The organism is Pseudomonas sp. PLMAX, from assembly GCF_046042685.1.
In the GTDB taxonomy this organism is placed as follows: Bacteria; Pseudomonadota; Gammaproteobacteria; order Pseudomonadales; family Pseudomonadaceae; genus Aquipseudomonas; species Aquipseudomonas putida_AE.
Window position 1 is genome coordinate 6,860,687 of the sequence record NZ_CP064949.1, and the last position, 55,002, is coordinate 6,915,688.

Below are 55,002 nucleotides of genomic sequence, written 5' to 3' on the forward strand. Positions count from 1 at the left end.
GCCTCATGGAAAAACGCTTCGCTGACTGCCAGGCTGCTCTCTTCCACCGCGCCGTAGAGATCGAGCAAGGCTTCGCAGAGTTCATCCACCGGGTGCAGGTCGGCCAGGTGCGCACCTTCGCCGAGGGTGGTCAGTTCGTCCAGCAGTGCACTGAGTTCCTGGCGCTCGCCCGGGTGCTGCTGCCAACGCCGCAACAGGCTTTCGGCGTCCAGCAGGATGTCCATGCCCTGGGCCAGGAAGTTGTTGATCAGCTGCGGGTCGCGCTTTATCCGCAGGCCACTGCTGGGTGTGTTCGAGAGGGTTTGCAGGCGCTCGGCGAGCAGCGCCCTGGCACGCTCGATCAAGGCCCGGGCACCGGGAATTTCTGCCACCGGATCGCTCTTGAGCTGGCGCAAGCCAAGCCGGAACAAACCTTCGGCCTCCAGCAGCACTTCGACTTCGTCCAGATCGAGCGCGATCAGGTGAGCCTTGTACTCCCGGGCCAGTTGGTCCAGCGGCGTCGCCAGCTCGGCAATCGGCAGCACCCCGGCCACCGACGCACTGCCCTTGAGCGTGTGCAAGGCGCGCTGCAGTTCATCGCTGGCCTGCAGCGGGAGGTGTTCGGCGGCCTGGTCGAGAAAGCGGTTGAGGCTACCCAGATGGGTCTCGGCTTCCTTGCGGAAGATTTCCAGCAACAGCGGGTCGAGGGCCGCGACGTCCTGGGTGTCCTCATCCACTGCCGTGGTTTCGCCCTTGGCCAGGGCATGGGCACGGGCCGCCAGCTGGTCGACATCGTCACGCTGGCGCTGGGCATCGGCGGCGTATTCGGCCATCAGTTGCGGGAGCAGATCGAGCACTTCGCCGAGCAGCTGCTGCACGCTCGCGCCAGGCGTCACGCTCTGTTCAAGGATGCGGTTGAGCAGGTTTTCCATGGCCCAGGCCAGTTCGCCCAGCACCAGGGCGCGCACCATCCGGCCGCTGCCCTTGAGGGTATGGAAAGCGCGGCGCAGTTCACTCAGGGCCGAGCGGTTGACGGGATTGCCCGACCAGCGTGGCAAATACTCACGAAGGATCTCCAGTACTTCCTCGGTTTCTTCGATGAACACTTCGCGCAATTCCTCGTCCACCAGGTGCCTCGCCTGACGGCGGCGGCAGCAGGCTGCCCGGCGTGTCGAGGGCGGGCGGGTTCAGGGCCGAGACCGGATTGGCCAGCACATCGGCCAGGCTCTGGGCGATGGCCGGGGCATCCCGTTCCTGCTGTTGCTGTGCTTCGCCGGAGCTCAAGACATCCGCCAGCACCGGCACCTGTTGTTCGCTGGGGAAAACCCCGAGTGCAGCCAGGCTTCGCTGCGCCACGTCGAGCAATTGTTCACCGGGCGCCAGGGGGTCGTCGCTGAGGCGCTCAAGGTAATACTCGATGCTGGTGATAGCGTCGGCCAGGCTGTCCAGCGCCTGCCAGCCGGGCTGGCCCGGTTCGAGCAGCAGGTGCTCGCGGATAAAGTGATTGCAGGTTTCGATCAGGCTCGCCGCCCGGCTCAACGGAATCATCGCCAGGGCACCGCGCACTTGGGTGAGCAAGGCCGGCAGTGCCTGCAGGTGCTGTCGGTCCCAATCGGCATCGATGTAGTCGACGATCATGTCCTTGGCCTGCTGCAGGCAGATGCGCGCTTCCTTGATGACGATCTGGTGGATCTGCGTCAGGTCGGTGGTGGGCAGGCGGCTGTCTTCCTGGCTTTCCGGCTCCACGGTGCCGACCATGCCGGCCAGGGTCGCTTCGACGTAAAGCAAGGCCCCGGCCACGTCCATGAGGATCGCGTCATCGGGTGCGCGCTGTCCCTGGGTCAGGCTCAGCACCACGGCCAGTTGATCGATGATGACCTTGCGTGGCTGGCCAAAACCCAGCACCGCCAAGGTGTCGGCGATCTGCCGCAGGGGCGCCAGCAGGCTGTCGAGGTCCGAGGCGTGTTGGCGGTCGCTGCGCACGAACAGGTCGAGGTGCTCCTTGACCCGCACCAGCTCTTCGCACAAGGCCGCCAATACCGAGCGCATGGCGTCACGGTCGGGCCCGGCCAGTCGTGCGCGTTCTTCGTCGACCATCGCGCTGTCAGGCAATGCATCATCCAGTGCGTAGCGATCTTTCATGGTCAGCATCTGCCCGGTGGGATGTTCGGCCTTGGCAATATAGAACAGCAAACTCTTGAGCAACTCGGTTGGCGGCGGCTGATTGATGCCCTGCATGCCCTGTTCGAGCAGACGCTTGAGCTCCTTGTCAGCCTCCTTGAACAGGCTGCGCAAGGCCGGGCTGTTGCCGATGGCACCGGCGCGCATGCCTTCGACCAGCGCCGAAGCGACCTGCCACAGCGGGCTCAGGGGCGCTGAACCGCAGAAGCTTTCCAGACGGCTGAAGACCTTGGCCAGGTACTCAAGGTGAGTGTCGTCGTCCTGTTCACGCAGCAAACCGACCAGGGCCATCTGCAACATCTGCCGCAACTTGCGCAGCACATTCGGCAATTCCGCCGGCTCCAGCCGCGCCAGGGACGCTTCGTCCAGGGGTGCCAGGCCAGGCAACTGCGGGCTGAACAGGCTGGTTTCCGACAACAGGCTTTCGCCCCGGGCGCTGCGCAGGTCGTTGATCAGCGGCAACACCACCAAGGGCAAATCGCGGCGGGCGCCTTGCACGCGATCCAGGTAGATCGGCAATTGCCCCAACGCTTGCAGCATGAGGTGCAACGCTTCATCGCGATGATTGACGCGATTGTGTTGCAAGGCGGTGACCAGTTGCTCCATTTCTTCGGCGAGCAAGGCCGCGCCGTAGAACTCGACCATCTGCAGGCTGCCGTGAACCTGATGGATGCACGCCAGGCATTCGCTCAGGGCGTGCGTCGCCTGCGGGTCATCAAGCTGGGTTTCGATCGCGTGATGAGCCTGCTTCAGCGTTTCGGCAATTTCGCCTTTGACCCATTCGAGGGCCACATAGTCGTGCCGATCACCCATAACCACTCCAATCCCCACTTCAATCAAGATAGCCATGCCCGGGGGCGGTTCAAGCTTTGTCCGTTACCTGCGCCTTGGTGGCCGGCAAGGTGAACCCGGACACCGACCGCCGCAACTGGCTGGCCATTTTTGCCAGGTTGCCAATGCTCTCGGCGGTGGCGGTAGAGCCGGACGAGGTCTGCGTGGTGATCTGCTGGATCACGTTCATGGTCAGGGAAATCTGACCGGCCGACGACGTCTGTTGTTGCGCGGCGTTGGAAATGCTCTGGATCAGCGCCGCCAGGGTCTTGGACACCCCTTCGATTTCTTCCAGGGCCACACCGGCATCCTGCGCCAGACGCGCGCCGCGCACCACTTCGGTGGTGGTCTGCTCCATGGAGATGACCGCTTCGTTGGTGTCGGCCTGGATCGCCCGCACCAGGGTCTCGATCTGCCGTGTTGCGGCGGACGAACGTTCCGCCAGGCGCTGCACCTCGTCGGCGACCACCGCAAAACCACGTCCGGCATCACCGGCCATGGACGCCTGGATCGCCGCGTTGAGAGCGAGGATGTTGGTCTGGTCGGCAATGTCATCGATCAGGCTGACAATATCGCCAATTTCCTGGGATGACTCGCCAAGGCGCTTGATTCGCTTGGCGGTGTCCTGGATCTGTTCGCGGATGTTGTCCATGCCGTGGATGGTGTTGTGCACCACCTCGTTGCCCTTGTTGGCGATTTCCACCGAACGCTCGGCCACCGCCGAAGACTCGGCGGCGTTGGCCGACACCTGGTCGATGGACTCGGCCATGTCGTTGATCGCGGTGGAGGCTTCGGAAATCTGTTGGGCCTGGTGTTCCGAGGCCTGTGCCAGGTGCATCGCGGTGGCCTGGGTTTCCTGCACGGCGGCGGCGACCTGCCCGGCTGTGAGGTTGATCGTGGCCACCAGGTCGCGCAGTTGGTCCACGGAATAGTTGATCGAGTCGGCAATGGTCCCGGTGAAGTCCTCGGTCACCGTGGCGGTCACGGTCAGGTCGCCATCGGCCAGGTCTTCGATTTCATCGAGCAGACGCAGGATCGCGTTCTGGTTGCGTTCGTTCTTCTCGGCGGTTTCGCGCAGCTGGCGATTGGTTTCACGCACCATCACCAGGCCGATGAGGATGATCGACATCAACGCTGCCAGGCCCAGGACATAACCGCCGATGGTGTCGGTGTCACGTCCCCCGGCGAGGTTTTCGAAACCGCTGGCCAGGTGGGACGCTTCGTCGAGCAGGGTTTGCGAGAGACTGAAGATATTGGTCGCCGATTCACGGACCTTGAACAGCTCCGGTGAGGTTTCGAGGATTTCGTCCACGGAGCCGGAAACGAATTCGAACAGCTCGGAAATCTCGATCAGCCGCGCACGCGCGTCTCGGTCCTCGACCTGGCTGACCCGCAGCGCTGCGTTGCCCTGGAGCATGCCGTTGAGCACCTGGCCGAAACGCGCCGCGTCACGGCCGAACGCATCGGCGGCCTGCTGTGAGTTTTCGTCGCCGGACAAGACGGTATTGACCGCGCCTAAAATACGTTCGGCCAACAGGGATTGACGCTGGGCCATCGCCACCTGGGCCGCCGGGGCGCCTCGTTGCAGCAGGGTTTCGACGACTTTTTCGTATTCGACCTGCAACTGCGGCACGGTTTCGGCCAGGGTCGCGGCGACCTGATGCAGCGACAACACCGTCTGCTCGCTGGACAGGATGGCGTCGGTGTTTTTCAGCAGGCGCTCCCAGTCCAGCTGCACGGCGCGCATTTCCGGGCGCACGCTGGCCGGTGCCGGTGGCAGGCCGGTAGCGGGGTCGCCTTTCTTCAGATAACTCCAGCGCCGGGCAAAATCGTTGCGCGCATCGCTGAGCAACTTGAACGCCGCAGCCTTGCCGGCAGCGGCTTCGGCGGCATTCTTGGCAATCCGTTGGGACAGCACGCGCAGCTCACCGGCGTGGCCGATGTACTGTTTGTCGTAAGTAGCCTGGGTGTTGAGGTACGCGAAGTTGGCGAACAACAACATGATGAAGATGATCAGGGCGATGAACAGCGCGATGATCTGCGATCGACTGCGCGACCCTTCCATTGGCTTGCCTGCTTTTGCTTTTGTCATCGGTCTTCGCCTGTTAACCCACTTCTGGGCCTACCAGAATCCCCTGTGGGAGCGGGCTTGCTCGCGAAAGCGGTGTGTCATCCAAGATTAAATTCGACTGGCATGACGCCTTCGCGAGCAAGCCCGCTCCCACATTAGATCGGTGTCGTTCCTGTTAAACGGCTACGTTCATGAATCCCTGCGACCGTGCGAGTGCAAACAGGCTGAACACTTGCCAGGTCTGTTCACGCTGAAACCGGCCCGTGATGAACGGTGAAATCGGGCTGTTCAACGTGTCTGCGGGCTCCAGGCTGTCCCGGGCAAAGTGCTGCAAGCCAAAGACCTCATCGACCAACAACCCGGCAAACACTTCGTCATGTTCCACCACCAACACGCGCCGCTGCTTGCGCGCCGCCGAAACCTCGTGGCCGAAGAAGCCTGCCAGGTCCATGATCGGCAACAGGCGCCCGCGCAGATTGGCCACGCCCTTCACCCACGGCTTGACCCCCGGCACCAGGGTAAACCGCGGCTCGTGCAACACTTCACCGACCTCGCCCATGGGCGCGACGTACCAGCGTTCGCCCAGGCGAAAACCGATGCCGCTCCAGCTGTCCTGCCGGGTCGGCTGGGACGGCAGGTCCGCCGCCAGCAAGCGACAGCGCCGGTCGATCTGCAGCAGCAGCTCGAAGGCGGTCAATGATTCGTTCATGGCCGCAGGATCAACCGGCCAGCACGTTGTTCAGGGTCTTGATCAGGGTGTCTTCGTCGACCGGCTTGGTCAGGTAGTCCCTGGCGCCCTGGCGCGTGCCCCAGACCTTGTCGGTTTCCTGATCCTTGGTGGTGATGATGATCACCGGGATGTGCCCGGTGTCCGGGTCTTTGGTCAACTGGCGGGTCGCCTGGAAACCGTTGAGGCCGGGCATGACGATGTCCATCAGCACCGCGTCGGGTTTTTCCTGGCGGGCCAGGGCCACGCCGTCTGCGCCGTTTTCGGCTTTCAATACTTCATGACCGTGCTTTTCCAGCATGCCGGTCAGTTTGTACATTTCAGTCGGCGAATCATCGACGATCAGGATACGTGCCATGGTCTTCCCCATTCTTGTCGGCGCAGGGCCCAATGGCCGAGCGTCTCTGTAGGTGTCTTACTGCGGCAAAACAGCGGCAAAGCCCGGGACATGGGCCTGGATCGCGTTCAGCAGTTCTTCCTTGCTGAAAGGTTTGGTCAGGAACTGGTCGGAGCCGACGATGCGCCCCTTGGCCTTGTCGAACAGCCCGTCCTTGGACGACAGCATAATCACTGGCGTGGACTTGAAGGCACTGTTGTTCTTGATTAAAGCGCAGGTCTGATAGCCATCCAGGCGCGGCATCATGATGTCGACGAAGATGATCCCGGGGTGGTGATCGGCGATCTTGGCCAGGGCATCGAACCCGTCGATGGCCGTGATGACCTCACAACCCACGTTCTTGAGCAGTGTTTCGGCGGTGCGGCGAATCGTCTTCGAATCGTCGATCACCATGACCTTCAAGGCGCTGGGTTGCTGTTCCATAGTGGCTCCACCGTCGCCTTTACGAATCTATTTGTCCCTCTGCGGGCCGTCGAGCCCTCGAAACCCTTGATGTTCAAGGCCCGGCACGACATGGCAGCCTTTTTAGCACAGTCTCCAAATCCAATCTATCGGCCGGCCCTGGCAGTGGTTTTTCCTTGACCGGGAACACACTCAGCGCCACTCTGACGCCACTTTTATACGCTGATCCTCTGTAGGAGCGAGCTCGCTCGCGATGGTCGTCAACGATAATGCTGACCGCCTGACACCCCGAGGCGCTCTCAGGTTTTTCGCGAGCAAGCTCGCTCCTACAGAGATCGACATCAGCCCCACATCTTGAGGAAACACCCATGAGCGTTCGTGTCGGGATTGTCATGGATCCTATCGCCAGCATCTCCTATAAAAAGGATAGCTCGCTGGCCATGCTGCTGGCCGCACAGAAGCGCGGCTGGGAACTGTTCTACATGGAGCAGCGCGACCTGTACCAGGCCGAAGGTCAGGCGCGGGCGCGGATGCGTCCGTTGAAAGTGTTCGCCAACCCGGAAAAATGGTTCGAGCTGGAAGCCGAGCAGGACGCCCTGCTGAGCGATCTGGACGTGATCCTGATGCGCAAGGATCCGCCCTTCGACATGGAATTCGTCTATTCCACCTATCTGCTGGAACAGGCCGAAAGCGCTGGTGTGCTGGTGGTCAACAAGCCGCAGAGCCTGCGCGACTGTAACGAAAAGCTGTTCGCCACGCTGTTCCCGCAGTGCACGCCGCCGACCATCGTCAGTCGTCGCCCGGACGTACTGCGCGAATTCGCCGACCATCATGGCGATGTGATCCTCAAGCCGCTGGACGGCATGGGCGGTTCCTCGATCTTCCGTCATACCGCCGGCCACCCGAACCTCTCGGTGATCCTCGAAACCCTGACCCTGCACGGCCAGCAGCAAATCATGATCCAGGGCTACCTGCCGGCCATCGTCGATGGCGACAAACGCATCCTGATGATCGACGGCGAACCGGTGGACTACTGCCTGGCGCGCATCCCCGCTGCCGGTGAGACCCGTGGCAACCTCGCTGCCGGTGGCCGCGGCGAAGCCCGTCCATTGACCGAGAAGGATCGCTGGATCGCGGCGCAAGTCGGCCCGACCCTGCGCGAGAAAGGCCTGTTGTTCGTTGGCCTCGATGTGATTGGCGAGCACCTGACCGAAATCAACGTCACCAGCCCGACGTGCATCCGCGAAATCGACAATGCCTTCGGCACCGATATTGGCGGCATGCTGATGGATGCCATCGATCAGAAGCTCAAGGCCCGTTGAAAAGCCAAACCAACATTGCGTTATCATGCGCGGCCTGTGAAAACGCGATGTTGGTTTCCTTGTCATGACCCTCCCGTCCGATCTGCCTCCCGAACTCGCCCGTTACGGCGTGCGCCCGGCCGATCGCCTCGGTTTTACCCTGTTCCTGGCGGCGCTGATCCACCTGGCATTGCTGCTGGGCGTCGGCTTCACGATGGTCGAGCCCAAGCAGATCAGCAAAACCCTGGAAATCACCCTCGCCACCTTCAAGAGCGAAAAGAAGCCGGACAAGGCCGATTTCCTTGCCCAGGAAAACCAGCAAGGCAGCGGCACCCTGGAGAAAAAGGCGATCCCCAAGACCACCGAGATCGCGCCGTTCCAGGACAACAAGGTACAGAAAGTCACACCGCCACCCGCCGCCAAGCCTGAAGTCCAGGAAGCCGCGCCCAAGGCTGCCGTGACCACCGTCGCGCCGAAGCCGAAAAAAGCTGCCGCGAAAACCGAAGAACCCAAACCCGTCACCAAACCTGCGGTGGCCGCGCCGACGTTCGACAGTGAACAGCTGTCCAGCGACATCGCCAGCCTCGAAGCCGAGCTGGCCCAGGAACAGCAGTTGTACGCCAAGCGCCCGCGCATCCATCGTCTGAGCGCCGCGTCGACCATGCGTGACAAGGGCGCCTGGTATAAGGACGAATGGCGCAAGAAGGTCGAGCGCATCGGCAACCTCAATTATCCCGACGAAGCCCGGCGCAAGCAGATCTACGGCAATTTGCGCCTGATGGTCTCGATCAACCGCGATGGTTCGCTGTATGAGGTGCTGGTGCTGGAGTCGTCCGGGCAACCGCTGCTGGATCAGGCGGCCCAGCGCATCGTGCGGCTGGCGGCGCCGTTTGCGCCGTTTACCGGGGACCTGTCGGATATCGACCGCCTGGAAATCATCCGCACCTGGAAATTCGCCCGCGGCGATCGCCTTTCCAGTAATTGACGAAGATCAAAAGATCGCAGCCTGCGGCAGCTCCTACATTTGGAATGCATTTCCCTGTAGGAGCTGCCGCAGGCTGCGATCTTTTGACGTGCTTCGGCTTGTCAGTTCGCCCCTCCAACGCCACACTAGCGCTCATGAAAAACGTCAGCCCCAGCTACCTCAAGCATCACTTCCTGATCGCCATGCCGCACATGGTCGACCCGAACTTTGCGCACACCTTGACCTACATCGTCGAGCACACGGCCAATGGTGCCATGGGGCTGGTGGTCAACCGTCCGCAGGACCTGAACCTGGCCGATATCCTCGAGCAATTGCGCCCGGACATCGAGCCGCCAGCGCTCTGCCAGCACGTGCCGATCTTCATCGGCGGGCCGGTGCAGACCGACCGCGGTTTTGTCCTGCACCCCACGGGCCAGGGTTTTCAAGCGACCGTTGATCTGGAAGGCGAACTGTCGCTGTCGACCTCCCAGGACGTTCTGTTCGCCATCGCCGATGGCGTTGGCCCGGCGAAAAGCGTGATCACCCTGGGTTATGCCGGCTGGGAAGCCGGGCAACTGGAGTCCGAACTGGCGCAGAACGCCTGGCTGACCTGCCCGTACGATGCCGACATCCTGTTCAACACCAGCAGCGAGCAGCGCCTGGAAGCGGCGGCCAAACACCTGGGCGTCAACCTCAGCCTGCTGACCAGCCAGGCGGGGCACGCCTGATGGCCCTGCGGTTGATTCTGGGGTTCGACTACGGCACCAAACAGATCGGCGTTGCGGTTGGCCAGGTGATTACCGGCCAGGCCCGCGAACTGTGCACTTTGAAGGCGCAAAACGGCATTCCCGACTGGGATCAGGTCGAAGCGCTGATCAAGGAGTGGAAACCCGACGCCGTGGTGGTCGGCCTGCCGCTGAACATGGACGGCACGCCCAGCGACATGTGCGCCCGCGCGGAAAAATTCGCCCGGCGCCTGAACGGTCGCTTCAACCTGCCCTTCTACACCCACGATGAACGCCTGACCACCTACGAGGCCAAGGGCGAACGCCTGGCCCGTGGCGGGCAGAAAGGCAGTTACCGCGACAACCCGGTCGACGCCATCGCCGCCGCCCTGCTGCTGCAAGGCTGGCTCGACGAGAATGGCGCATTGTTCCAATCCTAATCCTGAAGAGCCGTCACCCGTCTCTTTTAGCTACACCCCGAGCCACCTCCGGCAACGACCCGGCTCGGGCCCAAGAAGGAGCAACCATGAGCCTGCCCAATCCCGCCGAACTGATCAGCCAGATGGCGACTGATCTCAAGGCACACCTGGAACACCGTGGCATCAGCGAACCGCGCTACATCGGCATTCGTACCGGTGGCGTGTGGGTTGCCCAGGCCCTGCTCAAGGAGCTGGGCAGCGCTGAACCTCTTGGCACACTCGACGTATCCTTCTACCGCGACGACTTCAGCCAGAACGGCCTGCACCCGCAAGTGCGTCCGTCGGCCCTGCCGTTCGAGATCGAAGGCCAGCACCTGGTGCTGATCGACGACGTGCTGATGAGCGGCCGGACCATCCGCGCCGCCCTGAACGAACTGTTCGACTACGGTCGCCCGGCCAGCGTGACGCTGGTGTGCCTGCTGGACCTGGATGCCGGTGAACTGCCGATCCGCCCGAACGTATTGGGCGCGACCCTGTCCCTGGCAGCCCACGAGCGGGTAAAACTTTCGGGCCCGGAGCTCGAGCTCGAACTGCAAGATCTCGCCCTTTAATTCGCCCTATTGAGAGTCCCCCTCGCGATGACGCCTTTAGATACCAAGCGCCCGCTGCAGCTCAATGATCAGGGCCAGCTGCGCCACTTCCTCTCGCTCGACGGCTTGCGCCGCGAGCTGCTGACGGAAATCCTCGACACCGCCGACTCGTTCCTGGAAGTCGGCGCCCGGGCGGTGAAGAAAGTCCCGTTGCTGCGCGGCAAGACCGTGTGCAACGTGTTCTTCGAGAACTCGACCCGCACCCGCACCACCTTCGAACTGGCGGCCCAGCGCCTGTCGGCGGACGTGATCACCCTGAACGTGTCGACATCGTCGGCGAGCAAGGGGGAAACCCTGCTCGACACCTTGCGCAACCTGGAAGCCATGGCCGCCGACATGTTCGTCGTGCGCCACGGTGACTCCGGCGCTGCACACTTCATTGCCGAACATGTTTGCCCGCAAGTGGCGATCATCAACGGCGGCGACGGCCGTCACGCGCACCCGACCCAGGGCATGCTCGACATGCTCACCATCCGCCGGCACAAGGGCGGCTTCGAAAACCTGTCGGTGGCCATCGTCGGCGACATCCTGCACTCGCGGGTCGCGCGCTCGAACATGCTGGCCCTGAAAACCCTGGGCTGCCCGGACATCCGCGTGATCGCGCCGAAGACCCTGCTGCCGATCGGCATCGAGCAATACGGCGTGAAGGTCTACACCGACATGACCGAAGGCCTGAAAGACGTCGACGTGGTGATCATGCTGCGCCTGCAGCGTGAACGCATGACCGGCGGCCTGCTGCCGAGCGAAGGCGAGTTCTACCGCCTGTTCGGCCTGACCACCGCGCGCCTGGCCGGCGCCAAGCCCGATGCCATCGTCATGCACCCGGGGCCGATCAACCGCGGCGTGGAAATCGAGTCGGCGGTGGCCGACGGCCCGCACTCGGTGATCCTCAACCAGGTGACCTACGGCATTGCGATTCGTATGGCGGTGCTGTCCATGGCCATGAGCGGACAGACTGCGCAGCGCCAATTCGAGCAGGAGAACGCCCAGTGAAGCTCAGCATTCTTGGCGCACGCGTTATCGATCCGGCCAGCGGCCTGGATCAAGTGACTGATATCCACATTGAAGCCTGCAAGATCGTCGGCCTCGGCGCCGCTCCAGCGGGTTTCGTTGCAGTAGACACCATCGACGCCAAGGGCCTGGTGGCGGCCCCTGGCCTGGTCGACCTCAACGTCGCCCTGCGCGAACCGGGCTACAGCCGTAAAGGCTCGATCACCAGCGAAACCCGTGCGGCGGCTGCCGGCGGCGTCACCAGCCTGTGCTGCCCGCCGAAAACCAAACCGGTGCTGGACACCTCGGCCGTCGCCGAACTGATCCTCGACCGCGCCCGCGAGGCCGGCAACACCAAAGTCTTCCCGATCGGCGCACTGAGCAAAGGCCTGGACGGCGAACAACTGGCCGAACTGGTTGCCTTGCGCGATGCCGGCTGCGTGGCCTTCGGCAACGGTCTGGAGAGCTTCCGCAACACCCGCACCCTGTGTCGGGCGCTGGATTACGCGGCCACCTTCGACCTCACGGTGATCTTCAACTCCCAGGACCACGACCTGGCGGAGGGCGGCCTGGCCCATGAAGGCCCGACCGCGAGCTTCCTCGGCCTGCCGGGCATTCCGGAAACCGCCGAAACCGTGGCCCTGGCCAGGGATCTGCTGCTGGTCGAACAGACCGGCGTGCGTGCGCACTTCAGCCAGCTCACCAGCGCCCGTGGTGTCGCCCTGATCGCCCAGGCCCAGCAGCGCGGCCTGAAGGTCACGGCGGATGTCGCCCTGTACCAGTTGATCCTGACCGACGAAGCGCTGATCGATTTCAGCAGCCTCTATCACGTGCAGCCACCTCTGCGCACCCGCGCCGACCGCGATGGCCTGCGTGCCGCCGTGAAATCAGGCGTGGTCTCGGCCATTTCCAGCCATCACCAACCTCACGAACGAGACGCCAAGCTGGCGCCATTCGGGGCCACCGAGCCAGGCATCAGCAGCGTTGAACTGCTGCTGCCGCTGGCAATGACTCTGGTGGAAGACGGCTTGCTGGACCTGCCGACGCTGCTGGCGCGCCTCAGCACCGGCCCTGCCGAGGCCCTGCGCCTGCCGGCGGGCAAGCTGGCGGTGGGTGGCGCGGCGGATATCGTGCTGTTCGACCCCGCGGCCTCGACCGTGGCCGGTGAGACCTGGCTGTCCAAGGGCGAGAATTGCCCGTTCATTGGGCACAGTTTGCCGGGTGTGGTGCGTTATACCCTGGTGGATGGGCGGATCAGCCACCAGGCCTAAGACCGCGTCGCTGCATTCGCGAGCAAGCCCGCTCCCACATTGGATCTGTGTCGTTCACAAATCCAATGTGGGAGCGGGCTTGCTCGCGAAGACTTACTGGAAGGCGCCGCGATTCTGGGCGTTACGCACGGAAACCTGGTCATTCAGTGTCCAGAAGTCATACAGCACCCCCAGAAAGAACAACCCACCCGTCACCAGGTACAGCAACCCGCTGATCCACTTCCCCTGATACATCCGGTGCACCCCGAAAACCCCCAGAAACGTCAGCAGGATCCACGCCACGTTGTATTCGATCGGCCCGGCGGTAAACCGCAGGTCCGCTTCACGGTCCATGGCCGGAATCAGGAACAGGTCGATCAACCAGCCGATCCCCAGCAAACCGAAGGTGAAAAACCAGATCGTCCCGGTCACCGGCTTGCCGTAATAAAAGCGATGAGCCCCGGTAAAGCCAAAAATCCACAGCAGGTAACCGATCACTTTACTGTGGGTATCCTGGTGCGGGACGGGCGCTTGATAGGTGTTCATGGATGACCTCGATTCACACGATAGATAAATATTCTTTAAATCTTTGTGACTTTTTTACGAGCAGCCGACGTATGGCACATGTTAGCGTCTCTCTCGCCAAACCCCTATAGCACTTGGCTTCTGTCCGACAATTGCGTCCATTCGCCGCTTATTTGGTTCCGTTGACCCCAAGGTTAATCGACCAACGGCCCCGGAAGGCACAAAAAAGCTGTTATAAAGTTGCGCGCCAACACATACGAGCCCTGCCTAATGCGTCCATTTTTCAAGACATGGCTAACCATTTGCCTATTATTGCCACTGGCCGCCCACGCCACCAATCGTGAGCAACGTCTTCCGAACGTTAATGGTTACACCCAGAAATCCCATGCCGCTGCTCCTTCGAGCAAAAGCAAGAAATCGGTCAAATCAGCTCCGCAGCTGGTCAGCAAAAGCAGCCTGGTACCGCCAATGGGGACCAAGGAAAGCAGCAACGTGCTGAGCCGCGCCGTCAACGTCCTCGGTACGCCGTACCGCTGGGGCGGCAGCAGCCCGAGCAAAGGCTTCGACTGCAGCGGCCTGGTCAAATATGCGTTCAACGACGCCACGTTTGACCTGCCACGGACCTCCAATGCCATGGCCAGCGGCCACGGCGAGAAAGTCGATCGCAACGATTTGAAACCGGGCGACCTGATTTTCTTCAACATCAAGAGCCGTCGAGTCAATCACGTTGCCATCTACCTGGGCAACGACCGCTTCATCCACGCACCACGCCGTGGCAAGTCGGTGAGCATCGACACTTTGAAGAAACCGTATTGGGAAAAGCACTACGTAGTGGCCAAGCGGGTTCTGCCGAAAGAACAGAATGCGATGCGGGTTGTGCAGCGCTGATTACAGCTGCTGAAATCTACTTCGGATGTAATGGCCTCTTCGCAAGCAAGCCCGCTCCCACATTGGAATGCGTTCCCCTGTGGGAGCGGGCTTGCTCGCGAAGGCGTCTTTGAAAGCGCCACGCCGTCGACTCAAAAATTATCCGGCGACCGCGCCTTCTCCCGCGCCTGATCGCGACTGACCAACCCCCTGGTCACCAGATCCTTCAAACTCATATCCAGCGTCTGCATCCCCAGCGACCCGCCCGACTGAATCGACGAATACATCTGCGCCACCTTGTCTTCACGGATCAGGTTACGAATCGCCGACGTTCCCAGCATGATCTCGTGGGCCGCCACCCGACCACCGCCAATCTTCTTGACCAAGGTCTGGGACACCACCGCCAGCAACGATTCGGACAGCATCGAACGCACCATCGACTTCTCATCCCCGGGAAACACGTCGATGATCCGGTCGATGGTTTTCGCCGCCGAGGTCGTGTGCAGCGTGCCGAACACCAGGTGACCCGTCTCGGCAGCGGTCAACGCCAGGCGGATAGTCTCCAGGTCACGCAGCTCCCCCACCAGGATCACGTCCGGGTCTTCGCGCAGGGCCGAGCGCAAGGCTGTGGCGAAACTGCGGGTATCGCGGTGGACTTCACGCTGATTGATCAGGCATTTGCGCGACTCGTGGACGAACTCGATAGGATCTTCAATCGTCAGGATGTGGTGATGGCGATGGCTGTTCAGGTAATCGATCATCGCTGCCAGAGTGGTGGACTTGCCGGACCCCGTCGGGCCGGTCACCAGTACCAGGCCGCGGGGTGCATCAGTCATCTTGTGAAACACTTCGCCCATGCCCAGCTCTTCCATGCTCCGGACCCTGGACGGGATCGTACGAAACACCGCACCAGCGCCTCGGCTCTGATTGAAGGCATTGACCCGGAAGCGCGCGATGCCGGGCACCTCAAAGGAAAAGTCGGTTTCCAGATGCTGTTCGAACGCCACCCGCTGGGTATCGTTCATGATGTCGTAGATCAGCGCCTGCACCTCCTTGTGCTCCAGGGCCGGCAAGTTGATGCGCCGCACGTCGCCATCGACGCGGATCATCGGCGGCAGGCCGGCCGACAAATGCAGGTCGGACGCGCCTTGTTTGGCGCTGAACGCCAGCAACTCAGTGATATCCATAGCGCCCCTCAATTCCAGTAGAATGCCGCCAACCTCAGACCGCTGGCGCCTCTTGAATGTCCACGATAGCAGACAACATTGAACAGGTTGGTTCACGCATTCGTGCCGCCGCCCTCGCCGCCCACCGCGATGAAAACAGCGTGCAGTTGCTGGCCGTGAGCAAGACCAAACCCGCCCAGGCGCTGCGTGAAGCCCATGCCGCGGGCCTGCGCGACTTTGGTGAGAACTACCTGCAGGAAGCCCTGGGCAAGCAGCTTGAATTGACCGACCTGCCCTTGATCTGGCACTTCATCGGCCCCATTCAATCGAACAAGACTCGTGCAATCGCCGAGCACTTCGCCTGGGTGCATTCCGTGGATCGCCTGAAAATTGCACAACGCTTGTCCGAACAACGTCCTGCCGATCTGCCTCCCTTGAACATCTGCATCCAGGTCAACGTCAGTGGTGAAGCCAGCAAATCCGGCTGCACCCCGGCGGACCTGCCGGCCCTGGCCAACGCCATCAGCGCCTTGCCGCGCCTGAAGTTGCGCGGGCTGATGGCGATTCCCGAGCCGACCGAAGATCGCGCCGCCCAGGATGCCGCGTTCGCTGCCGTGCAAAACCTGCAGGCCAGCCTGAATTTGCCACTCGACACACTTTCCATGGGCATGAGCCACGACCTCGAGTCGGCCATTGCCCAGGGTGCCACCTGGGTCCGTATCGGTACGGCCCTGTTTGGCGCCAGAGATTACGGTCAACCTTGACCCCATTTTATAAGGACCTGACATGAGCAAGACACGTATTGCCTTTATCGGTGCCGGCAACATGGCCGCCAGCCTGATCGGCGGCCTGCGGGCCAAAGGTCTGGAAGCGGCGCAGATCCGCGCCAGCGATCCGGGTGAAGAAACCCGTGCCCGCGTGAGCGCCGAACACGGCATCGAAGTGTTCGCCGACAACGCCGACGCCATCCAGGGCGCGGACGTGATCGTGCTCGCGGTGAAGCCCCAGGCGATGAAGGCTGTCTGCGAAGCCATTCGCCCAAGCCTGAAACCCGAGCAACTGGTAGTGTCGATCGCCGCCGGCATCACCTGCGCCAGCATGAACAACTGGCTCGGCGCCCAGCCGATCGTGCGCTGCATGCCCAACACCCCGGCGCTGTTGCGTCAGGGCGTGAGCGGTCTGTTCGCCACCGCCCAGGTGAGCGCCGAGCAGCGCCAGCAAGCCCAGGAACTGCTGTCGGCCGTTGGCGTTGCCCTGTGGCTGGACGAGGAACAGCAGCTGGATGCGGTCACTGCCGTGTCGGGCTCGGGCCCTGCGTACTTCTTCCTGCTGATCGAAGCCATGACCGCCGCTGGCGTCAAACTCGGCCTGCCGGCAGACATCGCCGCTCAACTGACGCTGCAGACCGCCCTGGGCGCCGCCCACATGGCAGTGTCCAGCGACGTCGACGCCGCCGAGCTGCGTCGCCGCGTGACTTCGCCTGCGGGCACCACGGAAGCCGCGATCAAATCGTTCCAGGCCAACGGCTTCGAAGCACTGGTGGAAAAAGCCCTGGGCGCCGCCGCGCACCGCTCGGCCGAGATGGCTGAGCAACTCGGTCGCTAATCAGCACTTAATAAGGAATCAACAATGCTCGGACTCAATGACGCTGCCATTTTTGTGATCCAGACCCTGGGCAGCCTGTATCTCTTGATCGTGTTGCTGCGTTTCATCCTGCAACTGGTGCGGGCGAACTTCTACAACCCGCTCTGCCAATTCGCCGTAAAAGCTACTCAACCGCTGCTCAAGCCGCTGCGCCGGGTGATCCCGAGCATGTTCGGCCTGGACATGTCCTCGCTGGTGCTGGCCCTGATTGTGCAAATGGCGCTGTTCGCGGTCATCCTGCTGCTCAGTGGCTACTCAGTCGACGTGCTGTTCCTGGCACCCTGGGCGCTGATCGGCATCTTCGCGCTGTTCTTGAAGATCCTGTTCTGGGCGATGATCATCAGCGTGATCCTGTCCTGGGTCGCTCCGGGCAGCCACAACCCGGGCGCCGAACTGGTCCAGCAGATCACCGAGCCGGTACTGGCTCCGTTCCGCCGGATCATCCCGAACCTGGGCGGTCTCGACATCTCGCCGATCTTCGCCTTCATCGCCCTGCAATTGCTGCAGAGCTGGCTGATTCCGCGCCTGGCGTACTACGCGCTGATGCCGAAGGAATTGTTTGGCCTGATCTAATACCGCGTTATCGTTCTTCGCGAGCAAGCCCGCTCCCACATTGGAATGCGTTCCCCTGTGAGAGCGGGCTTGCTCGCGAATGGCGCACCTCGGTCCAATTGAAATAAATCAGGCCCGGCCTTTGCTTGCCGCTAACCCCACCGGTCTTTAGACTTACGCCTCATTTCAACGAGAGCAGGGTCGATGCCAGCTGCCTTCCCCCCCGATTCTGTTGGTCTGGTGACGCCGCAAGTGGCGCACTTCAGCGAAGCCCTGGCGTTGGCCTGCGGCCGCTCGCTCCCGGCCTATGACCTGGTTTACGAGACCTACGGCACCCTGAACGCCACGGCGAGCAACGCCGTGCTGATCTGCCACGCCTTGTCCGGCCACCACCATGCGGCGGGCTATCACAGCCCCGACGACCGTAAACCCGGTTGGTGGGACAGCTGCATCGGACCCGGCAAGCCCATCGACACCAGCAAGTTCTTCGTGGTCAGCCTGAACAACCTTGGCGGCTGCAATGGCTCTACCGGCCCGAGCAGCATCAACCCGGAGACCGGCAAGCCGTTCGGCGCGGACTTCCCGGTATTGACCGTGGAAGACTGGGTGCACAGCCAGGCGCGCCTGGCCGATCGCCTCGGCATTGCCCAATTTGCCGCGGTGATCGGCGGCAGCCTCGGCGGCATGCAGGCGATGCAATGGAGCATCACTTACCCCGAGCGCATCCGCCATTGCGTGGCGATCGCCTCGGCGCCCAAGCTGTCGGCGCAGAACATCGCCTTCAACGAAGTGGCACGCCAGGCGATCCTCACCGACCCGGAATTCCACGGCGGTTCGTTCCAGGAACACAGCGTGATCCCCAAGCGCGGGCTGATGCTGGCGCGCATGGTCGGGCACATCACCTACCTGTCCGACGACTCCATGGGCGAGAAATTCGGTCGCGGCCTGAAAAGCGAGAAGCTCAACTACGACTTCCACAGCGTCGAGTTCCAGGTCGAAAGCTACCTGCGTTATCAAGGTGAAGAGTTCTCCGGGCGTTTCGATGCCAACACTTACCTGCTGATGACCAAGGCCCTGGACTACTTCGACCCGGCGGCCAACTTCGACGATGACCTGGCGAAAACCTTCGCCGGCGCCACTGCCAGGTTCTGCGTGATGTCGTTCACCACCGACTGGCGCTTCTCCCCTGCCCGCTCGCGGGAACTGGTGGACGCGCTGATGGCCGCGCGCAAGGACGTCTGCTACCTGGAAATCGACGCGCCGCAGGGCCACGACGCCTTCCTGATTCCGATCCCGCGCTACCTGCAGGCGTTCGGCAATTACATGAACCGCATTACGTTGTGAGATAGCCATGAGAGCTGATCTGGAAATCATCCAGGAATGGATCCCCGCCGGTAGCCGCGTGCTCGACCTCGGTTGCGGCGATGGCGAGCTGCTGACCTGGCTGCGCGACAACAAGCAGGTCACCGGCTACGGCCTGGAAAACGACGCGGACAACATCGCCGAGTGCGTGGCCAAGGGCATCAACGTCATCGAGCAGGACCTGGACAAGGGCCTGGGCAACTTTGCCAGCAACAGCTTCGACATCGTGGTCATGACCCAGGCACTGCAAGCAGTGCACTACCCGGACAAGATCCTCGAGGAAATGCTGCGGGTCGGCCGCCAGTGCATCATCACCTTCCCCAATTTCGGTCACTGGCGCTGCCGCTGGTACCTGGCGAGCAAGGGCCGGATGCCGGTTTCCGAGTTCCTGCCCTACACCTGGTACAACACGCCGAACATTCACTTCTGCACCTTCGCGGATTTTGAAGCCTTGTGTCGCGAACGTGAGGCCAAGGTCATTGATCGGCTGGCCGTGGATCAACAGCATCGGCACGGGTGGGCCAGTAAGCTATGGCCTAATCTGTTAGGTGAGATCGGTATTTACCGCGTCAGCAGTCCGGGGCTTGCAGACCACAAGGTCGCGGTCTGAATCACCACATTTCGAGGAGAACGAACATGGGTCGTCTAGCGCTGCTTCTACTCACCGCCTGCCTGAGCGTCACGGCCATGGCCGCCGATGCGATCAAAGGTGATCGTCAGGAAAAATTCGGCGACGTGACGGTGCACTACAACACCTTCAACTCCACGTTCCTGACGCCGGACATCGCCAAGGCCGCAGAGCTCACCCGCAGCAAGAACCAGGGCGTGATCAACGTTTCGGTGCTCAAGGACGGCAAGCCGCAGATGGCCCAGGTCAGCGGTACGGTCAAAGACCTGGCCAGCCAGAGTGTGAACCTGAACTTCCGCCAGATCACCGAACAAGGCGCGATCTACTACATCGCCCAATTCCCGGTGGAGCAGCAGGAAACCCGCACCTTCGACATCAAGGTGCAGACCGGTGACAAAATCAACACCATCAACTTCAACCAAGAGCTCTTCCCCGGCGAATGATCAACTTCACGCAACTCGTACTGGCCAGCCATAACGCCGGCAAACTCAAGGAACTCCAGGCCATGCTCGGCGAGTCGGTGCAACTGCGCTCGATCGGCGAGTTCAGCAGCGTGGAGCCTGAAGAAACCGGCCTGTCGTTCGTCGAGAACGCCATCCTCAAGGCCCGCAATGCCGCGCGCATTTCCGGCCTGCCGGCCCTGGCCGACGATTCCGGGCTGGCGGTGGATTTCCTCGGCGGTGCGCCGGGCATCTACTCGGCGCGTTATGCCGATGGCAAGGGCGATGCGGCGAACAACGCCAAGCTGCTCGACGTGTTGAAGGACGTGCCTGAAGCCGAACGCGGCGCGCAGTTCGTCTGCGTGCTGGCGCTGGTACGGCACGCCGACGATCCGCTGCCGATTCTCTGCGAAGGCCTGTGGCACGGGCGCATCCTGACCCAGGCCAGCGGCGAACACGGTTTTGGCTACGACCCGCTGTTCTGGGTGCCGGAGCGTGATTGCTCCAGCGCCGAGTTGAGCCCGGCCGACAAGAACCAGATCAGCCACCGCGCCCGTGCAATGGATCTGCTGCGCCAGCGTCTGGGCTTGAAATGACCCGTGAATCCTCCGCGTCGCCGCTGATCTTCGGCGGCGCCGCACAATCGCCTCGGGCCGCCCTGCCGGTGCTGCCGCCCCTGGCGCTGTACATCCACATCCCGTGGTGCGTACGCAAATGCCCTTACTGCGACTTCAACTCCCACACCGCCAGCCCCGTGCTGCCGGAAGAAGAGTATGTCGACGCGTTGCTGGCCGACCTCGATCAGGACCTGCACGCCGTTTATGGCCGAGAGCTGAGCTCGATCTTCTTTGGCGGCGGCACGCCTAGCCTGTTCAGCGCCCAGGCCCTTGGGCGCCTGCTCAAAGGCGTGGAACAGCGCATCCCGTTTACCCACGACATCGAAATCACCCTGGAAGCCAACCCCGGTACGTTCGAGCAAGAGAAGTTCGTTGCCTACCGCGCGCTGGGCATCAATCGCCTGTCGATCGGCATCCAGAGCTTTCAACAAGAAAAGCTCGAGGCCCTGGGTCGCATCCACAACGGTGACGAAGCGGTGCGCGCCGCCGGCATGGCCCGTCAGGCCGGGTTCGATAACTTCAACCTGGACTTGATGCACGGCTTGCCCGATCAATCCCTGGACGACGCCCTGAGCGACCTGCGCCAGGCCATCGCCCTGAAGCCGACCCACCTGTCCTGGTATCAGCTGACCCTGGAACCCAACACCGTGTTCTGGAACCAGCCACCGACGCTGCCGGAAGACGACACCCTGTGGGATATCCAGGAAGCCGGGCAGGCGCTGCTGGCCGAACACGGTTACGCGCAATACGAAGTCTCCGCCTACGCCCAGCCCGGGCGCCCGGCGCGGCACAATCTCAATTACTGGAGTTTTGGCGACTTCATCGGCATCGGTGCCGGCGCCCACGGCAAGCTGAGCCATCCGGACGGCCGCATCGTGCGCACCTGGAAGACCCGCTTGCCGAAGGATTACCTGAATCCGGCGAAAAGCTTCCAGGCCGGCGAGAAAGCGCTGACCAATGACGAGATGCCGTTCGAGTTCCTGATGAACGCCCTGCGCCTGACGGCCGGGGTCGAGGCGCGGCTGTACCCGGAACGCACCGGAATGTCCCTGGAAAGCCTCGCCAAAAGCCGTCGCGAAGCCGAACAAAGCGGCCTGTTGCAGGTCGAACCGTCACGTCTGGCGGCTACCGAGCGCGGACAACTCTTCCTCAACGACTTGCTGCAGAAATTTCTGAGCTGATTTCAGCCTTAAGGGAAAACGAATGGATTTGGTACTCGACCTGCTCGCCACCGCGTCTCGCTGGAGCCGCAGCAACCTCTCGGAAATCGCCCTCGCCCTAGTAGGTTGCCTGCTGGTGTTGTTCGGTGCGGATTTCAAAGGCTGGGTCGAGCAACGCCTGGGCAGCATCGCCGGCGCCTTGCGCGTACCGCTGATGTCCCTGCTGTGCATGATCGGCAGCGGTGCGGCGCTGATCTATGCCACGCCGTGGATCGTCAAGGGTTTGAGCCAGTTCAACAACTACAGCCTGGCGCCGGTGTTGTTGGTGGTACTGGTGCTGATTGGCGTAGTCGCCGACCGCCGCTAAAGCGGCGGCAACTTGCGCTCCATTGCTTTGATCAACGACGTATGAGTTGCTGCCATTGGCGCAAAACGGCATAGCAGTTCGTCTAGATGGTCGACTGAGCGCAGATACATCACGCAGACAAAGTCGTCATCCCCCGTCACCTTGTAAAAGGTGACGCACTCCTCCGCCTCCCTGAGTAGCTGCTCCACCGTTTGCATCTGACCGGGATTGGAGCGCATCCGAACAATCATCTGCAGCCGATATCCGACCACCTCGGGATCGACATCGACGCAGTAACCCTTGATTGCAGTCCTCTCCAAGTGCCGAAGTCGCTCCCCGCAACTGGGTGCAGACAGGCCAACCTGCCGGCTCAATGCTTTCACCGACAACCTGGCATTACTATTCAGTGCAGTGATGATCGATTTGTCGAGCGGGTCAAGTACCGCCTCTTTTTTAATAAGTTTTTTCATTCTGATGGCCTTCTGAAAACAGGTCTATGAAGGAGAACTCGTTGATCTTGTCGCATGCCAATGGAATTCATAGCACGTCGTCGGCTGTACTCATACACTCAAAAAACCGCCAAGCAGTGTTATAGAAAAATACTACATAAAAATCGGAATGAGATGACGAGGTATCAAAATGAAACTTGAGCCCGACGAAAATCTGTTTGCCTGCTATCTTTCAAACCTGTTCCCAGAACAGCGCATATTTACATTAAGAAACAAATTTTCCAGAGATGGATTCGTTAAAATTAATGACATTGTTGATGCAGAACTCAAAAACCTTATAAAAAAAGAAGTATTAACACTGCTTGAGCAGCAGGGGGAGCGTCGGGATTTGCTGCTAGCTACAACCGATAACACCCCTAGGCACATGAGTGTTGTACGCAGCGAATGGATCGCCCAACAGAAAGGACTTATATATAAGCTCTCACGCTCATCAAATTTGCTTGGGCTCTTGTCGCGTATAGCGGGCACTGAGGTAACCGCGCAAGTTTCAGCCGATGAAGAGTTCCTGATCACCCGACAAGAAAAAAAGGGTGACACGCATGGCTGGCATTGGGGTGATTATAGCTTCGCATTGATCTGGATTATCGAAACACCGCCAATTTCTTGCGGGGGCATGCTCCAGTGCATTCCTCATACTTACTGGGACAAAAACAACTCACAAATAAACGAAATACTCACCAAACATAAAATTTCCACCTATGGATTTGTTACCGGGGACATTTACTTCCTTCGAACTGACACGACGCTGCACAGAACCATCCCTCTCAGCGAAGACGTCACCCGAATTATCTTAAATATGACCTGGGCTGATAGACGACTGATGGATAAACCTCTTTCTGGTAACGACCGTTGGTGGGAAGACAAACACGCTGAAGCTGCGCGCACTGAACAATAATCTTTCGTTTCTGAAAACAGTGAGCCATTTATGCATGATCAAAAATGTTTAAACGATGCAGCTTTAATGCTGGAACGAGCGAGCTCATCGGTGGCGATGGCAGACTTGGTTAAAGATGCCGTGAATCGAAATCAGTGTTGGCGCGGACAGCAATGCATCAACCTTGTTGCAGCTGAAGCTCCATCAAGTCCCACCGCCAGAAACCTATTGGCGAGTGAAATCGGGATACGTGCCTCCGGTGGTGGCATAGGTCGTGACAATCGTTTTTTTACCGGCATGGCGTTGATCGACGAAGTTGAATCACTTTGTGTAGAGCTATTGAAAAAGGCCTTCCGCTGCCACCACGCCGACCATCGTTTGATGGGAGGAATGGCGGGCGTCATGGCAGCCTATACAGCGCTGGCATCACCGGGCGACAGCGTGATGACCGTGCCGATCATGCAAGGTGGCGACTCCAGCCACCGGAGCAATGGTCCTCCAGGAGTCAGAGGATTAGAGATCATCGATCTCCCTTTCCACGCCGGGACGAACGATATTGATATCGACTTGTTCAAGCAAATTGCCACGTATCGCAAACCGAGAGTCGTCGGTATCGGGATGACGCTGACGCTCTTCCCGATACCGCTGGAGCGAATAAAGGAAATTATTTCCCCATGGGGCGGCAAGGTTTACTTCGACGCAGCGCATCAACTTGGGCTGATTGCAGCCGGACTTTTTCAGGATCCGCTGAGGGAAGGCGCAGACCTGATGACCGGGTCTTCAGGAAAAACGTTCAGCGGCCCCCAGGGCGGGATAATCGTTTGGGATGATGAGGAACTGAGTGCAGCTATTTATCGTAGCATTTTCCCGATGCTTACTGGCAGCCACCAAATTAATCGTGTTGCCGCGTTAGCAGTGGCAACAACCGAGATAATCGAGTATGGCAAGACCTACATGACACAGGTAGTAAAAAATGCGCAACGATTGGGCATGGAACTAAAAAAGCGCGGTTTGAATGTTCTATTCCACGAGCGCAATTTTACAGCCACCCACCAGATTGTTATTAAATCGACTTATCTGGATAGCGCCGCCCAGGAAGTCAGATTATTAGAGTCTGCCAATATCATATGCAATAAAACACCACTTGGCTGGGGATCATCAAAAGACAGCCCTGCAGATCAAAGCGCGATAAGACTGGGTACTACCGAAATCACAAGACGAGGAATGAAGGAGCACCACATGGCGTGGATAGCTGAAAGAATAGCCGAAGCACTGCACCATTCACGCAGTCCCGAGTTGATTGCCCAAGATGTAATCGAGTTCATGAAAGATTTTAGAACGCTGTACTTCTGCCACGACACCGCTACTCACTGAAGCCCTCTTTCAGGTTTTCCCTATGAGCTTTATTACATCTTCGGAGTTTTCTTTTCTAATAACAGCCTCAGCGCTACTTGCAAGTCCAGGGCCCGCAACAATGGCTCTGGCGGCGAGTGGGGCGGCATACGGGCTCAAGCGATCACTCCTGTTCTTCGCCGGAATCATGGCAGGGCTCGCGATTTCAGTTAGCCTGGTAGCGTCAGGCGTCTTCCTTGTTATTCAACAGGTTCCAATACTTGCTACGGGAGTGGGACTTGTCTCGGCAGCCTACATCCTGTTCCTCGCCTGGTCGATTGCTAGAACTCCGCCTATCAGTAGTGTAACAACGGTGGCAGCACCACGATGGAATGCCGGATTTATTATTGGCGTAACCAATATCAAAGCCTACGCAGTATTTGCAGCGCTGCTGGGAGGATTTCCGCTGGGATTACCACATCCATGGGATTTGGTATTCAAGATTGCTGGTAGCCTGGGGATCTGCGTTACTTTTGATTTTATCTGGCTTTGTTCCGGCAATCATTTGAGACGCTTTTTTATCCGACCACGCTGGAATCGAGCACTCAACATAAGCTTTGCCATGCTGATGATATCCAGCGTTGCCTGGTCGCTATTGCTCTGAGATTCAACATGGGCAGGAGCGGGCGAGCCGCTCCTGAACATTAGGACTGTTTTTCGAACTTCAGGTCCCAAACGCCATGCCCAAGACGTTCGCCACGGCGTTCGAACTTGGTGATCGGCCGCTCGGCCGGGCGTGGTACACATTTTCCGTCTTCGGCCAGGTTGCGGTAACCCGGGGCCACGTTCATCACTTCCAGCATGTACTCGGCATACGGTTCCCAGTCGGTGGCCATGTGCAGGATACCGCCGACCTTCAGCTTGCTGCGCACCAGCTCGGCGAATGACGCCTGGACGATACGACGCTTGTGGTGACGGCTCTTGTGCCACGGGTCCGGGAAAAACAGCATCAGGCGGTCGAGGCTGTTATCGGCCACGCAGCGGTTGAGCACTTCGATGGCATCGCAATCGTAGACCCGCAGGTTGGTCAAACCCTGAGTCAGCACGCCATTGAGCAGCGCGCCGACACCCGGACGGTGAACCTCGACGCCGATGAAATCCTGATCCGGCGAAGCCGCGGCCATTTCCAGCAGCGAATGGCCCATGCCGAAGCCGATTTCCAGCGAGCGCGGTGCCGAGCGACCGAACACCTGGTCGAAGTCCACCGGCGCTTCGGCCAGGGGCAGCACGAACAGTGGCGCGCCCTGCTCCAGGCCGCGTTGCTGGCCTTCGGTCATGCGCCCGGCGCGCATCACGAAACTCTTGATGCGGCGGTGTTGGCGCTCGTCGCCTTCTTCCGTCTGGATTGGCGTGTCGTTCGATTCAGTCATCAATGGCTCTTACTTGATCAGACCATCCAGCGGCGAAGAGGCGCTGGCATAGAGTTTTTTCGGCATGCGGCCGGCGAGGTAGGCCAGGCGGCCTGCGACGATCGCGTGTTGCATGGCTTCGGCCATCATGATCGGCTGCTGGGCGTGGGCGATGGCCGAGTTCATCAGCACCGCATCACAGCCCAGTTCCATGGCGATGGTGGCGTCGGATGCGGTGCCGACACCGGCATCCACCAGCACCGGGATGTTCGCTTCTTCGAGGATGATCTGCAGGTTGTACGGGTTGCAGATCCCCAGGCCCGAACCGATAAGACCGGCCAGCGGCATCACTGCGATGCAGCCGATTTCCGCCAGTTGACGGGCAATGATCGGGTCATCGCTGGTGTAGACCATCACGTCGAAGCCTTCCTTGACCAGCGATTCAGCGGCCTTGAGGGTTTCGATCACGTTGGGGAACAGGGTTTTCTGGTCGGCCAGCACTTCCAGCTTCACCAGGTTGTGGCCATCGAGCAGCTCACGGGCCAGGCGGCAGGTGCGCACGGCCTCGATCGCGTCGTAGCAGCCGGCGGTGTTCGGCAGGAAGGTGTAGCGATCCGGCGAGAGGAAATCCAGCAGGTTCGGTTCGCCCGCGTTCTGGCCGAGGTTGGTACGGCGCACGGCGAAAGTGACGATCTCGGCACCCGAGGCCTCGATGGCCAGGCGGGTTTCTTCCATGTCACGGTACTTGCCGGTACCGACCAGCAAACGCGACTGGTAAGTACGACCGGCCAGGACGAAAGGCTTGTCGTTACGAACGATGCTCATGGGGAATCCTCTGTAGGGGTGAGGGTCTTGCAGAATTCTGTGGCCAATCCGCCGAGACTACTAGCCGCCGCCGATGGCGTGCACCACTTCGACGTTGTCGCCGTCGTTCAACGTGGTGCCTGCGTGCTGACTGCGCGGGACGATATCCAGATTGAGCTCGACCGCCACACGGCGTCCGGTCAAGTCCAGACGAGTCAGCAGGGCCGCAACGGTTTCACCGTCGGGCAGTTCAAAGGATTCGCCGTTCAACTGAATGCGCATGCGCAATGCCGCCATCATTTTTTGGGGCTGGCATTCTAGCCCGATCGTGACCTAAAGGTCAGCAACAAGCGTCAAGCGGTCAGCGGCAAGCGCCAGGCGGCAAGGCCCAGGCAGAGCCAGCCCGCCAGGAACGCCAGGCCGCCGAACGGGGTGACGATGCCGAGCTTGCTGACACCCGTCAGCGTCAGCACATACAGGCTGCCGGAGAACAGCAGGATGCCGATGACAAAGGAAGCACCGGCCCAGGTGACCAGGCGACCGGGAATCTGCGTCGCCAGTAATGCCACGCCCAGCAATGCCAGGGTGTGTACCAGCTGATAGGTGACGCCGGTATGGAAAATCGCCAGGTATTCGGCACTCAGGCGGTTTTTCAGGCCGTGGGCGGCGAACGCGCCGAGACCGACTCCGGTGAAGCCGAAAAAAGCGGCTAGCATCAAAAAGCCACGCAGCATGAAGAACTCCAGTCAGTCTCGATCAACAGGGTCTGTATAATGGCCCGCTCAACGGGTTCGGCCAAGCCATCTCTATGCTGCGTATCTATTTCCGTCGTTTCATCAAGGCCGTGCTCTGGTTCATGGGCGTCAGCGTCGTGCTGGTATTGATTTTTCGCGTGGTGCCACCGCCCGGGACCACGCTGATGGTCGAGCGCAAGATCGAATCCTGGATCGATGGCGAGCCCATCGACCTGCAACGCACCTGGAAACCCTGGGATGAAATCTCCGACGACCTGAAAGTCGCGGTGATTGCCGGTGAGGACCAGAAATTTCCCGAGCATTGGGGCTTTGACTTCGGCGCGATCCAGAAAGCACTGGCCCACAACGAGCTCGGCGGCACGATTCGTGGTGCCAGCACCCTGAGCCAGCAGGTGTCGAAGAACCTGTTCCTGTGGTCCGGCCGCAGCTGGCTGCGCAAAGGCCTGGAAGCCTGGTTTACCGGGTTGATCGAGGTGTTCTGGCCCAAACAGCGGATTCTTGAGGTGTACCTCAACAGCGTCGAGTGGGATGACGGGGTGTTTGGCGCCGAAGCCGCGGCCAGGCACCACTTTGGCGTGAGCGCGAAAGGCCTCAGCCGCCAGCAATCGAGCCTGTTGGCAGCGGTACTGCCTAACCCGCGGGTGTGGAGCGCCAGCCACCCGACCAATTACGTGGCGCGACGCGCTGGCTGGATTCGGCAGCAGATGAGCCAGCTCGGTGGGGACAGCTATCTGGTGGGTCTCAACGATTCGCGTCGTGCGCCTTGGGCGCAGTAACACCGCAGATCCCCTGTGGGAGCGGGATTGCTCGCGAAAGCGGTGTGTCATTCAGTATTAAAGCGCCTGACGCGACGCCTTCGCGAGCAAGCCCGCTCCCACATTGGCTCTGCGGCACACCAGGGATTCTCGCTCCAAACAAAAAAGCCCCGATCAATGATCGGGGCTTTTTTTATTGCCTTGGTGCAGCTTACGCGGCGATCGACATTTTGAGCTTGTTCATCGCGCTCTTCTCGAGCTGACGAATACGCTCGGCCGATACGTTGTACTTCTGCGCCAGGTCGTGCAGCGTGGACTTTTCTTCTGCCAGCCAGCGCTGGTAGAGGATGTCGCGGCTGCGGTCGTCCAGCACTTCCAGCGCTTCGTGCAGGTTGTGGTTGGAGTTGTCGCTCCAGTCGGCATCTTCCAGTTGACGGGCCGGGTCGTACCGGTGGTCTTCCAGATAGTTGGCCGGCGATTGGAAAGCGCTGTCGTCGTCGGCTTCGGCCGCCGGGTCGAAGGCCATGTCGTGACCGGTCAGGCGACTTTCCATCTCGCGCACTTCCCGCGGCTCGACGCCGAGGCTTTCCGCCACACGGTGGACTTCCTCGTTGTTCAGCCAGGCCAGGCGCTTTTTCTGGCTGCGCAGGTTGAAGAACAGCTTGCGCTGGGCCTTGGTGGTCGCGACTTTCACGATGCGCCAGTTACGCAGGATGAATTCGTGGATTTCCGCCTTGATCCAGTGCACGGCAAAGGACACCAGGCGCACGCCCATTTCCGGGTTGAAGCGCTTCACGGCCTTCATCAGGCCGACGTTACCTTCCTGGATCAGGTCAGCCTGGGCCAGGCCGTAGCCGGAATAGCTACGGGCGATATGTACGACAAAACGCAGGTGGGCGAGCACCATCTGCCGAGCCGCCTCAAGATCCTGCTCATAATAGAGACTCTCGGCCAGTTCACGCTCCTGCTCCGGCGTCAGCAATGGAATGCTGTTGACGGTGTGCACATAGGCCTCCAGGTTCGCACCCGGGACCAGAGCATATGCAGGCTGCAAAGAATTGGTCATACGAAAAAACCTCCCACTTACATACTCGTGCCAATGGCACTGCGAAAATTGACCGGAAACCGAAAGACAAGTTCCCCTAAAAACTGCAAGGTCAATCACGCGCAAAAAAGATTCTACTTCGGCGCCAGCTCCCTGAGATGACGTGCGACTGCAATCCATGCACCGATATAACCCAACAGCACCGCGCCAAGCAAGAGAGACAGACCGTCGGCAACCGGTACGCCGGCCAGTGCGAAATCACTGCCATACAAACCGGCCAGCCCGACCACTGCATCGTTCAGCCAGTTCAGGCCGAACGCCAATACGCCCCAGGAAAGAATCCCCGCACCGAAACCGTAGAGCGCGCCCATATAAAGAAAGGGCCTGCGCACATAGCTGTCGGTGCCGCCTACGAGTTTAATCACTTCTATCTCTGTGCGGCGGTTTTCAATATGAAGACGAATGGTATTGCCTATCACCAAAAGTAATGCAGAAACCAGGAGCACGGTCAGACCGAAGACAAATCGGTCGCCCAGCTTGAGGATGGCTGCCAGACGCTCGACCCAGACTAGATCAAGCTGTGCCTGTTGTACCCTGGGCAGTTCGGAAAGTTTTTGTCTTAATGCTTCAAGGGTCGGCTTGTCGACCTCGGTCGGCGTCACCAGAACCACGCCAGGCAGCGGGTTTTCCGGCAGTTCCTTGAGCGCTTCACCCAGGCCGGACTGCTGCTGGAACTCTTCCAGCGCCTGATCGCGGCCGACGTATTCGGCATCTGCCACGCCTGGGATGCCTTTGATCTGTTCGCGCAGCGCCTCGCCGTCAGTCGGGCTGGCGTCGAGTTGCAGGTAAAGGGAAATCTGCGCCGCGCGCTGCCATGAACCGCCCAGTCGCTCGACGTTACTTAGCAAAAGTGACAGCCCCATGGGCAAACTCAAGGCCACCGCCATTACCATGCAGGTGAAAAAGCTGCCGATGGGCTGCTTGCCCAGGCGGCGCAAGCTGTCCAGCAGGCTGGCGCGATGGCTCTCGATCCAGGCGCGCAACAGCGTGGCGAAGTCCGGGCCGTCATCGTCGTCGTGTTTTTTCTTCTTCGGTTGCGGGTCGGCAGCCTTGGGGGCCACGCGCTCGGAAACCTTTGGACTGCGGGTCGCACTCATTCGCCGGCCTCCCCATCGCCGATCAATCGGCCGCGTTGCAACGTCAGCATGCGGTGGCGCATGCGCGCGATCAGCGCCAGGTCGTGGCTGGCGATCAGCACGCTGGTGCCCAGGCGATTGATGTCTTCGAACACACCCATGATTTCCGCCGCCAGGCGCGGGTCGAGGTTACCGGTCGGTTCGTCCGCCAGCAGCAGGGCCGGGCGGTGCACGATGGCGCGGGCAATGCCGACGCGCTGTTGCTGACCGGTGGACAGGTCGCCGGGATACAGGTCGGTCTTGTCCGACAGCGCCACGCGCTCCAGGGCCGAGTCCACGCGCTTGGCGATTTCAGCCTTGGACAAACCGAGGATCTGCAACGGCAGCGCGACGTTGTTGAACACCGTGCGATCGAACAGCAACTGGTGGTTCTGGAATACCACGCCGATCTGCCGACGCAGGAAGGGAATCTGTGCGTTGCTGATGGTGCTCAGGTCTTGCCCGGCCAGCAGCAGCTTGCCACTGGTCGGGCGCTCCATGGCCAGCAGCAGTCGCAGCAAAGTGCTCTTGCCGGCGCCGGAATGGCCGGTAACAAACAAAAACTCGCCGCGACGGACCCGAAAGCTCAGCTCATGCAAGCCGACGTGACCGTTCGGGTAGCGTTTACCGACCTGTTCGAAACGAATCATGAACGCTCCCGCTCGGCAAACAGTGCCTGGACAAAGGGTTCAGCTTCAAAAGTGCGCAGATCGTCGATGCCTTCACCAACGCCGATGTAGCGGATCGGCAGGCCGAACTGCTTGGCCAGGGCGAATATCACCCCGCCCTTGGCGGTGCCGTCGAGCTTGGTCAGCGCCAGGCCGGTCAGTTCGACGGTCTGGTTGAATTGCTTGGCCTGGTTGATGGCGTTCTGGCCGGTTCCGGCATCGAGTACAAGCAACACCTCGTGCGGTGCGTCGGCATCGAGCTTGCTGATCACCCGGCGAACCTTCTTCAGTTCTTCCATAAGGTTGTCTTTGGTGTGCAGGCGACCGGCGGTATCGGCGATCAGCACATCGATGCCACGGGCCTTGGCGGCCTGTACGGCGTCGAAGATCACCGAAGCCGAGTCGGCGCCGGTGTGCTGGGCGATGACCGGAATCTTGTTGCGCTCGCCCCAGACCTGCAATTGCTCGACGGCGGCGGCGCGGAAGGTGTCGCCGGCGGCGAGCATGACTTTCTTGCCTTCCAGCTGCAGTTTTTTCGCCAGCTTGCCGATCGTGGTGGTTTTACCGGCGCCGTTGACGCCCACCACCAGGATCACGAACGGCTTGTTCTGCGAGGTGATTTTCAGCGGTTGCTCGACGGGCTTGAGCATGGCTGCCAGCTCGCCCTGCAAGGATTTGTACAACGCGTCGGCATCGGCCAGCTCCTTGCGTGCGACCTTCTGGGTCAGGCGCTGGATGATCACTGAAGTGGCTTCGACGCCAACGTCAGCGGTCAGCAGGCGGGTTTCGAGGTCATCGAGCAACTCGTCATCGATGGCTTTCCTGCCCAGGAACAGGCTGGCCATACCTTCGCCGATGCTGGCGCTGGTCTTGGACAGGCCTTGCTTGAGGCGGGCGAAGAAACCGGCTTTGCTTTCCTCGGAGCGTACTGGCTCGGCTGGAACTTCGACTGGCGCTTCGACGGGGGCGGCGACAACAGGAGTACTTACAGGTGCAGGTGCAGGTGCAGGTGCAGGTGCAGGTACAGGTACAGGTACAGGTACAGGTACAGGTGCAGGCTCTGGCGCCTGGACAATCGGTACAACCGGCGGAACAAATACAGGGGCCGCAGGCGTTGGCGCAGCCTCGACCGCGGGCGCAACGACCGGCTCGATCACTGGCGCCCGAACCGGCTCCGGCGTCCACGCAGCGGGTGCCGGAATCGGCGGCGTCACATGCGGCGCCTGCTCGTCTTCGACCAGCGCCACCGGCTCTTCCGCCACCGGCAAGGTCAGCCAAGGCTCAGCGACCGGGGTCAGCGGCAGTTCGGCGACGATTTCAGGTGCAGGCTCGACAACCGGTTGCAGCACCGGCTCGGCGATCGGCAACACCACCGGCGCAGGTTCGGCGTCTATCACCGGTGCAGGCGTTGGCTCAGCAAGTGGCTGTGGCTGTTCGACGACGGGTTCCTGCGGCTTTTTGCGCAGCCATCCGAACAGGCTTTTCTTTTCACCAGCCGCAGCTGGGGTCTTCTTGTCGTCGTTGGAACCAAACATGGAGGACGGCTATCTCACGGTAGCGACGCGCCAACGGGCGCCCCGGCAAATAAAAATTCGATGCAGAACAGACTGCGATTGACCCAGCTTGTTCACGCGCAACATTTTGTCGAGGTGCCAACGGCACCTTACAAAAACGATTTCACTAAGGACAGATGCGGAAAAATCGGCGAAAAAGCAGAGTCTAGTTGATAAACCACAGCCTTTTGCCGCAAACCCAAACAACCTGATCAAACGCAAAGGCCTGATAGGCGTGGCCGCCAGTAAAACGGATCAGTATCCTAGCACCCTCTCGCCCGCTGACGCTAAGACCAAGCGGGCAGCCCCAAAGGTTTAAAAACGAATGAATGCTCTAGCCCGCCGCGCCGCAGGCCTGCTGCTCAGCACAGTTTGCCTGCCCCTTTCGGCCCTGGCGGCCGACCCGCAACCGACCCACGAATTCACCCTCGACAACGGCTTGAAGGTCGTCGTGCGCGAAGACCATCGCGCACCGGTGGTGGTTTCCCAGGTCTGGTACAAAGTTGGCTCCAGCTACGAGACGCCAGGTCAGACCGGCCTGTCCCATGCCCTGGAACACATGATGTTCAAGGGCAGCGAGAAAGTCGGCCCCGGCGAAGCGTCGCTGATCCTGCGCGACCTCGGTGCCGAAGAGAACGCCTTCACCAGCGACGACTTCACTGCGTACTACCAGGTCCTGGCCCGCGACCGCCTGGGCGTGGCCTTCGAACTTGAAGCCGACCGCATGGCCAGCCTGCGCCTGCCGCCCGACGAGTTCGCCCGGGAAATCGAAGTCATTAAAGAAGAACGGCGCCTGCGCACCGACGACAAACCCATGTCCAAGGCCTACGAGCGCTTCAAGGCCATGGCCTATCCGGCCAGCGGCTATCACACGCCGACCATTGGCTGGATGGCGGACCTGGACCGGATGAAAGTCGAAGAGCTGCGACACTGGTACCAATCCTGGTACGTGCCGAACAACGCCACGCTGGTGGTGGTCGGCGACGTGACGCCGGACGAGGTCAAGACCCTGGCCCAGCGCTACTTCGGCCCGATCGCCAAACGCGAGGTGCCGGCGGCGAAGATTCCGCTGGAGCTGGCCGAGCCCGGCGAACGCCAGATCACCCTGCACGTGAAGACCCAATTGCCCAGCCTGATGCTGGCCTTCAACGTACCGAGCATCGCGACCGCCGAAGACAAACGCCTGGTCAACGCCTTGCGCCTGATCTCGGCGCTGCTCGATGGCGGCTACAGCGGACGCATCCCGACTCAACTGGAGCGCGGTGAAGAACTGCTGTCCGGCGGTTCGTCGAGCTACGACGCCTATACCCGTGGCGACAGCCTGTTCACCCTGTCGGCCACCCCCAACAGCCAGAAGAAAAAGACCATCGCCCAGGCCGAAGCCGGTTTGTGGAAGCTGCTTGAGCAACTGAAGACCACCGCGCCGACCAGCGAAGAACTGGAACGCGTACGGGCCCAGGTCATCGCCGGGCTGGTCTACGAGCGTGATTCGATCACCAGCCAGGCCACGGCCATCGGCCAGCTGGAAACCGTCGGCCTGTCGTGGAAACTGATGGACAGCGAGCTCGCCGACCTGGAAAGCGTGACTCCGCAAGATATCCAGAACGCCGCCAAGCTGTATTTCACCCGCGAACGTCTCAGCGTCGCCCATGTACTGCCGGAGGAGACGACTCATGAGTGAGCGTAAAAAACCGCGCCTGGCCCTGCTCGGCCTGATCGTTGTCGCCCTGATCGGGTCCGCTGCGTTCTATTTCTCCAAGACTGATCAGTCCAATGCCAGCGAAGCGCTGGACAAGGCCAAGGCCAGCCAGAAGCTGCAATCGCTGACCGAGCTCAACGGCAAGGCGCCGAGCCACCGCAAGCTCGACGTGCAAACCTGGAACACCGCCGAAGGCGCCAAGGTGCTGTTCGTTGAAGCCCGCGAACTGCCGATGTTCGACATGCGCCTGATCTTTGCCGCCGGCAGCAGCCAGGACGGCGACGCACCAGGCCTGGCGCTGCTGACCAATGCCATGCTCAACGAAGGCGTGGCCGGCAAGGATGTCAGCGTCATCGCCCAGGGTTTTGAAGGGCTGGGGGCCGATTTCGGCAACGGCGCCTACAAGGACATGGCGGTTGCCTCCCTGCGCAGCCTCAGCGCTCCCGACAAGCGTGAACCGGCACTGAAGCTGTTCGCCGAAGTCGTCGGCAAACCGACCTTCCCCGCCGACTCGTTTACCCGCATCAAGAACCAGATGCTCGCGGGCTTCGAATACCAGAAACAGAACCCCGGCAAACTCGCCAGCCTTGAACTGATGAACCGCTTGTACGGCGATCATCCCTACGCGCACGCCAGCGATGGTACGGCGCAAACCGTTCCGGCCGTCACCCTCGCGCAACTGCGTGCGTTCCACCAGAAAGCCTATGCAGCGGGCAACGTGGTGATCGCGCTGGTCGGCGACCTGTCCCGCGCCGAAGCCGAAGCCATTGCCGCGCAGGTCAGCGCCGCCCTGCCCAAAGGTCCGGCCCTGCCGAAGATCGAGCAACCCGCCGAACCCAAGGCCAGCATCGGCCACATCGAGTTCCCGTCCAAGCAGACCAACCTGATGCTCGCGCAACTGGGCATCGACCGTGACGATCCGGATTTCGCGGCCCTGTCCATGGGCAACCAGATCCTCGGCGGTGGCGGTTTCGGTACCCGACTGATGAGCGAAGTACGCGAAAAACGTGGCCTGGCGTATGGTGTGTACTCGGGTTTCAGCCCGATGCAGGCACGCGGTCCGTTCATGATCAATCTGCAGACTCGCGCCGAAATGAGCGAAGGCACCCTGAAACTGGTGCAAGATGTGCTCGCCGACTACCTCAAGACCGGCCCGACCGAAAAAGAACTCGACGACGCCAAGCGCGAACTGGCCGGCAGCTTCCCGCTGTCCACCGCCAGCAACGCCGATATCGTCGGCCAGCTGGGCGCGATCGGCTTCTACAACTTGCCGCTCAGCCACCTGGAAGACTTCATGCAGCAGTCGCAGAACCTGACCGTCGAGCAGGTCAAGGCGGCCATGAACAAACACCTGAGCACGGATAAACTGGTCATCGTCAGCGCTGGCCCGACCGTGCCGCAAAAGCCGTTACCGGCCCCTACTGATAAACCCGCCGAGCAGCCGCTCGGGGTTCCGGAGCATTAATGGCCACTTCTCGTCCGAAAAAACCGGTCCACAACGTGCATAACGGCGTGAACCAGCTGCGCATCATCGGCGGCGAATGGCGCAGCCGCAAACTGAGCTTCCCCGACGCGCCGGGCCTGCGCCCGACGCCGGACCGGGTGCGTGAAACCCTGTTCAACTGGCTTGCACCCTACGTCCCGGGCGCCAAGGTGCTCGATCCGTTCACCGGCAGCGGCGCGCTGTTTCTCGAAGCCCTGTCCCGCGGCGCCGCCATGGGCCAGGCGCTGGATGCCAGCAGCCTTGCGGTGTCCAGCCTCAAGGAGCATCTGGGTACGCTGCGCTGCACCACCGGCCAGGTCCAGACCGCCGACGCCCTGCGCTATCTGGAAACCCAGCCAGCGGTCGCCTACGACCTGGTCTTCCTCGACCCGCCGTTCAACCAGAACCTGCTGCCCGCCGTCTGCGCGCTGCTCGAAGAGCGCCAGTGGCTGGCCGAAGATGCCTGGGTGTACACCGAAAGCGAAAGCGCGCCGTCGACCCTCGGCCTGCCAGGCAACTGGCGCCTGCACCGGGAGCAAAAATCCGGGCGGGTCTATTATTCGTTATGGCAACGTATGGCAGAGATCGCCGGTTAATTGACCGGCCTGAACAAGGCGCGCGCCTCAATGCAGGCGTGCGCCACTGCATCGAGACGAATCGTGTCCCAACCGCCAGATCGCTTCACCCCGGCCTTCGGCCTCGGCAATCCGCACTTGCAGACCCTGTGGGGTCCGCTGTGGCGCAAAACCACCCACCTCGAACGTGAACGTGAGCGCCTGTGGCTCGAAGATGGCGACTTCCTCGACCTCGACTGGCATGGCCCGCACAGTGCCGATGCGCCTTTGGTGCTGGTGTTGCACGGGCTGACCGGTTCGTCGAATTCGCCTTACGTCGCCGGGATACAAAAAGCCCTGGGTGACCAAGGCTGGGCCAGTGTCGCGCTGAACTGGCGCGGCTGCTCCGGCGAACCCAACCTGCTGCCGCGCAGCTACCATTCCGGCGCCAGTGAAGACCTGGCCGAAACCATCAGGCACCTGCGGGCCAAGCGTCCGCTCGCGCCGCTGTATGCCGTCGGGTATTCCCTGGGTGGCAATGTGCTGCTCAAGCACCTGGGCGAAACCGGCAGTGCCAGCGGCGTACGCGGTGCGGTGGCGGTGTCGGTGCCGTTTCGCCTGGACCAGTGCGCCGACCGCATCGGCCAGGGTTTCTCCAAGGTCTATCAGGCGCACTTCATGCGCGAGATGCTGGCCTACATCAAGAACAAGCAACGCCAGTTCCAGCACGACGGGCGCGAGGACGGACTCGCGGCCCTCGCTGCGCTGGGCTCCCTGGAAAACATGCGCACGTTCTGGGATTTTGACGGCCGGGTGACCGCACCGCTCAATGGTTTCACTGACGCCGAGGATTATTATCGCCGCGCCTCGAGCCGCTACTTCCTCGGCGAGATCTGTACGCCAACCCTGATCATCCAGGCCGCCGATGACCCCTTCGTATTCCCCCATAGCCTGCCGCAAGCCGACGAGTTGTCGGCCTGCACGCAATTCGAATTGCAGGCCCGGGGCGGGCACGTCGGGTTCGTCGATGGCTCGTTCCGCCAACCGGGGTACTACCTGGAACGGCGTATCCCTCAATGGCTGGCCAGCATGGGTCGCGAGTAGGCCATGGGCATTGCGCAGGGCGAATCCATCCACTTCTGGCAAACGGTGCCGTTGGCCGGGATCGAGCTGTTGTCGGCCCGCTACATCGAGCAGCGCTTCGCCCCTCACGTGCACGACGGCTATGTGATCGGCATGATCATGGCCGGCGCCCAGCGCTACCGTTATCGCGGCGCCGAACACCTGGCGGGCAGCGGCACCCTGGTGCTGATAAACCCCGATGAACTGCACACAGGCCACAAGGGCACGGAAGACGGCTGGTTGTACCGGGCGTTTTATCCGGACAGCGGGCAGATGCTGTCGCTGCTGGCCGAACTCGAATTGCCCACCCACCATCTGCCGGCGTTCGGCGCCACCTTGTACCGCGATCCGGATCTGGTGAACGGCTTCTGCCAATTGCATCGCTTGCTGGAAAGCCCGGCCACCGCACTGCAACAACAGACGGCCTGGCGCGAACTGGTGCTGTCACTGCTGCAGCGTCACGCAGCGGTTCCTGATGCCGGCAAACCCGGCAGGGAACACCGGGCGGTGACATTGGCCAAGGACCTGCTGCACGCGCAATTGGCGGCGCCGCCCTCGCTTGAAGAACTGGCAGCGGCGGTGAACCTGTCGCCCTTCCACTTCGCCCGGGTGTTCCGCCGCGCCACCGGCATGCCGCCGCACACCTGGCTAATGCAACAGCGCATCGCTCGGGCGCGGGGGTTATTGCAGGGGGGGTGTTTGCCCCTGGAAGTCGCGACGCAACTGGGGTTCGCCGACCAGAGTCATCTGAGTCGGCAGTTCAAGCAGGTCTACGGGGTTGGGCCTGGGGCGTATCGCAACGCGCGCCTTTAAAAGATCGCAGCCTGCGGCAGCTCCTACAGGTCGACGCAAACCCATGTAGGAGCTGCCGCAGGCTGCGATCTTTTGATCTTCATTCGCCAGTGGCGATCCCGCGAGCAGGATCATTGATCCACTCGCTCCACGACCCGGCATACAGCGCCGCCAACGGATAACCCGCCAGGCACAACGCGAACAGGTTATGGCACGCCGTCACGCCAGACCCGCAGTACGCCACCAGATCGGTCGGCGAGCGATCACCCAGCTTCGCGGCAAAACGCTGCTTGAGCTGCTCGGCTGGCAGGAACCGCCCGTCGCTGCCCAGGTTGTCGGTGAAGGCCGCACATTGCGCACCGGGAATGTGCCCGGCAATCGGATCGATCGGTTCGACTTCGCCCTTGAAGCGCGGCAAGGCGCGGGCATCGAGCAAAGTCAGCGCAGGCCGGGCAAGACGCTTGTGCAACTGCTCGGCGCTGAGGACCAGCGCGTTGTCCGGTTTCCCGGTAAAGGTGCCACGGCTGTTCGACGCAGGATCGAGGCTCAGCGGCAGCCCCGCCGCGTGCCAGGCCTTGAGGCCGCCATCGAGGATGAACACCCCGTCACGCTTGCCCAGCCAGGCCAGCAGCCACCAGGCCCGCGCCGCGAAAGCACCCGGGCCATCGTCGTACAAGACCACTTCGCTGTCGGCGTTGATGCCCCAGGCTTGCAGGCGCTCGATCAGGTCCGCCGGCTCGGGCAATGGATGACGCCCGGTTACACCCTTGACCACTTTCCCACTCAGATCACGCTCAAGATCGGCAAAAGCCGACCCACCGATGTGCCCTTGCGCATAGCTGCGCTGGCCATAATCCAGGTCTTCGAGGGCAAAACGACAATCCAGAATCACCAACCCCGGCTGGTCCTTTTTCAGGTCCAGTGCTTGCGGGCTGATCAGTTGCGCAATGGGCATAACGGGCTCCTGTGATGGGCGATTTCGATCGTGCGGCAGGCTTTATTTCATACTTCTTCCAGCGCCTGGGCCAGCGGCACGTAAAACTCTTCAAACAGCGCAGCGACCGCATCACGCGCCTGCTCCGTGACGAACCCGGCCTCCAGCACCAGCACCTGGTAGACGCCGCGCTTGATGGCCTGCTCGCTGAGGTGGCTGGAGTTTTCCCGCGTGGTGCACAAAAAACGTACCCAGGAGGTGAGGATGATCCAGGCATTGATCGTCAGGGACTCGATCTGTACCCGATCCATCTTGAGGATGCCGGCGGCGACAAAACCTTCGTAGATGGCGGCGCCCTGAATCACACAGCGCTGGGAAAAGCGCCGGTAGCGGGCGGCCAGTTCCGGGTCACTGTCGAGCAGGTGCTCCAGGTCCCTGTGCAGGAACCGGTAGCGCCACATGGCCGACAACAGCTCCTTGAGGTAGAAACGCTTGTCTTCCACCGTGGCTGCACGCCCCTGTGGTGGACGCAGGAAACTGTCCACCAGGCTCTCATACTCACTGAACAGCACGGCGATGATCGCCTGCTTGTTAGGGAAGTGGTAGTACAGGTTGCCCGGAGAAATCTCCATATGGGCGGCGATGTGGTTGGTGCTGATGCTGCGCTCGCCCTGCTGGTTGAACAGCTCCAGGCTGTTCTGCACGATGCGCTCGCTGGTTTTGATCCGTGGGGCCATGGCTTGAGCTTAAATTCAGAGTGCGGTGAGGGGCATCTTACGGCCTATCCGCCAGCGGATAAAACAAAGCGATGCCGAGGAGAGCATTTGACTTTTTAGAGTATAGACTCTAAAAATGCCCTCATTACAATAAATCCGGAGCCGACCATGACTGCTGACATTTCCTACCTGCAAAACCTCCAGCAGCCTCTGGACGAGCTCCAGGCCCTGTTCGACGCACAGCGCGCGGCCTATGCCGGCAACCCGATGCCACCTGCGGCCCAGCGACAGCAATGGCTCAAGGCACTACGGGATTTGCTGAACACCGAACGTCAGGCCCTGATCGATGCGATCAGCCTGGATTTCAGCCACCGCAGCGCCGATGAAACCCTGCTCGCCGAACTGATGCCCAGCCTGCACGGCATCCATTACGCCAGCCGCCACCTCAAGGGCTGGATGCGCGAGTCGCGGCGCAAGGTCGGTGTCGCCTTTCAGCCGGCCTCGGCGAAGGTGGTCTACCAGCCACTGGGCGTGGTCGGGGTGATCGTGCCGTGGAACTATCCGCTGTACCTGGCCATCGGGCCCTTGGTCGGTGCGTTGTCGGCGGGTAACCGGGTGATGCTCAAGCTCAGCGAATCGACCCCGGCCACCGGCTTGCTGCTCAAGGCATTGTTCGCGCGGGTCTTCCCCGAAGACCTGGTGTGCGTGGTGCTGGGCGAAGCCGATATCGGCGTGGCGTTTTCGCGCCTGCCTTTCGATCACCTGCTGTTCACTGGCGCCACCAGCATCGGCAAGCACGTGATGCGCGCGGCGGCGGAAAACCTGACACCGGTCACGCTGGAACTGGGCGGCAAGTCCCCGGCCATTGTTTCCCAGGACGTACCGCTCAAGGATGCCGCCGAACGCATCGCTTTCGGCAAGACCCTCAATGCCGGCCAGACCTGCGTGGCCCCGGATTACGTGCTGGTGCCGGAAGAGCGCGTCGACGCTTTCGTGGAGGCCTACCGGCAGGCGGTCCGCGGCTTCTATCCGACCCTCGCCGACAACCCGGACTACACCGCGATCATCAATGACCGACAACTGGCGCGACTCAACGGCTACGTCAGCGACGCCACCGACAAAGGTGCGCAGCTGATCCCGTTGTTCGATCAAGGCCAGGGCCGGCGCATGGGGCATAGCCTGCTGCTCAACGTCAGCGACGACATGACGGTGATGCAGGACGAGATCTTCGGCCCGCTGTTGCCGATCGTGCCGTACAAGCATCTGGACCAGGCGTTTGCCTACATCAACCAGCGCCCTCGCCCACTGGCGCTGTACTACTTCGGCTACGACAAGCGCGAACAGAACCGCGTGCTCAATGAGACCCACTCCGGCGGTGTATGCCTCAACGACACCCTGCTGCACGTGGCCCAGGATGACATGCCGTTCGGCGGCATTGGCGCTTCAGGCATGGGCCACTACCACGGCCACGAAGGTTTCCTGACCTTCAGCAAGGCCAAGGGCGTACTGATCAAGCAACGCTTCAACGCGGCGAAGCTGATCTACCCGCCCTACGGCAAATCCATTCAGAAACTGATCCAGAAGCTGTTTATCCGCTAACGATGGTCACCCTCGGGTAATAACAAGAATGCACCCAAGCCTGTCCGATACCCCCGCGCTGTCACGGCGCGGCCTGCTCAAATTCAGCCTCGGCGCCAGCGCCTTTCTTGCCACTGCCGGGTTGGGGGCCAGTCTGAGTGACTGCTCATCGAGTTCGCCTGCCAATGGTTTCGCGGCACTGCGCAGTGGCGACCTGGCGTTTCTGCGCGCCCTTGTCCCGGTGCTGCTTGAAGGCGCCGTGGCTGCCCAGCAGATGCCCGGCGCCGTCGAGGGCACCCTGAAAAGCCTCGATTACAACCTCGATCACCTGTCGCCGGAAATGCTCAAGCTCACCCGACAATTGTTCGACGTGCTGGGCATGGCCGTCACCCGCGGACCGCTGACCGGGATCTGGGGCAGTTGGGAAAACGCCGCTGCCGAGGATATACGGCACTTCCTCGATCGCTGGGAAAACAGCTCGTTGAGCCTGCTGCGCATGGGCCACAGTTCATTGGTGCAACTGGTGATGATGGCCTGGTATGGGCGCAAGGAATCGTGGGCGCATTGCGGGTATCCGGGGCCACCGACGGTTTGAACCGGGTCGCCCCCTTCGCGAGCAAGCCCGCTCCCACAGGTTTTCGATGTGTCTCACCTTTTGTAAACGACTCAACCCCTGTGGGAGCCGGGCTTGCCCGCGATGGCGTCAGCCGCCTCACCACCGCATCCAAACCATAACAATTAGAGAACATTAAGATGCCCGTACCCGACCCGTTCCGCGAAGGCATGGCCCGTGGCTGGAAAACCCACAACGGCGCCCAATTGACCCAGGACCTGACCCTCGAAGCGGATGTAGCGATCATCGGCAGCGGTGCCGGCGGCGGGACCACGGCCGAAATCCTCAGCACCGCCGGTTACAAGGTGCTGCTGATCGAGGAAGGCCCGCTCAAGACCAGCAGCGACTTCAAACTGCTCGAAGACCAGGCCTACGCCAGCCTCTATCAGGAAGGCATCGGCCGCATGAGCAAGGATGGCGCGATCACCATCCTCCAGGGCCGGGCGGTGGGCGGCACTACGCTGATCAACTGGACTTCGAGCTTTCGAACACCAGAACCCACGCTCGAACACTGGGCTAAAGAACACAATGTGAAGGGCCACTCCCCCGCTGAAATGGCGCCCTGGTTCGAAAAAATGGAACAGCGCCTGGGCGTCGCTCCATGGATGGTGCCGCCCAATGCCAACAACGACGTGATCCGCAAGGGCTGCGAGAAGCTCGGATATAGCTGGCATGTCATCCCACGCAATGTGCGCGGCTGCTGGAACCTCGGCTATTGCGGTATGGGCTGCCCGACCAACGCCAAGCAATCGATGATGGTCACGACCATTCCGGCCACCTTGGAAAACGGCGGCGAGCTGCTCTACCTGGCCCGCGCCGAAAAGCTCCTGATCAGCGGTGACAAGGTCACCGGCCTGCAATGCGTGGCAATGGACGAGCGTTGCGTCGAGCCCACCGGTCGCAAGATCATGGTCAAGGCGCGGCATTACGTGCTGGCGGGCGGCGGGATCAACAGCCCGGCATTGCTGCTGCGCTCCGGGGCACCCGACCCGCACAAACGCGTGGGCAAACGCACCTTCCTGCACCCGGTGAACATGTCCGCCGCGTTGTTCGACGAAGTGGTCAACCCCTTCTATGGCGCGCCGCAGTCGATCTACTCCGACCATTTCCAATGGCAGGACGGCACCACCGGCAAAATGGCCTACAAACTGGAGGTTCCACCGCTCCACCCGGCACTGGCGACGACGCTGCTGGGCGGTTTCGGCCAGGAAAACGCGCAACACATGGCCAATCTGCCGCATACCCACGCCATGCTCGCGCTGCTGCGCGACGGTTTTCACCCCGACAGCCAGGGCGGCACTGTACAGTTGCGCGGCGACGACACCCCCGTGCTCGATTATCAGGTGTCTGCCTATGCCTGGGACGGATTGCGCCGGGCCTTCCACAGCATGGCCGAAATCCAGTTTGCTGGCGGTGCCAGGGCCGTGATGCCGATGCACGCCGACGCGCGTTATGTGAACACCCTCGCCGAAGCCCGCACCCTGATCGACAGCCTGAGCCTGGAGTTGTATCGCACGCGGCTGGGCAGTGCGCATGTGATGGGCGGCTGCGCGATGGGCGAAGAGCCGAAAAATGCCGTCACCGACAGCCTCGGCCGGCATCATCAACTGGCCAATCTGTCGATTCATGACGGCTCGCTCTTTCCCACCAGCATTGGCGCAAACCCGCAGTTGTCGGTCTATGGGCTGACGGCGCATCTGGCGGCTTCCCTGGCCGAGCGTTTAAAAAACCCATGAAAAATACGATTATTCTGATCGTCGATAGTGCGTTCTTACCCAAAAGGCGACTTGGCCGACCGGTTAGGCTGCGATACCATCCGAATCCCCAACGCACTCCCGCCAGGACGACGCGATGAACCGAGTGTTGTACCCAGGTACCTTCGACCCTATTACCAAGGGCCATGGCGATCTGGTCGAACGCGCCTCGCGCCTGTTCGATCACGTGATCATTGCTGTCGCCGCCAGCCCGAAGAAAAACCCGTTGTTCCCCATGGAACAGCGTGTGGAACTGGCTCGCGAGGTCACCAAACATCTGCCGAACGTAGAAGTCGTCGGCTTCTCGACGCTGCTGGCGCACTTTGCCAAAGAGCAGAATGCCAACGTGTTCCTGCGTGGATTGCGCGCCGTGTCGGACTTCGAATACGAGTTCCAGTTGGCCAACATGAACCGCCAGCTGGCCCCGGATGTGGAAAGCCTGTTTCTTACCCCGTCCGAGCGTTATTCGTTCATTTCTTCGACCTTGGTCCGTGAAATTGCAGCCCTGGGCGGCGATATCACCAAGTTCGTGCACCCGGTGGTGGCGGACGCCCTGACCCAACGCTTCAAGAAGTAATACCCGGACTGTAGGAGCCGGCTTGCTGGCGATCAATGCAACGCGGTGTACCCTGACACACCGCCATCGCCAGCAAGCCGGCTCCTGCAGAACGTCGCGCCCGCGTGCATAGCGCTCACCAATGCGGCACAATTACGCGCATTGATTTATTGCGCCCGGGCCTGCCGCCCCGGCTGGAGTTAGCATGTCCCTGATCATCACCGACGATTGCATCAACTGCGACGTCTGCGAACCCGAGTGCCCCAACGCCGCCATTTCCCAGGGCGAAGAAATCTACGTGATCGACCCGAACCTGTGCACCCAGTGCGTCGGCCACTACGACGAACCGCAGTGCCAGCAGGTCTGCCCGGTGGATTGCATTCCGCTGGACGAAGCCCATCCGGAGACTGAAGAGCAGTTGATGGAGAAGTACCGCAAGATTACCGGCAAGGCTTGAAAGATCGCAGCCTGCGGCAGCTCCTACAGAGATCGCATTCCCCTGTAGGAGCTGCCGAAGGCTGCGATCTTTTGCTTTTCAGGTCTGACAGCGCGGGCAAAACACGCTGGCGCGCTGCCCGAGTTTCACCTCACGCAACTGCGTACCACAGACCTTGCAGTGCTCGGCACCACGGCCGTACACGAACAGCTCCTGCTGGAAATAGCCCGGCTGCCCATCCCCGCCGATAAAGTCGCGCAGCGTGGTGCCGCCACGCTCGATGGCGGCTGCCAGAATGCGCTTGATCTCGATCGCCAGCTTCAGGTATCGCGCCCGGGAAATGCTCCCGGCTTCGCGACGCGGGTCGATACCGGCGGCGAACAACGCTTCGGTCGCATAGATATTGCCGACGCCGACCACCACCGCGTTGTCCATGATGAACGGCTTGACGGCCATCGAGCGCCCGCGGGACAGCTGGAACAGCCGCTCGCCGTCGAACAGGTCGGTCAGCGGCTCCGGCCCCAGGCGAATCAGCAGCTCATGATTGAGCGGATCGAGGCTCCACAGCATCGCGCCGAACCGTCGCGGGTCGGTGTAGCGCAAGGCCAGGCCAGATTCCAGTTCGATATCCACATGCTCATGCTTGGCGGCCGGCAGGCCGGCTTCCACCAGGCGCAAATTACCCGACATGCCCAAATGGCTGATCAAGGTGCCGACCTCGGCATTGATCAACAGGTACTTGGCGCGCCGCTCCACCAGCACGATGCGCTGGCCCGACAGACGCACATCGAGGTCTTCGGGAATCGGCCAGCGCAAGCGCCGATCACGCACGATCACCCGGCTGACGCGCTGGCCTTCCAGGTGCGGCGCAATCCCGCGGCGGGTGGTTTCGACTTCTGGCAGTTCAGGCATGGGGCTCTCGAATCAGGCGCTCGGTGAGAAGAGATTCGCCACTCAGCGGTGAGCGCCGAGGTCGCGAATCGTCTGCTTGAGGGTTTCGAAATCGTAATCCGAGAGGCCGACGTAATCGAGCACCAAATGACCGATGCTGTTCCACTCGTGGTCTTCGGGTTGGTTGCCCAGCACCCGGTAAGACGCACAAATATGCTCGGCCATTTTCAGGATCGCCAACAGGTTTTTCAGGGCACTGTTGCGCGATGACTCATCGCTGAATATCGCCAGGGCATTGTGATGATTGGCGATCGCGGCAGACACGTGATCCGGCAGGCGCCAGGACTTGGCCGTGTAGTACCCGACCACGGCGTGGTTGGTATTGAACGCCTGGTTCTCGGTGTCCACCACCCGGCAATCGGGACCGGCGTTGGCATAGGCCTGTTCCAGCACGCTCATGTAGTTGGGGAACCGCTGCAGCATCAGCGGCACGCCACAATCGTGGAACAGCCCCAGGGCATAAGCTTCGTCGCCGGCCTGGGCGCCAATGCGCTTGGCCAGGGTCAGGCAGGTCATCGCCACGTCCTGGGCGGTGTCCCAGAACCGGTTCAGGGTGACGATGGTGTCGTCGTTCATCTCGCCCTTGATCGACTGCGCATTGATCAGGTTGATGATCGAACGGCTGCCCAGCAGATTCACCGCGCGCTGGATCGAAGCGATCTTGTTGCTCAGGCCGTAATACGGCGAATTGACGATTTTCAGCAGGGAGCCAGAGAGCCCCGGGTCCTGGGAAATCAGCTTCGCGATCACTTCCAGATCCGGGTCGGGCATGTACTGCTCCATCTGCAGATCCACCATGATCTGCGGTTGGGCCGGCACACTGATGCCTTGCAGGGATTGCTGGATTTGTTCGGGCGTCAGCTCTTGGGACATAAGTACACACTCTGGGACAGGCGCAGATTCTAACCTTTATGACATTGGATCCGACATACCAGCGAGCACATCGCCGGAACTTTCATTCCAGACCTGGCTTCGGACTTTGTAACGCTCACGGGCGAATCATTCTCTCAAGTCAGGAGCTTTTTCATGTCCAATTCCCTGAATGGCAAACGCGTCGCAATATTGGTGACCAATGGTTTCGAGCAGGTCGAACTGACCGGACCGAAACAAGCGCTGGAGCAGGCCGGCGCCCAGGTCGACATACTTTCCGCGAAGGAAGGCCAGGTCAAAGGCTGGAACCACGATAAACCGGCGGACGACTTCAAGGTTGACCGGACCTTCCGCTCGGCCAGCATCGAAGAATACGACGCCGTGGTCCTGCCTGGCGGCGTGCAGAATTCCGACACCATCCGCATCGACCAGGATGCCCAGCATCTGGTCAAGATGGGCACCTCTGCCGGCAAGCCGATCGCGGTCATCTGCCATGGCGGCTGGCTGCTGGTTTCGGCCGGGCTGGTCAATGGCAAGACCATGACCAGCTACAAGACGCTCAAGGACGATCTGGTGAATGCCGGCGCCCACTGGGTCGACAAGGAAGTGGTCACCGACGGGACACTGATCAGCAGCCGCCAGCCGGATGACATTCCGGCGTTCAATCGTGAGTTGATTCAGCTGTTGTCGGCGTAGTACCCAAAACCGCTATCGCGAGCAAGCTCGCTCCCACAGGGCAACGTATTCCCCTGTGGGAGCGGGCTTGCTCGCGAAGAGGCCATCAGCGTTTCATCGCCCATAGAACCCGCCACAAGCTTCAACACGCTATACTCCCGCTCTTTTTTCCGGAGCGACGTCATGTCCCTGCCTAGCCTGCGCCTCAAAGCCAACGCCGACCGCCGTCTGCGCAACGGTCATTTGTGGGTCTACAGCAACGAAATCGATGTAGCCGCGACCCCTTTGCACGGTTTCAAGGCCGGCGACCAGGCGATCCTCGAAGCCGCCGGCGGCAAGCCGCTGGGCATCGTCGCCATGAGCCCGAACAACCTGATCTGCGCGCGCCTGCTGTCGCGCGACATCAAGCTACCGCTCGACAAATCGCTGCTGGTGCATCGCCTCAACGTGGCCCTGTCCCTGCGCGAGCGCCTGTTCGACAAACCGTTCTATCGCCTGGTCTACGGCGACTCCGACCTGCTGCCAGGCCTTGTGGTCGACCGTTTCGGCGACATCCTGGTGGTGCAGATCGCCTCGGCGACCATGGAAGCCCACAAAGACGACGTGATCGCGGCACTGACCCAGGTGCTCAAGCCAAGCGGCATCCTGTTCAAGAACGACTCCGCCGCCCGTGACGCCGAAGGCCTCACCCGCTACGTCGAAACCGTCTTCGGCCTGGTGCCGGAGTGGGTCGCGCTGGAAGAGAATGGCGTGAAATTCGAAGCGCCGGTCATCCAGGGCCAGAAAACCGGCTGGTTCTACGACCACCGCATGAACCGCGCACGCCTGGCACCCTACGCCAAGGGCAAGCGCGTACTCGACCTGTACAGCTACATCGGCGGCTGGGGCGTGCAAGCAGCCGCGTTCGGCGCCAGTGAAGTGTTCTGCGTCGATGCCTCGGCCTTCGCCCTCGACGGCGTCGAGCGCAACGCCGCACTGAACGGTTTCGCCGAAAAAATGACCTGCATCGAAGGCGACGTTTTCGAAGCCCTGAAAGAACTCAAAGCCAGCGAAGAGCGCTTCGACGTGATCGTGGCCGATCCGCCAGCGTTCATCAAACGCAAGAAAGACATGAAAAACGGCGAAGGCGCCTACCGCCGCCTGAACGAGCAAGCCATGCGCCTGCTCACCAAGGACGGCATCCTGTTCAGCGCATCGTGCTCGATGCACCTGCCCGAAGACGACCTGCAGAACATCCTGCTGACCAGCGCCCGCCACCTGGATCGCAACATCCAGATGCTCGAACGCGGCGGTCAGGGCCCGGATCATCCGGTGCACCCGGCGATTGCCGAGACGCGTTACATCAAGAGCATTACCTGCCGGTTGCTGCCAAACAGCTAAAACCGCAATCCACTGTAGGAGCGTCGACCGGCTGCTCCTACAGTAGATTCAGACTTGTCCTACGCTCTCCCGCATTGACTTCAGCCCTCATCAAATCAATCCTCGCCTCCCCCCTCGCGGATCGAGAGCGAAGTTCGATGACTCGCCCCATTCACGCCAAAGAAAAATCGTCGTTCATCCTGTTGTTGATGGCTATGACGCTCCTCGCCGTATTCCCTCTCGACGTGGTTCTACCCTCGTTTCCCGCGCTGTCCGAGCACTTTCGTACCACCCCCACCGATATCGCCTTGTCGGTCAGCCTCTTTGCCATCGGCCTGGCGTTTTCGTTGCTGTTGATCGGGCCGCTGTCGGATATGTTCGGGCGCAAGAAGCTGTTGCTCGGAGGAATAGCCTTGGCGGCAGTGGGTGCGACGGGCTGTCTGTTCGCCAGTGATTTCACCTGGTTCCTGGTATTTCGCGTGGTGCAGGCGGTGGGCTGCGGGTCGTTTGCCTTGTCTCAGGCGCTGGTCCAGGATCTGTTCGCCGGCCGGGAGCTGGAGCGCCTGCGGATCTGGATGACCACCGCCGGCGGGATTTTCATCTCCAGTTCGCCGCTGATGGGCACCTGGCTGCAGTTGCATCTGGGCTGGCAGGGCAGTTTTTATGTCTTCATCAGCCTGGCGATCATTGTCTGGTTGAGATCCTGGTTCCTGCTTAGGGAAAGCCGCAGCAGTGAGCGCGCACCACGGCGATTTTTCGGCGCCTATTGGCTGCTCCTTTCGGACATCCGCTTTACCGGTTACTGGCTGATTTCCGCGCTCGCCTTCGCCTGCCATTTCTCCTTTCTCATCATCTCACCGATCATTTTCATGGAGCACCTGGACCTTTCCGCCTACCAGTTCGCCTGGGCGCTGCTGTTATATGGTGCGGCCTATGTGATCGGCGGGGTTGTTGCCAGCATCCTGCATCGCCATCTGGAAGGCGGCACGCAAATCATCATCGGCCTGGGTCTGATCGCCCTGTCGGGGCTGGTGATGCTGTGGCTGGCCTGGCAGTTCGGCCTGTCGGCTGCCACTGTGCTGATCCCCATGCTGATCTGTACCGCGGGCACCACCGTTTCCCGGCCCATCGCCAACTCCAGGGCGATGAGTCTTTACCCGCAACACGCCGGCACCTCGACTTCTGCCGGCAGCCTGATGATTTTCATGTGTGGCGGCTTGGTCAGTGCGGTGATCAATCTGGCCAGCGAACACCTGACCACCGCGCTGGGCTTGTGCTTTTTGATCCTGAGCGCGGTAGGGCTGGGATTGAACGCTTTGATCAGTCGGCGTGCGTTGAGCAGTAGCAAAATAACCACGACGGTGTAGGCCGCACGTCTCGTGATGGCTGTCTGCACGCTCGCAGCCATTCCCTCCTGCCGCCAGCCGTGTAGAATCGCGAACATTCATCGCCAGTCATCCCCGGCGGGTTTATGAGCTCAAGCTGAAGCGCGCGGCGATCCCGCAAAGTTATCGGCAACTTCCGGACACGCGGCCATTTCTGAGTGTTCCAGACGTCAATAGAAGCTCACTTCCCTTTTGATACCTGATTAGCCGCCCGGAGTGCTTCATGCCTGATTACCGCTCGAAAACATCCACCCATGGCCGCAACATGGCCGGCGCCCGCGCACTGTGGCGCGCAACGGGGATGAAAGATGACGACTTCAAAAAGCCGATCATCGCCATTGCCAACTCCTTCACCCAGTTCGTACCGGGCCACGTGCACCTGAAAGACCTGGGCCAACTGGTCGCCCGCGAAATCGAACGCGCTGGCGGTGTGGCAAAAGAATTCAACACCATCGCCGTCGATGACGGCATCGCCATGGGCCACGACGGCATGCTGTACTCGCTGCCGAGCCGCGAGATCATCGCCGACTCCGTCGAATACATGGTCAACGCCCACTGCGCCGACGCCATCGTTTGCATCTCCAACTGCGACAAGATCACCCCTGGCATGCTGATGGCGTCCCTGCGCCTGAACATCCCGGTGATCTTCGTTTCCGGCGGTCCGATGGAAGCCGGCAAGACCAAACTCGCCAGCCACGGTCTCGACCTGGTCGACGCCATGGTGATCGCCGCCGACTCCAGCGCTTCTGACGAGAAAGTCGCTGAATACGAGCGTAGCGCCTGCCCAACCTGTGGTTCGTGCTCCGGCATGTTCACCGCCAACTCGATGAATTGCCTGGTCGAGGCCTTGGGCCTGGCATTGCCGGGCAACGGTTCGACCCTGGCCACTCACAGCGACCGCGAGCAGCTGTTCCTGCAGGCCGGGCGCACCATCGTCGAGCTGTGCAAGCGTTACTACGGTGAGAACGATGAGTCGGTGTTGCCGCGCAACATCGCCAACTTCCAGGCGTTCGAGAACGCCATGACCCTGGACATCGCCATGGGCGGTTCCACCAACACCATCCTGCACTTGCTGGCCGCTGCCCAGGAAGCCGAGATCGATTTCGACCTGCGCGACATCGACCGCCTGTCCCGTCACGTGCCGCAACTGTGCAAGGTCGCGCCGAACATCCAGAAGTACCACATGGAAGACGTGCACCGCGCCGGCGGGATCTTCAGCATCCTCGGTTCGCTGGCCCGTGGCGGCTTGCTGCACACCCAGCTGCCGACCGTGCACAGCCGCAGCATGGAAGAAGCCATCGCCAAGTGGGACATCACCCAGACCACCGACGAAGCCGTGCACCACTTCTTCAAGGCAGGTCCCGCAGGCATCCCGACGCAAACCGCGTTCAGCCAGTCGACCCGTTGGGACACCCTGGACGACGACCGTGAAAACGGCTGCATCCGCAGCGTCGAACACGCTTACTCGCAAGAAGGCGGCCTGGCCGTGCTCTACGGCAACATCGCCCTGGACGGCTGCGTGGTGAAAACCGCCGGCGTCGACGAGTCAATCCACGTGTTCGAAGGCAACGCGAAGATCTTCGAAAGCCAGGACAGCGCCGTACGCGGCATCCTCGCCGACGAAGTGAAGGAAGGCGACATCGTCATCATCCGCTATGAAGGCCCGAAAGGCGGCCCGGGCATGCAGGAAATGCTCTACCCGACTTCGTACCTGAAATCCAAAGGCCTGGGCAAAGCCTGCGCCCTGCTCACCGACGGCCGTTTCTCCGGCGGCACCTCGGGCCTGTCCATCGGCCACGCTTCCCCTGAAGCGGCTGCCGGTGGCGCGATTGGCCTGGTGCAGGACGGCGACAAGGTACTGATCGACATCCCGAACCGCTCGATCAACCTGTTGGTCAGCGATGAAGAACTGGCAGCACGCCGGGTCGAGCAGGACAAGAAAGGCTGGAAACCGGTGGAAGTGCGTCCACGTAAAGTGACCACCGCCCTGAAGGCTTACGCCCTGCTCGCGACCAGTGCCGACAAGGGTGCTGTGCGTAACAAGGCGATGCTTGACGGGCTGTAAGGCCTAAGCGTCGAACAAAAATGCCCCGCCAAGTGCGGGGTATTTTTTTGCCTGCGTTAATCCTGCGGGTCGAGGTTATCCAGCGCCTGGTTCACCGCCAGCTCGCCCAGCATGATGACCTGGGCAATACCCAGCATCGTGCTGCGTTGAGAGCCTTCCAGCAGTGCGGCGAAATCGCTGGCCATGACATTGGCCGAGGCGAGGGATTCGCAGGCGTGGGCCAGGAGGGTTTCGGTGTCGAGGCCAGGGGCGATGATGAAGGTTCGGCTGGGTTTTCGTGGGGTGGCGTTGATTTGGGTGGACAGGTTGTCGGTGTCCGGTGGATCAGGGGTAATTTTCAGCATTGATGATTCTCCTGGAGGTAAGGAGCCATCACCTTCGCTACCAAACGAAAGGTGGCAGCCATACGCAGGTTGGTAGACCGGTCCAGGGAGCCGGCGCGCTCGAAAGCGCCCCACGCATGACCACCATAGAAGCAGAGACGAAAAAACCTGCCAAAGGTGTAGTCATGCGCCTGGAAAATCCGGGCTACCAAACCCGATCGCTGATGGGCAGCGACACGGAGAAGATAGAACCCGCCAAACAGGCGCACAAGTCGGCGGATTCTGAAGTAGTCGTAGTCCTTTACGCAAGAACGTGCAGGTTGCGACTAGTAGGAAGAAGTTGATCAAACAGAGGCTTTCATTGCACCGGCTGACCTCATCGCGAGCAGACTCGCTCCCACAATGGGTCTTCAGCGGACAAGCCATGTGTGACCAATAGGGATCAAACTGTAGGAGCGAGCTTGCTCGCGATGAACGCAAGGACACCGCGTAAAACCAGGAAGTACGCGATATCGTTAACGACCATCGCGAGCAAGCTCGCTCCTACAGTGAATCAAAACCCTTACTGGATTTCTTGCGGTGTAACGATCACCCAGTTCTTGTCTGCGGTCACCGGCAAGCCTTCCTTGGCCTGGGCCGCGGCGTTCTTGGCCATCATGCCCTGGATCTGGGTCATGTATTTGTCCTTGCGGTTGACCCACAGGTGGATGCCGCCCTTGGCCACGTCGACGCTGTGGAACAGCATGTAGCCATCGCTGGTGGGGGTATCGCCGCCGACCAGGACCGGTTTTTTCCATTCGTCGATGTAGGTCAGGATTGCCGCTTGTTTACCCGCCATCCAGGTCGCCGGGGTCCACAGGTACGGGGTCAGTTCCAGGCCCAGGTTGGCCTTCTCGTCATATTTGCCGGCGGTGATCTGCTTGCGCGCGGTGGTCAGTTCACCGGTCTTGGGGTCCTTGAGCAGCAGCGACACGCCGATCACGTTCTGCGGTTTAACGTTGTAGCCGTACTTCGGATCGGCCGCGACCATGCGTACCAGTTCTTCGGAGGCGGCGGTCATCACGTAGACCTCGATGCCGTTCTCCATCAGTTTGTTGTACAGCTCTTGCTGGCCGGTGAAGATTTTTGGCGGGTTGACGTCGAGGTTCTTGACCACGTCGCCTTCGTAATAAGTGTCCGGCACCGGTTTGCCGGACGCCATCATCTCGTCGACATAGCCCTTGAGTTCTTGCAGCGTAAAGCCGGAGAACACTTGCGCGACCCATGGATAACACACCATGTCGTCGACTTCGCAGAGGCGGTAGTAATAGCTGAACAGGCTTTCCTTGTGGTCGGCGGTGTCCTTGAACGGCATCAGTTTCAGGGAGGGGTCGAGCTTGTCGCGGGTGATCAGGCCCTTGTTTTCCATGAACGGCAACAAAGACTCTTCAAGGTCGTAGCGGTAACTGGTGTTGTCCATGTCGAACACCGCGTAGTTACCCTTGTTGGCATTGGCCGCGATCATCGCGTCCAGCGCCTTGGCCTGATCGGCTGGCCAGTGCTTCAGATCCGTGGCGAGTACCTGGCCGGCAAGGCCCAGGCAAAGTGCGGCAACCAGATATTTCGGTGCGAACTTCATCTGCGTTTCTCCCTGAGTGAAAGAGATCGACGCTAACAAATAAGTGTGACAGTCCTCGTCTGTCAGCGACCGCCAACGTGCGTATCGCGTCAGCTGCATCCCCGAGAGCGACACCGGCTTATTCCAAAAACGACAGTCACCAGACGTTTTTGATATTAATTCATTGTAAATCAAGCTGTTAGGCTTGCCGGTTCGCAGCTGCCCCGGAAGGTAGCTGGCACAAGTCACTTTCGGAGTCCTCATGAATCTGCCGCTGATTCTCAATCTGCTGGTGTTCCTCGCCCTGCTCCTGGGCCTGGCACAAACCCGCCACACCACCTGGAGCCTGGCGAAAAAAGTCCTGCTCGCCCTGGTGCTGGGCGTGGCGTTCGGTGTGGCGTTGCACACTGTCTACGGTGCCGGTAACCCGGTGTTGAAAGCGTCGATCGGCTGGTTCGACCTGGTGG

At 61.0% G+C, this 55,002-nt stretch carries 57 protein-coding genes and 2 pseudogenes (2 of these 59 only partly in view); 37 read left to right on the forward strand and 22 right to left on the reverse strand.

The window, feature by feature from the left end:
• From DKB71_RS31335 to pilG, 5 genes and pseudogenes are all read right to left on the reverse strand, one after another.
• A pseudogene (locus DKB71_RS31335) lies at positions 1 to 2,973 on the reverse strand (Hpt domain-containing protein) (it extends 3,040 nt beyond the left edge of the window).
• A 49-nt stretch (positions 2,974 to 3,022) separates the two neighbouring features.
• Positions 3,023 to 5,083 (reverse strand): methyl-accepting chemotaxis protein, encoded by a 2,061-nt coding sequence (locus DKB71_RS31340; protein WP_408599227.1) that lies wholly within the window; start codon positions 5,081 to 5,083, stop codon positions 3,023 to 3,025.
• A 154-nt stretch (positions 5,084 to 5,237) separates the two neighbouring features.
• On the reverse strand, positions 5,238 to 5,771 hold the full coding sequence (locus tag DKB71_RS31345) for a chemotaxis protein CheW (RefSeq protein WP_323606613.1): 534 nt from the start codon (positions 5,769 to 5,771) through the stop codon (positions 5,238 to 5,240).
• A gap of 10 nt (positions 5,772 to 5,781) precedes the next feature.
• Positions 5,782 to 6,147: a twitching motility response regulator PilH gene (gene pilH, locus DKB71_RS31350; protein ID WP_085716385.1), complete on the reverse strand. Its 366-nt coding sequence runs from the start codon at positions 6,145 to 6,147 to the stop codon at positions 5,782 to 5,784.
• A gap of 57 nt (positions 6,148 to 6,204) precedes the next feature.
• Positions 6,205 to 6,609, reverse strand: a complete 405-nt coding sequence (pilG, locus tag DKB71_RS31355) for a twitching motility response regulator PilG (protein WP_046818327.1) — start codon at positions 6,607 to 6,609, stop codon at positions 6,205 to 6,207.
• 232 nt (positions 6,610 to 6,841) lie between these two features.
• Here pilG and DKB71_RS31360 point away from each other — a divergent pair.
• The 8 genes and pseudogenes from DKB71_RS31360 to DKB71_RS31395 all read left to right on the forward strand — a co-directional run.
• Positions 6,842 to 6,919: pseudogene (locus DKB71_RS31360) on the forward strand (outer membrane lipoprotein carrier protein LolA); the annotation flags it as partial.
• Between the two features lie 37 nt (positions 6,920 to 6,956).
• The gene (gene gshB / locus DKB71_RS31365; RefSeq protein ID WP_323606614.1) at positions 6,957 to 7,910 is read left to right on the forward strand and encodes a glutathione synthase; all 954 of its coding nucleotides are present in this window, start codon (positions 6,957 to 6,959) and stop codon (positions 7,908 to 7,910) included.
• A 64-nt stretch (positions 7,911 to 7,974) separates the two neighbouring features.
• The gene (locus DKB71_RS31370) at positions 7,975 to 8,874 is read left to right on the forward strand and encodes a TonB family protein (protein WP_408599228.1); all 900 of its coding nucleotides are present in this window, start codon (positions 7,975 to 7,977) and stop codon (positions 8,872 to 8,874) included.
• Positions 8,875 to 9,008: 134 nt separating this feature from the next.
• Positions 9,009 to 9,581 (forward strand): YqgE/AlgH family protein, encoded by a 573-nt coding sequence (locus DKB71_RS31375; protein WP_408599229.1) that lies wholly within the window; start codon positions 9,009 to 9,011, stop codon positions 9,579 to 9,581.
• The gene (gene ruvX / locus DKB71_RS31380) at positions 9,581 to 10,018 is read left to right on the forward strand and encodes a Holliday junction resolvase RuvX (protein WP_408599230.1); all 438 of its coding nucleotides are present in this window, start codon (positions 9,581 to 9,583) and stop codon (positions 10,016 to 10,018) included. The genes DKB71_RS31375 and ruvX overlap by 1 nt, the downstream gene beginning before the upstream one ends.
• Before the next feature lie 86 nt (positions 10,019 to 10,104).
• Complete coding sequence (pyrR, locus tag DKB71_RS31385) at positions 10,105 to 10,608, forward strand: bifunctional pyr operon transcriptional regulator/uracil phosphoribosyltransferase PyrR (RefSeq protein ID WP_274075643.1); 504 nt, start codon at positions 10,105 to 10,107, stop codon at positions 10,606 to 10,608.
• A 27-nt stretch (positions 10,609 to 10,635) separates the two neighbouring features.
• Entirely contained in the window at positions 10,636 to 11,640 is a 1,005-nt protein-coding gene (locus DKB71_RS31390) for an aspartate carbamoyltransferase catalytic subunit (RefSeq protein WP_046818333.1), read from the forward strand.
• Positions 11,637 to 12,908: a dihydroorotase gene (locus DKB71_RS31395; protein ID WP_274075644.1), complete on the forward strand. Its 1,272-nt coding sequence runs from the start codon at positions 11,637 to 11,639 to the stop codon at positions 12,906 to 12,908. The genes DKB71_RS31390 and DKB71_RS31395 overlap by 4 nt, the downstream gene beginning before the upstream one ends.
• Positions 12,909 to 13,001: 93 nt before the next feature.
• Here DKB71_RS31395 and DKB71_RS31400 read toward each other — a convergent pair whose 3' ends face one another.
• Positions 13,002 to 13,433, reverse strand: a complete 432-nt coding sequence (locus tag DKB71_RS31400) for a TM2 domain-containing protein (protein ID WP_323627282.1) — start codon at positions 13,431 to 13,433, stop codon at positions 13,002 to 13,004.
• 249 nt (positions 13,434 to 13,682) lie between these two features.
• On the opposite strand from DKB71_RS31400, the gene DKB71_RS31405 reads away from it, so the two are divergent.
• Positions 13,683 to 14,300: a C40 family peptidase gene (locus DKB71_RS31405; RefSeq protein WP_274075646.1), complete on the forward strand. Its 618-nt coding sequence runs from the start codon at positions 13,683 to 13,685 to the stop codon at positions 14,298 to 14,300.
• 131 nt (positions 14,301 to 14,431) lie between these two features.
• On the opposite strand, the gene DKB71_RS31410 is transcribed toward DKB71_RS31405, so the two are convergent.
• A complete protein-coding gene (locus DKB71_RS31410) occupies positions 14,432 to 15,466 on the reverse strand; it encodes a type IV pilus twitching motility protein PilT (RefSeq protein WP_408599231.1) in 1,035 nt (344 codons plus the stop codon).
• A 56-nt stretch (positions 15,467 to 15,522) separates the two neighbouring features.
• Here DKB71_RS31410 and DKB71_RS31415 point away from each other — a divergent pair, with 56 nt between their 5' ends.
• From DKB71_RS31415 to DKB71_RS31455, 9 genes are all read left to right on the forward strand, one after another.
• Positions 15,523 to 16,209 (forward strand): YggS family pyridoxal phosphate-dependent enzyme, encoded by a 687-nt coding sequence (locus DKB71_RS31415; protein ID WP_323606618.1) that lies wholly within the window; start codon positions 15,523 to 15,525, stop codon positions 16,207 to 16,209.
• A 22-nt stretch (positions 16,210 to 16,231) separates the two neighbouring features.
• Positions 16,232 to 17,050, forward strand: a complete 819-nt coding sequence (gene proC, locus DKB71_RS31420; RefSeq protein ID WP_323606619.1) for a pyrroline-5-carboxylate reductase — start codon at positions 16,232 to 16,234, stop codon at positions 17,048 to 17,050.
• Between the two features lie 24 nt (positions 17,051 to 17,074).
• The gene (locus DKB71_RS31425; RefSeq protein WP_274075651.1) at positions 17,075 to 17,662 is read left to right on the forward strand and encodes a YggT family protein; all 588 of its coding nucleotides are present in this window, start codon (positions 17,075 to 17,077) and stop codon (positions 17,660 to 17,662) included.
• A 183-nt stretch (positions 17,663 to 17,845) separates the two neighbouring features.
• Positions 17,846 to 18,985 carry a homoserine O-acetyltransferase gene (locus DKB71_RS31430; RefSeq protein WP_408599232.1) on the forward strand — a complete coding sequence of 380 codons (1,140 nt, stop codon included), beginning with the start codon at positions 17,846 to 17,848 and terminating at the stop codon, positions 18,983 to 18,985.
• A gap of 7 nt (positions 18,986 to 18,992) precedes the next feature.
• A complete protein-coding gene (gene metW / locus DKB71_RS31435; protein WP_274075653.1) occupies positions 18,993 to 19,613 on the forward strand; it encodes a methionine biosynthesis protein MetW in 621 nt (206 codons plus the stop codon).
• A 26-nt stretch (positions 19,614 to 19,639) separates the two neighbouring features.
• Positions 19,640 to 20,074, forward strand: a complete 435-nt coding sequence (locus DKB71_RS31440) for a DUF4426 domain-containing protein (RefSeq protein WP_408599233.1) — start codon at positions 19,640 to 19,642, stop codon at positions 20,072 to 20,074.
• Positions 20,071 to 20,667 (forward strand): RdgB/HAM1 family non-canonical purine NTP pyrophosphatase, encoded by a 597-nt coding sequence (gene rdgB, locus DKB71_RS31445; RefSeq protein ID WP_323606621.1) that lies wholly within the window; start codon positions 20,071 to 20,073, stop codon positions 20,665 to 20,667. Before DKB71_RS31440 ends, rdgB begins: the two co-directional genes overlap by 4 nt.
• A complete protein-coding gene (hemW, locus tag DKB71_RS31450; protein ID WP_408599234.1) occupies positions 20,664 to 21,869 on the forward strand; it encodes a radical SAM family heme chaperone HemW in 1,206 nt (401 codons plus the stop codon). Before rdgB ends, hemW begins: the two co-directional genes overlap by 4 nt.
• Positions 21,870 to 21,891: 22 nt before the next feature.
• The gene (locus DKB71_RS31455; RefSeq protein ID WP_008063519.1) at positions 21,892 to 22,215 is read left to right on the forward strand and encodes a DUF3392 domain-containing protein; all 324 of its coding nucleotides are present in this window, start codon (positions 21,892 to 21,894) and stop codon (positions 22,213 to 22,215) included.
• Here the strand turns inward: DKB71_RS31455 and DKB71_RS31460 are convergent.
• The gene (locus DKB71_RS31460; protein ID WP_323606622.1) at positions 22,212 to 22,664 is read right to left on the reverse strand and encodes an Lrp/AsnC family transcriptional regulator; all 453 of its coding nucleotides are present in this window, start codon (positions 22,662 to 22,664) and stop codon (positions 22,212 to 22,214) included. The genes DKB71_RS31455 and DKB71_RS31460 overlap by 4 nt on opposite strands.
• Positions 22,665 to 22,833: 169 nt before the next feature.
• Between DKB71_RS31460 and DKB71_RS31465 the strand changes: the two genes are divergently transcribed.
• Genes DKB71_RS31465 through DKB71_RS31475 form a run of 3 tightly spaced genes read left to right on the forward strand, consistent with a single transcriptional unit; the run spans position 22,834 to position 25,573 of the window.
• The gene (locus DKB71_RS31465) at positions 22,834 to 23,598 is read left to right on the forward strand and encodes an ArpA protein (RefSeq protein WP_408599235.1); all 765 of its coding nucleotides are present in this window, start codon (positions 22,834 to 22,836) and stop codon (positions 23,596 to 23,598) included.
• 30 nt (positions 23,599 to 23,628) lie between these two features.
• The gene (locus DKB71_RS31470) at positions 23,629 to 24,951 is read left to right on the forward strand and encodes an aminotransferase class I/II-fold pyridoxal phosphate-dependent enzyme (RefSeq protein ID WP_408599236.1); all 1,323 of its coding nucleotides are present in this window, start codon (positions 23,629 to 23,631) and stop codon (positions 24,949 to 24,951) included.
• Positions 24,952 to 24,973: 22 nt separating this feature from the next.
• Positions 24,974 to 25,573: a LysE family translocator gene (locus DKB71_RS31475; protein WP_323606624.1), complete on the forward strand. Its 600-nt coding sequence runs from the start codon at positions 24,974 to 24,976 to the stop codon at positions 25,571 to 25,573.
• 40 nt (positions 25,574 to 25,613) lie between these two features.
• Here DKB71_RS31475 and trmB read toward each other — a convergent pair whose 3' ends face one another.
• From trmB to DKB71_RS31495, 4 genes are all read right to left on the reverse strand, one after another.
• Positions 25,614 to 26,339 (reverse strand): tRNA (guanosine(46)-N7)-methyltransferase TrmB, encoded by a 726-nt coding sequence (trmB, locus tag DKB71_RS31480; protein WP_274075660.1) that lies wholly within the window; start codon positions 26,337 to 26,339, stop codon positions 25,614 to 25,616.
• 9 nt (positions 26,340 to 26,348) lie between these two features.
• A complete protein-coding gene (locus tag DKB71_RS31485) occupies positions 26,349 to 27,143 on the reverse strand; it encodes a thiazole synthase (protein WP_274075661.1) in 795 nt (264 codons plus the stop codon).
• 60 nt (positions 27,144 to 27,203) lie between these two features.
• Positions 27,204 to 27,404 carry a sulfur carrier protein ThiS gene (gene thiS, locus DKB71_RS31490; RefSeq protein ID WP_046818722.1) on the reverse strand — a complete coding sequence of 67 codons (201 nt, stop codon included), beginning with the start codon at positions 27,402 to 27,404 and terminating at the stop codon, positions 27,204 to 27,206.
• A gap of 71 nt (positions 27,405 to 27,475) precedes the next feature.
• A complete protein-coding gene (locus DKB71_RS31495) occupies positions 27,476 to 27,856 on the reverse strand; it encodes a DUF423 domain-containing protein (protein ID WP_408599237.1) in 381 nt (126 codons plus the stop codon).
• A gap of 74 nt (positions 27,857 to 27,930) precedes the next feature.
• Here DKB71_RS31495 and mtgA point away from each other — a divergent pair, with 74 nt between their 5' ends.
• Positions 27,931 to 28,653, forward strand: a complete 723-nt coding sequence (gene mtgA, locus DKB71_RS31500) for a monofunctional biosynthetic peptidoglycan transglycosylase (RefSeq protein ID WP_323606626.1) — start codon at positions 27,931 to 27,933, stop codon at positions 28,651 to 28,653.
• Positions 28,654 to 28,843: 190 nt separating this feature from the next.
• On the opposite strand, the gene rpoH is transcribed toward mtgA, so the two are convergent.
• The 4 genes from rpoH to ftsY all read right to left on the reverse strand — a co-directional run bounded on the left by rpoH (position 28,844) and on the right by ftsY (position 33,055).
• Positions 28,844 to 29,698: an RNA polymerase sigma factor RpoH gene (gene rpoH, locus DKB71_RS31505; protein ID WP_323606627.1), complete on the reverse strand. Its 855-nt coding sequence runs from the start codon at positions 29,696 to 29,698 to the stop codon at positions 28,844 to 28,846.
• Between the two features lie 113 nt (positions 29,699 to 29,811).
• Complete coding sequence (gene ftsX, locus DKB71_RS31510) at positions 29,812 to 30,834, reverse strand: permease-like cell division protein FtsX (protein WP_274075664.1); 1,023 nt, start codon at positions 30,832 to 30,834, stop codon at positions 29,812 to 29,814.
• A complete protein-coding gene (gene ftsE / locus DKB71_RS31515; RefSeq protein WP_008065082.1) occupies positions 30,831 to 31,502 on the reverse strand; it encodes a cell division ATP-binding protein FtsE in 672 nt (223 codons plus the stop codon). The genes ftsX and ftsE overlap by 4 nt, the downstream gene beginning before the upstream one ends.
• Entirely contained in the window at positions 31,499 to 33,055 is a 1,557-nt protein-coding gene (ftsY, locus tag DKB71_RS31520) for a signal recognition particle-docking protein FtsY (RefSeq protein WP_408599238.1), read from the reverse strand. The genes ftsE and ftsY overlap by 4 nt, the downstream gene beginning before the upstream one ends.
• Positions 33,056 to 33,398: 343 nt before the next feature.
• On the opposite strand from ftsY, the gene DKB71_RS31525 reads away from it, so the two are divergent.
• The 5 genes from DKB71_RS31525 (at position 33,399) to DKB71_RS31545 (ending at position 38,744) form a co-directional block, all read left to right on the forward strand.
• Complete coding sequence (locus DKB71_RS31525; protein ID WP_274075666.1) at positions 33,399 to 34,754, forward strand: pitrilysin family protein; 1,356 nt, start codon at positions 33,399 to 33,401, stop codon at positions 34,752 to 34,754.
• Complete coding sequence (locus DKB71_RS31530; protein WP_408599239.1) at positions 34,747 to 36,237, forward strand: M16 family metallopeptidase; 1,491 nt, start codon at positions 34,747 to 34,749, stop codon at positions 36,235 to 36,237. The genes DKB71_RS31525 and DKB71_RS31530 overlap by 8 nt, the downstream gene beginning before the upstream one ends.
• On the forward strand, positions 36,237 to 36,851 hold the full coding sequence (gene rsmD / locus DKB71_RS31535) for a 16S rRNA (guanine(966)-N(2))-methyltransferase RsmD (protein WP_274075668.1): 615 nt from the start codon (positions 36,237 to 36,239) through the stop codon (positions 36,849 to 36,851). Before DKB71_RS31530 ends, rsmD begins: the two co-directional genes overlap by 1 nt.
• A 63-nt stretch (positions 36,852 to 36,914) precedes the next feature.
• Positions 36,915 to 37,913 (forward strand): hydrolase, encoded by a 999-nt coding sequence (locus tag DKB71_RS31540; RefSeq protein WP_408599240.1) that lies wholly within the window; start codon positions 36,915 to 36,917, stop codon positions 37,911 to 37,913.
• A gap of 3 nt (positions 37,914 to 37,916) precedes the next feature.
• Positions 37,917 to 38,744: an AraC family ligand binding domain-containing protein gene (locus DKB71_RS31545; protein WP_408599241.1), complete on the forward strand. Its 828-nt coding sequence runs from the start codon at positions 37,917 to 37,919 to the stop codon at positions 38,742 to 38,744.
• 79 nt (positions 38,745 to 38,823) lie between these two features.
• Here DKB71_RS31545 and DKB71_RS31550 read toward each other — a convergent pair whose 3' ends face one another.
• Complete coding sequence (locus tag DKB71_RS31550; RefSeq protein WP_408599242.1) at positions 38,824 to 39,678, reverse strand: sulfurtransferase; 855 nt, start codon at positions 39,676 to 39,678, stop codon at positions 38,824 to 38,826.
• 47 nt (positions 39,679 to 39,725) lie between these two features.
• On the reverse strand, positions 39,726 to 40,394 hold the full coding sequence (locus DKB71_RS31555; protein WP_408599243.1) for a TetR/AcrR family transcriptional regulator: 669 nt from the start codon (positions 40,392 to 40,394) through the stop codon (positions 39,726 to 39,728).
• A gap of 147 nt (positions 40,395 to 40,541) precedes the next feature.
• On the opposite strand from DKB71_RS31555, the gene DKB71_RS31560 reads away from it, so the two are divergent.
• The 5 genes from DKB71_RS31560 (at position 40,542) to DKB71_RS31580 (ending at position 45,331) form a co-directional block, all read left to right on the forward strand.
• A complete protein-coding gene (locus DKB71_RS31560; RefSeq protein ID WP_408599244.1) occupies positions 40,542 to 41,972 on the forward strand; it encodes a coniferyl aldehyde dehydrogenase in 1,431 nt (476 codons plus the stop codon).
• Between the two features lie 28 nt (positions 41,973 to 42,000).
• Positions 42,001 to 42,546, forward strand: a complete 546-nt coding sequence (locus DKB71_RS31565; protein WP_408599245.1) for a twin-arginine translocation pathway signal protein — start codon at positions 42,001 to 42,003, stop codon at positions 42,544 to 42,546.
• A 158-nt stretch (positions 42,547 to 42,704) separates the two neighbouring features.
• Positions 42,705 to 44,300, forward strand: coding sequence for a GMC family oxidoreductase N-terminal domain-containing protein (locus DKB71_RS31570; protein ID WP_408599246.1), 1,596 nt, complete (start codon positions 42,705 to 42,707; stop codon positions 44,298 to 44,300).
• Positions 44,301 to 44,415: 115 nt separating this feature from the next.
• A complete protein-coding gene (coaD, locus tag DKB71_RS31575; protein WP_274075676.1) occupies positions 44,416 to 44,895 on the forward strand; it encodes a pantetheine-phosphate adenylyltransferase in 480 nt (159 codons plus the stop codon).
• A 184-nt stretch (positions 44,896 to 45,079) separates the two neighbouring features.
• Positions 45,080 to 45,331 carry a YfhL family 4Fe-4S dicluster ferredoxin gene (locus DKB71_RS31580; protein WP_003195146.1) on the forward strand — a complete coding sequence of 84 codons (252 nt, stop codon included), beginning with the start codon at positions 45,080 to 45,082 and terminating at the stop codon, positions 45,329 to 45,331.
• A 78-nt stretch (positions 45,332 to 45,409) separates the two neighbouring features.
• Here DKB71_RS31580 and mutM read toward each other — a convergent pair whose 3' ends face one another.
• Positions 45,410 to 46,222 (reverse strand): bifunctional DNA-formamidopyrimidine glycosylase/DNA-(apurinic or apyrimidinic site) lyase, encoded by an 813-nt coding sequence (gene mutM / locus DKB71_RS31585; protein WP_274075677.1) that lies wholly within the window; start codon positions 46,220 to 46,222, stop codon positions 45,410 to 45,412.
• A gap of 42 nt (positions 46,223 to 46,264) precedes the next feature.
• The gene (locus DKB71_RS31590) at positions 46,265 to 47,080 is read right to left on the reverse strand and encodes an HDOD domain-containing protein (RefSeq protein WP_274075697.1); all 816 of its coding nucleotides are present in this window, start codon (positions 47,078 to 47,080) and stop codon (positions 46,265 to 46,267) included.
• A gap of 207 nt (positions 47,081 to 47,287) precedes the next feature.
• Between DKB71_RS31590 and DKB71_RS31595 the strand changes: the two genes are divergently transcribed.
• From DKB71_RS31595 to ilvD, 4 genes are all read left to right on the forward strand, one after another.
• Complete coding sequence (locus DKB71_RS31595) at positions 47,288 to 47,827, forward strand: type 1 glutamine amidotransferase domain-containing protein (RefSeq protein ID WP_408599247.1); 540 nt, start codon at positions 47,288 to 47,290, stop codon at positions 47,825 to 47,827.
• A 162-nt stretch (positions 47,828 to 47,989) separates the two neighbouring features.
• Positions 47,990 to 49,186 carry a class I SAM-dependent rRNA methyltransferase gene (locus DKB71_RS31600; protein WP_046818366.1) on the forward strand — a complete coding sequence of 399 codons (1,197 nt, stop codon included), beginning with the start codon at positions 47,990 to 47,992 and terminating at the stop codon, positions 49,184 to 49,186.
• Positions 49,187 to 49,323: 137 nt separating this feature from the next.
• Positions 49,324 to 50,532, forward strand: a complete 1,209-nt coding sequence (locus DKB71_RS31605) for an MFS transporter (protein WP_408599248.1) — start codon at positions 49,324 to 49,326, stop codon at positions 50,530 to 50,532.
• 241 nt (positions 50,533 to 50,773) lie between these two features.
• Positions 50,774 to 52,615, forward strand: a complete 1,842-nt coding sequence (gene ilvD, locus DKB71_RS31610) for a dihydroxy-acid dehydratase (protein ID WP_046818369.1) — start codon at positions 50,774 to 50,776, stop codon at positions 52,613 to 52,615.
• A 56-nt stretch (positions 52,616 to 52,671) separates the two neighbouring features.
• Here the strand turns inward: ilvD and DKB71_RS31615 are convergent, their stop codons facing one another.
• Complete coding sequence (locus DKB71_RS31615; protein ID WP_323606636.1) at positions 52,672 to 52,959, reverse strand: DUF6124 family protein; 288 nt, start codon at positions 52,957 to 52,959, stop codon at positions 52,672 to 52,674.
• Positions 52,960 to 53,500: 541 nt separating this feature from the next.
• Positions 53,501 to 54,556, reverse strand: coding sequence for a haloacid dehalogenase-like hydrolase (locus tag DKB71_RS31620; RefSeq protein WP_408599249.1), 1,056 nt, complete (start codon positions 54,554 to 54,556; stop codon positions 53,501 to 53,503).
• 241 nt (positions 54,557 to 54,797) lie between these two features.
• Between DKB71_RS31620 and DKB71_RS31625 the strand changes: the two genes are divergently transcribed.
• Positions 54,798 to 55,002, forward strand: partial view of an L-cystine transporter gene (locus DKB71_RS31625; protein WP_274075682.1) — the 5' portion only. It continues 1,187 nt past the right edge of the window; 205 of the gene's 1,392 nt are visible here — the first part of the coding sequence; its start codon is at positions 54,798 to 54,800; its stop codon lies beyond the right edge, outside the window.

Excerpts from the sequence above, each read along its gene's own strand:
- DKB71_RS31340 (WP_408599227.1), bottom strand. The coding sequence starts at position 5,083 with ATGACAAAAGCAAAAGCAGGCAAGCCAATGGAAGGGTCGCGCAGTCGA.
- DKB71_RS31345 (WP_323606613.1), bottom strand. The coding sequence starts at position 5,771 with ATGAACGAATCATTGACCGCCTTCGAGCTGCTGCTGCAGATCGACCGG.
- pilH (WP_085716385.1), bottom strand. The coding sequence starts at position 6,147 with ATGGCACGTATCCTGATCGTCGATGATTCGCCGACTGAAATGTACAAA.
- pilG (WP_046818327.1), bottom strand. The coding sequence starts at position 6,609 with ATGGAACAGCAACCCAGCGCCTTGAAGGTCATGGTGATCGACGATTCG.
- gshB (WP_323606614.1), top strand. The coding sequence starts at position 6,957 with ATGAGCGTTCGTGTCGGGATTGTCATGGATCCTATCGCCAGCATCTCC.
- DKB71_RS31370 (WP_408599228.1), top strand. The coding sequence starts at position 7,975 with ATGACCCTCCCGTCCGATCTGCCTCCCGAACTCGCCCGTTACGGCGTG.
- DKB71_RS31375 (WP_408599229.1), top strand. The coding sequence starts at position 9,009 with ATGAAAAACGTCAGCCCCAGCTACCTCAAGCATCACTTCCTGATCGCC.
- ruvX (WP_408599230.1), top strand. The coding sequence starts at position 9,581 with ATGGCCCTGCGGTTGATTCTGGGGTTCGACTACGGCACCAAACAGATC.
- pyrR (WP_274075643.1), top strand. The coding sequence starts at position 10,105 with ATGAGCCTGCCCAATCCCGCCGAACTGATCAGCCAGATGGCGACTGAT.
- DKB71_RS31390 (WP_046818333.1), top strand. The coding sequence starts at position 10,636 with ATGACGCCTTTAGATACCAAGCGCCCGCTGCAGCTCAATGATCAGGGC.
- DKB71_RS31400 (WP_323627282.1), bottom strand. The coding sequence starts at position 13,433 with ATGAACACCTATCAAGCGCCCGTCCCGCACCAGGATACCCACAGTAAA.
- DKB71_RS31405 (WP_274075646.1), top strand. The coding sequence starts at position 13,683 with ATGCGTCCATTTTTCAAGACATGGCTAACCATTTGCCTATTATTGCCA.
- DKB71_RS31410 (WP_408599231.1), bottom strand. The coding sequence starts at position 15,466 with ATGGATATCACTGAGTTGCTGGCGTTCAGCGCCAAACAAGGCGCGTCC.
- DKB71_RS31415 (WP_323606618.1), top strand. The coding sequence starts at position 15,523 with ATGTCCACGATAGCAGACAACATTGAACAGGTTGGTTCACGCATTCGT.
- proC (WP_323606619.1), top strand. The coding sequence starts at position 16,232 with ATGAGCAAGACACGTATTGCCTTTATCGGTGCCGGCAACATGGCCGCC.
- DKB71_RS31425 (WP_274075651.1), top strand. The coding sequence starts at position 17,075 with ATGCTCGGACTCAATGACGCTGCCATTTTTGTGATCCAGACCCTGGGC.
- DKB71_RS31430 (WP_408599232.1), top strand. The coding sequence starts at position 17,846 with ATGCCAGCTGCCTTCCCCCCCGATTCTGTTGGTCTGGTGACGCCGCAA.
- metW (WP_274075653.1), top strand. The coding sequence starts at position 18,993 with ATGAGAGCTGATCTGGAAATCATCCAGGAATGGATCCCCGCCGGTAGC.
- DKB71_RS31440 (WP_408599233.1), top strand. The coding sequence starts at position 19,640 with ATGGGTCGTCTAGCGCTGCTTCTACTCACCGCCTGCCTGAGCGTCACG.
- rdgB (WP_323606621.1), top strand. The coding sequence starts at position 20,071 with ATGATCAACTTCACGCAACTCGTACTGGCCAGCCATAACGCCGGCAAA.
- hemW (WP_408599234.1), top strand. The coding sequence starts at position 20,664 with ATGACCCGTGAATCCTCCGCGTCGCCGCTGATCTTCGGCGGCGCCGCA.
- DKB71_RS31455 (WP_008063519.1), top strand. The coding sequence starts at position 21,892 with ATGGATTTGGTACTCGACCTGCTCGCCACCGCGTCTCGCTGGAGCCGC.
- DKB71_RS31460 (WP_323606622.1), bottom strand. The coding sequence starts at position 22,664 with ATGAAAAAACTTATTAAAAAAGAGGCGGTACTTGACCCGCTCGACAAA.
- DKB71_RS31465 (WP_408599235.1), top strand. The coding sequence starts at position 22,834 with ATGAAACTTGAGCCCGACGAAAATCTGTTTGCCTGCTATCTTTCAAAC.
- DKB71_RS31470 (WP_408599236.1), top strand. The coding sequence starts at position 23,629 with ATGCATGATCAAAAATGTTTAAACGATGCAGCTTTAATGCTGGAACGA.
- DKB71_RS31475 (WP_323606624.1), top strand. The coding sequence starts at position 24,974 with ATGAGCTTTATTACATCTTCGGAGTTTTCTTTTCTAATAACAGCCTCA.
- trmB (WP_274075660.1), bottom strand. The coding sequence starts at position 26,339 with ATGACTGAATCGAACGACACGCCAATCCAGACGGAAGAAGGCGACGAG.
- DKB71_RS31485 (WP_274075661.1), bottom strand. The coding sequence starts at position 27,143 with ATGAGCATCGTTCGTAACGACAAGCCTTTCGTCCTGGCCGGTCGTACT.
- thiS (WP_046818722.1), bottom strand. The coding sequence starts at position 27,404 with ATGCGCATTCAGTTGAACGGCGAATCCTTTGAACTGCCCGACGGTGAA.
- DKB71_RS31495 (WP_408599237.1), bottom strand. The coding sequence starts at position 27,856 with ATGCTGCGTGGCTTTTTGATGCTAGCCGCTTTTTTCGGCTTCACCGGA.
- mtgA (WP_323606626.1), top strand. The coding sequence starts at position 27,931 with ATGCTGCGTATCTATTTCCGTCGTTTCATCAAGGCCGTGCTCTGGTTC.
- rpoH (WP_323606627.1), bottom strand. The coding sequence starts at position 29,698 with ATGACCAATTCTTTGCAGCCTGCATATGCTCTGGTCCCGGGTGCGAAC.
- ftsX (WP_274075664.1), bottom strand. The coding sequence starts at position 30,834 with ATGAGTGCGACCCGCAGTCCAAAGGTTTCCGAGCGCGTGGCCCCCAAG.
- ftsE (WP_008065082.1), bottom strand. The coding sequence starts at position 31,502 with ATGATTCGTTTCGAACAGGTCGGTAAACGCTACCCGAACGGTCACGTC.
- ftsY (WP_408599238.1), bottom strand. The coding sequence starts at position 33,055 with ATGTTTGGTTCCAACGACGACAAGAAGACCCCAGCTGCGGCTGGTGAA.
- DKB71_RS31525 (WP_274075666.1), top strand. The coding sequence starts at position 33,399 with ATGAATGCTCTAGCCCGCCGCGCCGCAGGCCTGCTGCTCAGCACAGTT.
- DKB71_RS31530 (WP_408599239.1), top strand. The coding sequence starts at position 34,747 with ATGAGTGAGCGTAAAAAACCGCGCCTGGCCCTGCTCGGCCTGATCGTT.
- rsmD (WP_274075668.1), top strand. The coding sequence starts at position 36,237 with ATGGCCACTTCTCGTCCGAAAAAACCGGTCCACAACGTGCATAACGGC.
- DKB71_RS31545 (WP_408599241.1), top strand. The coding sequence starts at position 37,917 with ATGGGCATTGCGCAGGGCGAATCCATCCACTTCTGGCAAACGGTGCCG.
- DKB71_RS31550 (WP_408599242.1), bottom strand. The coding sequence starts at position 39,678 with ATGCCCATTGCGCAACTGATCAGCCCGCAAGCACTGGACCTGAAAAAG.
- DKB71_RS31555 (WP_408599243.1), bottom strand. The coding sequence starts at position 40,394 with ATGGCCCCACGGATCAAAACCAGCGAGCGCATCGTGCAGAACAGCCTG.
- DKB71_RS31560 (WP_408599244.1), top strand. The coding sequence starts at position 40,542 with ATGACTGCTGACATTTCCTACCTGCAAAACCTCCAGCAGCCTCTGGAC.
- DKB71_RS31565 (WP_408599245.1), top strand. The coding sequence starts at position 42,001 with ATGCACCCAAGCCTGTCCGATACCCCCGCGCTGTCACGGCGCGGCCTG.
- DKB71_RS31570 (WP_408599246.1), top strand. The coding sequence starts at position 42,705 with ATGCCCGTACCCGACCCGTTCCGCGAAGGCATGGCCCGTGGCTGGAAA.
- coaD (WP_274075676.1), top strand. The coding sequence starts at position 44,416 with ATGAACCGAGTGTTGTACCCAGGTACCTTCGACCCTATTACCAAGGGC.
- DKB71_RS31580 (WP_003195146.1), top strand. The coding sequence starts at position 45,080 with ATGTCCCTGATCATCACCGACGATTGCATCAACTGCGACGTCTGCGAA.
- mutM (WP_274075677.1), bottom strand. The coding sequence starts at position 46,222 with ATGCCTGAACTGCCAGAAGTCGAAACCACCCGCCGCGGGATTGCGCCG.
- DKB71_RS31595 (WP_408599247.1), top strand. The coding sequence starts at position 47,288 with ATGTCCAATTCCCTGAATGGCAAACGCGTCGCAATATTGGTGACCAAT.
- DKB71_RS31600 (WP_046818366.1), top strand. The coding sequence starts at position 47,990 with ATGTCCCTGCCTAGCCTGCGCCTCAAAGCCAACGCCGACCGCCGTCTG.
- DKB71_RS31605 (WP_408599248.1), top strand. The coding sequence starts at position 49,324 with ATGACTCGCCCCATTCACGCCAAAGAAAAATCGTCGTTCATCCTGTTG.
- ilvD (WP_046818369.1), top strand. The coding sequence starts at position 50,774 with ATGCCTGATTACCGCTCGAAAACATCCACCCATGGCCGCAACATGGCC.
- DKB71_RS31615 (WP_323606636.1), bottom strand. The coding sequence starts at position 52,959 with ATGCTGAAAATTACCCCTGATCCACCGGACACCGACAACCTGTCCACC.
- DKB71_RS31620 (WP_408599249.1), bottom strand. The coding sequence starts at position 54,556 with ATGAAGTTCGCACCGAAATATCTGGTTGCCGCACTTTGCCTGGGCCTT.